Consider the following 57,671-nt stretch of genomic DNA (forward strand, 5'->3'; position numbering starts at 1 on the left):
GTTCGGTGACGAAGCGTACGGCCGCGCGTACCTGCGCAGCGCCGACGGCCGCTGGAAGGCGTTGTGGACCGAGCCGCCGCTCGGGCCGCCCGACGGTCACTGGCAGCTGTACGACCTCGCGTCGGATCGCGGCGAGACGACCGACGTGTCCGCGCAGAACCCGTCGGTGATCAGCACGCTCGTCGACCAGTGGAAGACCTACATGAGCAACGTCGGCGGTGTCGAGCCGCTGCGTCCGCGCGGCTACTACTGATCGCGGGGACGACACGATGCAGTTCCGGTTCTGGACGATCGGCGCGGCGCTGGCCGCCACGCTGTTCGCCGCCGCGTTCGCGGCCGGCTATGCGAATCCTGTCGCACCGGCGGGCGATGCGTTCGACGACGCGAATCGCGGCCGCGCGCTCGCGCCGCTCGGCTCGGAGCGGCAGTGCGAGCGCTACTCGGGACTGCCGGCCGGGTGGCGCGACGACGCGAAGGCCGGGATGGTGCACCTGCACGGCGGCGCGTTCGTGTTCGGCAGCACACGCGGCTACGCGGACGAGCGCCCGGTCGGCGACGGCCGTACGCGTGTCGGCGGGTTCTGGATCGACCAGACCGACGTGACGATCGCGCAGTTCGCCGCTTTCGTGCAGGCGACCGGCTACGTGTCCGAGGCCGAGCAGCAGGGCGGGGCGGCGGTGTTCCACGTGCCGACGCGCGACGAGATGAACGCGCGCGACCTTGCGTGGTGGTCGTGGGTGAAGGGCGCGTCGTGGCGCCATCCTCGCGGGCCGGGCAGCGGCATCGACGGGATCGGCAACCTGCCGGTCACGCTCGTCACGCAGCGTGATGCGCTCGCGTATGCGCACTGGCTCGGCCGCGACCTGCCGACCGAGGCCGAATGGGAATACGCGGGCAAGGCCGGCCGCGACGATGCGTCGCTCGATGCCGCGCCGCGCGACGCGCAGGGCAAGCCGGCCGCGAACTACTGGCAGGGCGTGTTCCCGGTGCTCGATACGGCCGAGGACGGTCACGCGGGGCTCGCACCCGTCGGCTGCTACGCGGCGAACGGGTTCCGGCTCTATGACATGATCGGCAATGCATGGGAATGGACGAAGGACGCGTACACGGGCCCGCACCAGTCGCATACGAACGGCGACACGGCGGCCGTCGCGCCGCCGACGCGCCGGCACGATACGCCGATGGTCATCAAGGGCGGCTCGTTCTTGTGCTCGCGCGACTACTGCGTGCGCTATCGCGCGTCGTCGCGCGAACAGCAGGAAGCCGATCTCGGCGCGTCGCATATCGGGTTCCGCACGATTCTGAGGGATGCAACATGAAGCGCGTCCGGCATTGCGTGGGGGCGTGGCTGATCGTTGCGTGCGGGGGCGTGCATTCGGGCTCGACGATTGCAGCCGAATCAGTCGCTCCGGCCGTGCGCGTCGGCGTGACGCGCGGCGTGCATGCGCAGATCCTGGGCGAAGTGAAGCGGGTCGCCGCGTCGCGAGGGTTGGGTGTCGACGTCGTCGAATTCGACGATGCGTCGCGCATCGACACGGCGCTGGCCGACGGCCGGATCGACGCGGCCAGCTTCGAGGATGCGCAACAGCTTGCCGCGACACGCGCGCAGAAACGCTACGCACTGGCCGACATCGCGCCGACCGTCACGCTGCCGATGGCGCTCTATTCGCGCAAGCTGAAGAACCTGAACGAACTGCAGCCCGGCGCGACGGTCGCGATTCCGGCCGATCCGCGCGGGATGGCGCGTGCGCTCGTGCTGCTGCAGAACGACACGCTGGTGACGCTGCGCGAGCAGGCGGGCCTGCACGCGACGTTGCGCGACGTGACCGGCAACCGGCTCGGGCTGAAGCTCGTCGCACTGCGCCGCGATCGCCTTTATGCGGCGCTCGACACGGCCGCGTTCGTCGCGATCGACAGCGACGATGCCGCGCGCGCCGGGCTGCAACCCGCGCGCGACAGCATCAGCATCGAGGATGCGCGCTCGCCGTATGCGAACGTGCTGACGGTGCGCGATGCCGATCGCGCGAAACCGTGGGTGACGCGGCTCGTCGCTGCCTATCATTCGGACGACGTCGCGCGCTTCATCCTCACGCGCTACCAGGATTCGGTGCGGCGGCCGTGGTAGACAGCTACCTGCTCGCGTGCAACGCATGCGGACGCTGCTGCAACAGCGCGCCGACGCTGTCGTTGCGCGAACTGTTCCGCCATCGGCATCGCTTCGTCGGCGCGCTGACGATCCGTCGCGTACCGAAGCGGCGGATTGGCGAGCGCTGGCGTGCGGGCGGCCGCGAGCACGCGCTCGATGCAGAAGATGTCGCGGCTTCCGATGCGCTGGCGGAGCGGTTGTTTCATCGCACCGGTGGCGCGGGGGCCGAATGGATCGCGTTGACGCTGCAGGGCTACGACTATCCGTCGCTCGGCCGGTGCGCGGCGCTGGCCGACGATGGCCGCTGCAGCGTGCATGCGGACAAGCCGTCAATCTGCAGCGCGGTGCCGCTCGATCCGATGCTGCCGGACCGGTTGCAGTCCCGTGTACCGGCCGCGCGGCGCGACGATGCGGGATGGCTTGGCGCGAACTGCATCGTCGAACCGGCGAGCGCGCACGCTTCGGTCGAATCGTCATTCCCGATTCCGCTGGTGACGGCCGGACAGGTCGCGGACCGCACAGCGCTCGACGCGTATCGCGAAGCGCTCGTGTTCGAGCGCGCGGTGTGGCGCGATGCGGTGTTCGCGTCGTGGGTCGGCGGCGGGCAGGACGTGCAGCACGCCGTGTCGCGGCTGGCGCCCGGCGGCTACCTGACCGTGTCGATCGTGCCTGTCTTGCTGGCCGTCGCACCGGTATCCGAGCATTGCCGCACACGCTGCATTGCGTTCATCGATGCACAACTCGCGTTGATCGGTATGAACATCGAAGCGGCACTCGCGCGGCGACATGCCGACGACCGGCCCGCGACGCGCGAGCTGCGCGGCTTCGCGCAGGCGCTTGAACGTGCGCGGCAGGCACTGGTCGCGCCGCCGGTGCTCGCGACCGGCGTGCGTGAGGACGCACCACGCATCGACGCGTGGCTCGCCGACCGTCCCGACCTCGATACGCTCGCTGCGTAACCATCCCGAAACACGACACGTGCCTTACAATCGGCGCTCTTTCAATTGCTTTCGATGGAGCGGGCATGTACGCGTCGACCTTCATTTTCCGAGCCGGGCAATACGACGACGAATTCCACCGGCTCGACCGGCAGATCGCCGACATGGCGCGCGCGACGCCCGGCTATCTCGGCGAGGAGACGTGGGAGAACGCCGAATCGGGGCTGATCCAGAACGTCTACTACTGGGAGTCGGAGGCTGCGCTGCAGCAACTGATGCAGCACCCGGCGCATCTCGAGGCGAAGACGAAGCAGGCGCGCTGGCTGGACGGCTATCGCGTGGTGATTTCCAAAGTGTTGCGAGAGTATGGCGACGGCAAGCTCACGCAGCCGCATGCGGGGCAATCCGCGTGAATGGCTGTCTGATTCATTTCTTTCGCATTACGGATAAATAACAAGGTGCCGCACTCGGCAGCCCGTGTTTGCGCACGGGTTTCCGCGAGATCGCGTGCAATCAATTCTTCATCAAGCATGGCTAAGGTGGCGAGGCTTCACGTCGTCAGTCTGTCCACCAACAACGTCCTCACTCGATGTCGTACGGAGCCTTGTCCATGCCGAATTTCGCCTTGTCCGCGAAGCGCCGCCGCGCGCTGCGCGATCGTACCGTTCCTGTCTTCGCACTCACGCTGATCGCCGCGAGCATCGGCGCGCAGGCTGCCCCGCATGACGACAGCGGCGACAGCCGTTTTGCGCCGGGGTTCGTGCCGGGCTTCCTGGTGCTCAGCCGCAGCGTGTACGACAACGTGTCGAGCAACGTCCAGCCCGGCGCGATCCTGCCGCCGAACTGCGCGAAGACGACCGGCGGTTGCGGCGCGGCTGCCGGCGCGCCGAACGACGGCACCTATCCGACCGTGTGGAACAACGACCGCTACGACGGCAGCTTCGGCATCACGTCGCGCATCTTCCTCGACCAGATCACGCCGGCCGGCGGTGTCGTCAGCACGCTCGAAGTGCCGAACAGCCTGCACAAAGGCTTCGCGCACGACCAGATGGTGACGAGCTTCAGCTCGAAGTCGGAACTCGGCCTGCACCTGTCCCTCGACGGCAGCTATCTGACGTTCATGGGCTACGTCGCGCCGGTCAACGCGATCGACGTGTCTAACTCGAACACGCCGCTCGCGGTCGATACGACGAACTCGGACGGGCAGAACGTCTATCGCGCGATCGCGCGCGTCGATCGCCACGGGCATTTCCGCTTCACCGAGACGAACGCGTACAGCGGCAACAACGGCCGCGCGGCGATCCTGAACAATCGCGACGGCCGCGAGATGTACTACACGTCGGGCAACGCCGGCAACGGCTCGAACCCGCAACCGGACAACGTGATTCTCGGCGCGGGTGCGCAGCTCGTCGACGGCGCGAAGCATCACGAAGCGCAACAGGATCCGGGCGTGCCGACGCCGCTCGCGAGCTTCTCGGTCACCGAACTCGGCGCGAAGGCCGACAAGATCGGCAAGGACGACAACTTCCGCGGCATCGCGGTGCACGACAACGTCGTGTACTACACGAAGGGCAGCGGCGGCAACGGCGTGAACACCGTGTACTTCGTCGATACGACCGGCACCGCGTGCCCGTCGGGTGTCGGCGTGCCGTCGCCGAAGGCCGTGCTGCCGACGGCGCCGCTCGCGTACAACGCGGCCACGCTGCAGACGACGGGCCTGCCGAACAACATGTGCGTGCTGGCCGGCTTCCCGGCCACGCCGAACAAGACTGCGACGACGCTCTCCTATCCGTTCGGGATCTGGTTCGCCGACGCGAACACGCTGTATGTCGCGGACGAAGGCGACGGCTACACCGGCGGCGCGGACCTGTACACGCACGCGGCTGCGCAGACGACGGCGGGCCTGCAGAAGTGGGTCTACGACGCGGGCGCGAAGCAGTGGAAGCTCGCCTATACGCTGCAGAACGGGCTGAACCTCGGTCAGCCGTATTCGGTTGCCGGCTACCCGGTGGGCAACAATTCGGCGACGGGCCTGCCGTGGGCACCGGCGACGGCCGGCCTGCGCAACCTGACGGGCCGCGTCGAACGCGACGGCACGGTGACGATCTGGGCGATTACGTCGACGGTCAGCGGCAATGGCGATGTCGGGGCGGATCCGAACCGTCTGGTTGCGGTGCGTGACGTGCTGAAGAACACGAGCGCAACGACGGCCGCGCACGAGCAGTTCGCCGTGCTGCGGACTGCGAAGTTTGCGGAAGTGCTGCGGGGTATCGAGTTCGCGCCGGGGACGGATACGGGGCGGTCGCACTGAGGCGGGCGGGGCTCGGTTGAGGCCGGGCTGAAGGCGAACGCGGCCGCCCGATATCGGCGGCCGCGTTTAGTTGGTCTGCTTTGTCCGTCGCCTGGCGAGCGGGTTTTCCCTGTGCGCTCCAGGTCCGAAAAGGCAGGGGGGCGAGATTTCAATAGCTTGAGCACTTCTTCGTGCCGGTGCAACTCGCCCGTTGGGTTTTAGCGTTCCGCCAGATTGAGCTCGCAAGTACGAATTCAATCGGATGCTTCTCATGACCGTTCCTGATATTCCTCGAACCACATCCACCGACCTGGCTCAAACAGGTTCGTGTACTGGTTTCGTTCCTCTTGCTCCCGAGGGGTGAGCTTGCGGACATTGGGAAATTTTTGTCCCTTCCAGATCAGATGAATATCCGAATTGGAAGTCTTGGTGTATCCCTGCCATATCCCGGTTTCTGGGCACAGCATGTCCGTACACAGATTCATCAACTCGTATTTGTAGCGCTTGGCCTGTTGCTCCTCCAAGCGGCGCTGCTCGCGTTCCTCCGGTGTCAAGATTTTGTATGTGCGGCGTATTTCGACTATCCATAATTGCTGCGGAGATGATCCATCTAGCGGATTTATGTAACCAAGATCGACATCGATCGGAAATTTACTACCCGGAATATCTTTCGAACGGTAGCGAAAGGACTGCAAATTAGGAGCGTCGGGGGTACGCGCCCTTATTTCATTCCCGTATCTGCGATTCCCTCGATGATCAATCCAATAGTCCTCTAGCTGGAGAAGCGATTTGATTTCCGTGTCAGGCAGATTGGCAACCCTTATGTCGAGGACAATCCTTACCCCAGCCGGAACAATTTTCACCTTATCGCGATCATCGCTGTAGTCTTCCGGATCGTCTCCGGTGGAGAGTTCAATCTCTGTTCCGCGCAGCGCGCGATTTGCATATTTATAAAGAAACCCTTTTGCAGGAGGGTGCGTCCATGTTGTGTAGTTTGTTCCGAAGACAACATATTCGGGGTCGTACGACGCATCATCACGCAGGATCGCCATTGCTGTTTTAAGGATGGTCCGCAGCACGACGCGCTGCTCTTCGTCGGTCGTCTGCATTTCAAAACCCTCCCCCAATGGTTTTAAGTGAAGCATCGTATCCTCCTGTGCATGTACCGGGATTGCGCACGAAAGCACGATCAGGACGGTCCCAATAAGCTTGCACCACTTCCGCACATGCATAGGCATCTTCTTCATGTAACTGGCTCCGGTATCCCTCTTCGAAACTCACCATCTTGGCCGCCGTTTCTGGCGACACCCGAAACAACTTGCAAACTTCGGCCTGTGCAACTTGCACGTCGAGCTTCACATAGGATCCGCCTGTCTGATTTTGCATGAAAGAAATCATCCAGTAATAATGAAAAACCAACATGCGATGCAGTCCCGTCAATATCCTTGTGTCATCTGGAAGTCGAGTCTTTTCGGCTGCGTCAAAGACATCCTTGCGCACACTGTCTCCATACACTTGCATTGCCTGCGAGAAAGTCGCGTAGTCGCTCGGATGTTGTTGAAGCAAGGCCATCATCCAGAATGTTTGCTGGCAATGTCGCGCTTCGTGATAAAGCAAATCTGCGAAGGCTTTCAAGGTGCCATTCAATGCGGTCGTATTATTCGATGATGCAATGATCTTTGTTATTTCTCTCTCTTGGATAGCTATTACCCAGTATCTTCCGATAAATGATGCGCTGACATCCGGGCGCATGTTGTACCGGGACCACCCTTCACTTGCGCTAACAATATTGATCTTGGGAGTCGCACCATTTGATCTCATCGGATCGCCCAACGATCCAGTGGGCAATCCCAATGGCCCCGCATCAAGAGCTGTGCTCAATATATTTCCAACTGCAAGCGTGATGTTTGCCTTTAAGTCTTTTGATGTCTCGCCATTTAAGGTGTTGAACTTGCCCCACTCAATCCCATTGAGTGCCTTCTTGATCGCCGCCGTATAGGCCTTCGTCACCGGATACTCAACATCGCGGCGCACCGGCATGTCCGGGGGCGTATCGCCCTGTTTCGCCCCGTCGATGAAGTGGTGGAAGCGCAGCCCGAAGTTGAGCGGATCGCAGCTCGCGAACGCGGCCGGCTGACTCTCGGACGTAGCCCCCTGCTCCGGGGGGCTGACCTTCTTGCCCTTGATCGTTGTGGTGCGCTTGTCGGCGTTCGGCGCTCGGGCGGTGTAAGGCGTCGTGTTGTCGCGCACGACGGCCGCCCGGTTTACCGCAATCACCTTGTCCGGATCGCTCGCCGCTAGCAATTCCACCGTGCCGAACGCGATGTCATGGCTCGTCACCACGTCCGTTTCGCCCAGCTCGTTACTCACGCCCTCGATCACGCGGCCGTTGTCGAGCGTGACGCGGTACGGCTGGTTCGGTAGTGCGAACCCGCTGTCGTGTTCGAGCAGCACAAAGTGCGCGGCATATTGCCCCGGATGCTCGGGAGTGACCGGCTGGCGCATCGGCCGCACTTGCGCAGCGTCTGTCTGATGACTGCCTGCATAGACCGTGTGCTCGCCGGCCGTCCGCACCACGTAACCTTGATCGCTGATGCGAACCTCCGTACCGCCAGCGTGCAGCACGATTTCGTCTGCCGCGTGCAAGTGGATGCTGTCGGTTGTACTCGTGATGTTGATTGCCTTCTTTGCGGTGAGGTCAACACCGTCGGTCTGCGCTTCGATGCGTATTTTTCCCGCTGCGGCGACGAGTGCCATACCCGCCTTGTGCACGAACAACGAGAACGCATTCGATACGCTCGCAAACAGCGAACGCCCCACGGCAAGCCCGACATGCCGACCGCTTGTTACGGCAACATCCTCACCGCTCGCAATATGAGCGCCACGCTCAGCCGCCAGACTGAATCCGGCTGGTCCGGCCAGTACGATGTCAGCCTCTGTCAATTCCGGGAAATCGTCCGTGCCGGCCGGCGTATTGCCTCGAATCGCATCGTTGCGCGCCCTGATCGACTTGGTCACATCGCTCTGATCCGCATCGGGCTGTTGCGCTTGATGTCGTTGCGCCAGCCCCGTGAGGCTTTCCTGTAGCTCGTGCGCCTGCGTGAGTCGGCCAATGGCTTCCTTGGCGTCCTTCGCATGGCCCGGGCCGCCCGGTTGGCCGTCCGTCAGCAGAAACAAGCCCTTCAGCGCGCGCACCACGCCCCAGTCATCGGTGCGAAGATCGAACCCCTTGCCGCGTGCATCGGCGCGCCCCTTCTTTGGGGTAATACGTCGGAGATGGCCAAGACTCAGCTGTGACGTGCCGGCGTCGCTCGCAAGCTGCGTCTGGATTTGCTCGCGCGTATCGTCGATTGCCAGATGGCCGGACGCGTTGCCGTGGAGTTCTCGTCCGCGAATCACCGCTATCGCGTGATTGTGCGGCTGGTCCAGTGCAGGCTGGCGGAATGCGTTGACGGTACTACCGATAATCACCGGCAAATCAGGGTCACCGTAGTAGTGCGACACCGCCACTTCATGACCGATGCGCGGGATGAACGTCGCGCCCATGTCGGTGCCTTGCCACGGCGACAGCACACGCAGCCAGATGCCCGAATTCTCGTCGTGCTTGCCCTGCCGGTCCCATGCGAATTGCACCTTCACGCGGCCGTATTGGTCCGTCCAGATTTCCTGTCCGGTGGGGCCGACGACAATTGCTTTCTCAGGCCCGCCCATAATGGGCTTGCGTACGCTGCGCTCCAGCCTGAATGGCTCATTCGTCGGCAGCAGTTCGAATTGCGCGTCGGCGCGATAGGTTTGCGCGCTGCCGGCTTGCCCGCCGACTTCCTCGATATCGAGCGTGCAGGAAACGACGACGTACTCGCGATTCGCCGCCTGCTGCGGATGGCCGATGAGCGTAAAGGTGTGACCGACCGTGAGGCCGCGCAGATTCCCTTTGCCGTGTGCACGCCGTCCCACGCAGCGCTGCGCCTCAAGCTGCACACGCGCGAAGTGCCGCGCCTCCCGCTCCGTATCGTTCGGCTGGCCTGTCAGCCCTTGCGTGCCGGCGAGCGGCTGACTGTAGTCACCCCAGTCATAAATCTCGCCACCCGAACTGGCCGTCGGACGAGGGTCTTCCACGGTAACGCCCAGCCTCGCGCGTGGCCGCGTGTAGTCGTAATCCGTTACGCTCACGGACCCCGCCGTCAATCGACTGATCACGGACAGCGTGTGTATGTGTTCCTCGTCGATGCGCTGACCGCCGGGTGGCAGATAGCGCAAAGTCTCGTAAGCCTCCCCGTGCGGCTGGTATCCGCCCATCGGGTCGCACAAGACCAGACGGTGATGGCCGTCGTCATGTTCGAACCACCACCAGATGCCCCATTCTTCCCAGAGGCGTTGCAGGAACGCCCAGTCCGATTCAAAGGCCTGTCTCTGTACGTCGCGTTTCGGATAGACGCCCCTGAATGCGCCCAGGCGCTTATCGACGGGATAGGGGTATTTCGAGAGCACCGCATCGGTGATTTCGACGACGGTCATATCCTGAAACAGGCGGCAATCCTGCGTCAGGGTCGCGCGATAGAGCCATGGCCGCAGTTCGAGTTCGTACAGGATCGCCTTGCGATCCTGACCGGCAAGCCGTGCCGTTTCGACCAATCCGGTGATCTCGCGCGTACCCGCTCCGATGTTGCCAAGTCCGGCGGCGCCTACCATCCCCGGAATGAACCGACCTTTGCCTTCGAGCTGGATCGACACGGTGACTTCCGTGCCGACTATCCTGTCCAGATCGAGATCCGCCGTGCGGCTCGGCGAAACGGCATAGGCGTCGTCGGTGCGCAGCGCGACGAGATAGCGGCATTCATCGAGGCGGCCGATGGTTTCGGTGCCTTGCAGGCGCACCGGAATGAATACCGGCAGTGCATCCATCCCGTAGGTCGGTAGCGACGCACCCCCGATCGACAGCGTGCGAGCCTGAGCAAAAATCCCCATTTACTCCGCCCCCGTCGTTCGCTGACCAATGACGGTCGCACCGCACCCGCTTTTGTCGCCGTGATAACCCACGCGCCGGCCGTGATGCGTACGCTGGCCGCTCGCCAGCAACGGGAAAACGCCACCGCATGTCGGACAACGAACACCGTGGCCGTCAAGCGCAACATTGATGCCAAGATGCTTCAGGTCACTGGCAGCTTCGATGACGGTGCCGCCGTGGTCGGTTGAGTCACCCAGGCGGACCATTTCATGGCCTAGTGCATTCTTCATCAACGCTCTCGCAAATCACGTGGAGCGAGATTGATAACGCGGAAATTCGGCGCCGACTATGGGATGAATACGATTTTTCGGACTTTGACTTTCGTTAAACAAATGATGTTTGTTTTTACACGAGCGCAACGACGGCCGCGCACGAGCAGTTCGCCGTGCTGCGGACTGCGAAGTTTGCGGAAGTGCTGCGGGGTATCGAGTTCGCGCCGGGGACGGATACGGGGCGGTCGCACTGAGGCGGGCGAGCCCCGGCTGATACCGGGTGACGGAGGCCCGGCTGCGCGTTTCAGCGGCCGGGCCTTTCAACTGTGTCTTAGCGCGGGTTCAATCGGTGCGTTGCGCTTCACCGTCTTTCGGCTCCGCCTGCGCCGCGCGCTGCCAGATCGGGAACATCGCGTTCTGGACCGACGTCTGCGCGTCGATGACCTTGCGGTGATCGATGCCTGGCAGGTCGAGCAGCCGATCGACCGCCGCTTTCACGCCGTCGGCGTTCTGCGGGAACCCGCACGCGAACTGCTTGTTCGTATCGAACAGGATCCACCACACGTCCGACTCGTAGGGCCCCTGGTCGTTGGTTTCGATCACGACCGCGCCGAGGTCGGCCAGCGCGATTCCGTGCGTCGTGCCCTTCGGGTCGATTGCCTCGATGCGCGTATCGGTCGTGGTCACGACCCAGCGGCTCGGCGGGATGGGCGAAAGGGGCGGTGACGGTGCGGTGCCCGGTTGCGCCGCGTCGCCGGCGCCGGCCGGCGCGGCGGCATCCATCGCATCCATCGGATCGATCGCATCGATCGGATCGACTGGGCCATCCGGCACGATCCCCGTTGCAGGCGCGACGACGTCCTTGTTCCCGCGCCCGCCGATCCACGGCAACGCGGCGGCGCCAACCATGGCCGCAAGCCACAGGTAGTACCCGATGCCGAAAGCGTGGATCGGCTTGAAGTCCGGGCCGGTCGGAATCGTGTGCCATCCGAGCGCGAAGGCCGCGACCACGGCGAGCAGCGCGGACACGACACGGTTCGGCTTGATCAGCGCCACGACCAGCAGCGGGTTGCCGAGCCACGCGAATTGCAGGTCGAGGATCGCGAGCGGGCCGATCACGAGCACCATGTAACCGCGCCACCAGTGCACCGCGCCGATTGCATTCGGCGGTTCGGCGGCGACCGGTAGCAGCAGCGACACGACGTACAGCGCGACGAGGACGGCGCGCGCGAGGTTCAGGCGAGCGGAAGCGGTACGAGTCTGCATGTTGCCTTCTTGTTGTGCAGGGGCGAGCGACGCGGTCAATGCCGGACGGCCGTGCCGGCATTCACGACGCGTGGCGCGCACGCGTCGCAGGCGATTGTGGGCGATTCGCGCGGCGATGTCGAATGCGCACCGGACACCCGGCCTCGCCGCCCGCCGGCCGGCACGGCATCAAAGCGCTTCGACCAGCAACCGCTTGCTCTTCTCGCAATACTCGCGACACGCCGCTCGCGCCGCAGTCGCCGCGCCATGCACGAACCGCGGCGCATCCGCCCGCCGCGACATCGACACGACGATCGACGGCGGCGAAGGTTGCAGCGGCAGCTCGACGACTTCACCGCTTTCGATCAGCGCATCGACGAACAGACTCGGAATCGCCGCCACGCCAAACCCGTCGCGCACGAGCTGCACGATCACCGAGATCGACGGCGAGCCGGTGATGCGCGTGTCCGACAGCGGTACGCCGTGCGTGTGCGCGAGCGTACGCACGATGTCCTCCAGCGCACGATGCGGCGCCGTACCGCGCCCGTAGGTGAGAATCGGCTGCCGCAGCACCTGCCGCGCGAGCCCCGTGCGCGCATTCGGCAGCAACCCGGCACGCGCGATCCAGCGCACCGGATAGTTCGCGAGCGCATCGCACACGACCGACGCCTCGTCGCTGCCTTCCACGCGGATGATCAGGTCGAGCTCGCCGGCCATCAGCCGGCGCTGCAGCACGACGCTGACGTCGACGGTCAGGTCGATTTCCAGCTGCGGATAATCGGCCGCGAGCCGCCGCATATAGTGCGGCAGCCAGCTGTGCACGACGGTCTCGATCACGCCGAGCCGCAGCTTGCCGCGCAGCGCGCTCTCGCCGGATGCGGCAGCCTGCAGCTCCTGGGTCGCCTCGACCACGGCTTTCGCGTAGCCGAGCAGGTATTCGCCGTTCGGCGTGAGGCGGAATTCGCGGCTGTCGCGGTCGACGAGTACCGTCTGCAGTTCGTCCTCGAGCGCCTTCAGGCGCTGCGAGATCGCGGCCGGCGTCGCGTGCAGCGCGGCGGCCGTCGTACGGAAGTTGCGCAGCTTCGCGAGCGTGACGAAGGTTTCGAGAAAACGCGTGTTCATGGCGGTCGGACGGACGGTGGAGGCGCACTGTGCCGGTGAGGAAAAGTGAACGGAGCCGGGGAAAACCCCGAGATCCGTTAAGAAATTCTATACACGAAGCGCAAAAAAACTCGTTGGCGGCAAAATTTTTTCTTTTCTATTCTTCGCCGTATCCGATGACACGCCATCGTCATCCTGCCGACACACCGATCTGCCACAAGCCTTGACCACCATGACGCCTTCCGAATTCCGCCAGTCCGTGCGCCACGGCGCGTTCCGCGGCCCGACCGCCGGCCACTGCGGCCCGTACGCGCAAGCGAACCTCGCGATCCTGCCCGAAGCGGTCGCGCACGATTTCCTGCGCTTCTGCCAGGCGAACCCGAAAGCCTGCCCGCTGCTGGGCGTCGGCGAACCGGGCGCATTCCGGGTCGACGCGCTCGGCGAGGATCTCGACATCCGCACCGACGTGCCGAGCTACAACGTCTACCGCGACGGCCGCCTGACCGAGCGCGTCGAATCGCTGGAAGCACTGTGGCGCGACGATTTCGTCGTGTTCGCGATCGGCTGCTCGTTCTCGTTCGAGGACATGCTGGCCCGCGAAGGGATCGGCCTGCGCCACGTCGAGGAGGGGCGCAACGTGCCGATGTACCGCACGTCGATTCCGAACCGCCGCGCGGGGATCTTCGGCGGCCAGCTCGTCGTGTCGATGCGGCCGATGCGCGGCGCCGACGCGATCCGCGCGGTGCAGATCACGAGCCGGTTCCCCGGTGTGCACGGTGCGCCGATCCATCTCGGCGATCCGCGCGAACTGGGCATTGCCGATCTGAACGCGCCCGAATTCGGCGACGCGGTAACGATCCGCGACGGCGAGCTGCCGGTGTTCTGGGCGTGCGGCGTGACGCCGCAAACCGCGCTGATGGACGCGAAGCTGCCGATCGCGATTGCGCACACGCCGGGCCACATGCTGATGACCGACATCACGAACGCGTCGCTGGCCATATTCTGAGCCGGGGCAACGACGACCCGCACGACATACCGCACGGACGATCGCCATTTGACGGCGCATAACGACAGGAGCACCACCATGGAAAGCAAGACCCTCGCGGCGAGCGCCGCGGAGCCCGCGAGCCCCGAGCGCAACGGCCTGTTCTCGTGGTACGGGGACGCGCAGCCGCGCGAGCGCCGCGCGTTCTGGAGCTGCAAGGTCGGCTACATGCTCGACGGGATGGACACGCAGATGCTGTCGTTCGTGATCCCGACGCTCGTCGCGACGTGGGGCATCTCGCTCGCGGACGCGGGTTTCATCGGCACGATCACGCTGCTCGCGTCGGCGCTCGGCGGCTGGATCGCCGGCATCCTGTCCGACCGGATCGGCCGCGTGCGCACGCTGCAGCTCACCGTGCTGTGGTTCGCGGTGTTCACCGCGCTGTGCGGGCTCGCGCAGAGCTACCACCAGCTGCTCGCGGCGCGCGCGCTGATGGGCTTCGGCTTCGGCGGCGAATGGACGGCCGGCGCGGTGCTGATCGGCGAAGTGATCCGCGCGCGCGATCGCGGCAAGGCGGTCGGCCTCGTGCAGTCGGGCTGGGCGATCGGCTGGGGCCTGTGCGCACTGCTGTATGCGCTGCTGTTCTCGGTGCTGCCGGCCGAGCAGGCGTGGCGTGCGCTGTTCCTCGTCGGGCTGGCACCGGCACTGCTGGTCGTCGCGATCCGCCGCTACGTGAAGGAGCCGGACGTCTACGAGAAGGAGAAGGCCGCGCAGGCGAAGGTGGCCGATGCGCCGCGCCTCACCGAGATCTTCGCGCCGAAGCTGATCACGACGACGCTGCGCGCGGCGCTGCTGACGACCGGCGCGCAGGGCGGCTACTACGCGATCACGACGTGGCTGCCGACCTTCCTGAAGACCGAGCGTCACCTCACCGTGATGGGCACCGGCGGCTATCTCGCGATGATCATCTTCGGCTCGTGGGTCGGCTACCTGACGAGCGCGTACCTGACCGACCGCCTCGGCCGCAAGCCGAACTTCATCCTGTTCGCGGTCGGCTCGATGGTGATCGCGTTCGCGTACACGTCACTGAACCTGACCAACGCGTCGATGCTGTGGCTCGGCTTCCCGCTCGGCTTCTTCGCATCGGGCATCTTCTCGGGGATGGGCGCGTTCCTCACCGAACTGTTCCCGACCCGCGTGCGCGGCTCCGGCCAGGGCTTCTGCTACAACGTGGGCCGCGCGATCGGTGCGCTGTTCCCGTTCCTGATCGGCGCGCTGTCCAAGCAATACGGGCTCGGCATGAGCATCGGCATCTTCGCGGTCGCCGCGTACGGCGTGGTGATCGTCGCCGCGCTGACGCTGCCCGAGACACGCGGCCGCGAACTCGACGCCGCCTGACCAACGTCAGCGGCAGGGCGCTCCGCCCTTCAATTTTTTCCCCTTTCATCGACCCCGTGACACGGCGCGCGACGCGCGCCGTGCGGCGGCGCTCGTCCTTCGATTCAACGACGCATCGACCCGACATCATGACTGACCGACACCTTTCCCCCGTTCCGTCCGACGCCGCACGCTGGCAATTCTGGATCGACCGCGGCGGCACGTTCACCGACATCGTCGCGCGCCGGCCCGACGGCACGCTCGTCACGCACAAGCTGCTGTCGGAGAACCCCGAGCAATACCGCGACGCCGCCGTGGCCGGGATCCGCCACCTGCTGGGTCTCGCGGCCGGCGAGCCGATCACGCCCGAGCGCGTCGACATGGTGAAGATGGGCACGACGGTCGCGACCAACGCGCTGCTCGAACGCAAGGGCGAACGCACCGCGCTCGCGACGACGCGCGGCTTTCGCGACGTGCTGCGCATCGCGTACCAGAACCGGCCGCGCCTGTTCGATCTCGACATCGTGCTGCCCGACGCGCTGTACGAGACCGTCGTCGAGATCGACGAGCGCATCGGCGCGCACGGCGACGTCGTCGTGCCGCTCGATGTTCAGGGTGCCGAAGCGTCGCTGCGCCGCGTGTTCGACTCGGGCGTGCGCGCGCTCGCGATCGTGCTGATCCACGGCTATCGCTACACCGCGCACGAACGCGCGCTGGCGGACCTCGCGCGCCGCATCGGCTTCACGCAGGTCTCGGTGTCGCACGAGGTGTCGCCGCTGATGAAGATGGTGTCGCGCGGCGATACGACCGTGGTCGACGCGTACCTGTCGCCGATCCTGCGCCGCTACGTCGAGCAGGTCGCGCACGAGATGCCGGGCGTGAACCTGCAGTTCATGCAGAGCAGCGGCGGGCTGACGCGCGCCGACGTGTTCCAGGGCAAGGACGCGATCCTGTCGGGCCCGGCCGGCGGCATCGTCGGGATGGTGCGCGCCGCGCAGGCGGCCGGCTTCGAGCGCGTGATCGGCTTCGACATGGGCGGCACGTCGACCGACGTGTCGCACTACCACGGCGAGTTCGAGCGCGTGTTCGAGACGCAGGTGGCCGGCGTGCGGATGCGCGCGCCGATGATGAGCATCCATACGGTCGCCGCCGGCGGCGGCTCGGTGCTCGGCTTCGACGGCGCGCGGCTGCGCGTCGGGCCCGAGTCGGCCGGCGCGAACCCGGGGCCGGCCGCGTACCGGCGCGGCGGCCCGCTGACGGTGACCGACTGCAACGTGATGCTCGGCAAGATCCAGCCCGATCATTTCCCGCGCGTGTTCGGCCCGCAGGCGGATGAACCGCTCGACCGCGACGGCGTGGTCGCGAAGTTCGCCGCGCTCGCCGACGAGATCCACGCGGTGACGGGGCGGCGCGAGACACCCGAGGCGCTCGCCGAAGGCTTCCTCGAAATCGCGATCGGCAGCATGGCGAACGCGATCAAGAAGATCTCCGTGCAGCGCGGCCACGACGTGTCGCGCTACGTGCTGACGACGTTCGGCGGCGCGGGCGGCCAGCACGCGTGCGGCGTGGCCGACGCGCTCGGGATGACGCAGGTGTTCGCGCATCCGCTCGCGGGCGTGCTGTCCGCATACGGAATGGGGCTCGCCGACCAGACCGCGATGCGCGAGCGGGCGGTCGAGGCCGTGTTGTCGGACGATTCGCTGCCGGCGCTGAATGGCGCGCTCGACCGGCTGGCCGACGAGGCGGTCGGCGCGCTGCTCGAACAGGGGGTGCCGCCGGAGCGGATCGCGACCGAGCGCCGCGTACACCTGCGCTACCAGGGCACCGATTCGGCGCTCGACGTGCCGGCCGGCAGCGTTGCGGCGATGCAGCAGGCGTTCGAGGCCGCGTATCGGCAACGCTACGCGTTCCTGATGCCCGGCACGCCGCTCGTGGCCGAACTCGCATCGGTCGAGGCGATCGGCCGCTCCGACGCGCCGGTGGAGATCGCGCCGCTCGCCCCGCGCGGCGACGGCGACGACGCCGCGCTGCGCGCGCATTCCGCGGTGCGCTTCCATTCCGGCGGCCAATGGCACGACGCGGCGCTGTACGTACGCGACACGCTGCTGGCCGGAGACGCGATCGACGGCCCGGCGATCGTCGCGGAGAAGAACGGCACGACCGTCGTCGAGCCCGGCTGGCGCGCGCAGATGACCGCGCAGGGCAACCTCGTGCTGACGCGCGTCACGCCGCTGCCGACACGCCGCTCGCTCGGCACCGACGCCGATCCGGTGCGGCTCGAGATCTTCAACAACCTGTTCATGTCGATCGCCGAGCAGATGGGGCTGCGGCTGCAGAACACCGCGTACTCGGTGAACATCAAGGAGCGCCTCGACTTCTCCTGCGCGATCTTCGACGGCGACGGCAACCTGATCGCGAACGCGCCGCACATGCCCGTGCACCTCGGCTCGATGGGCGAGAGCATCCGCACGGTGATCGAGCGCAATCGCGGCCGCATGCGCGACGGCGACGTATTCATGCTGAACGACCCGTATCACGGCGGCACGCACCTGCCGGACGTGACCGTCATCACGCCGGTGTTCGCGGACGGCTCGGACGCGCCGCTGTTCTATGTCGGCTCGCGCGGCCACCACGCGGACATCGGCGGCACGACGCCGGGCTCGATGCCGCCCGATTCGACCCACATCGACGAAGAGGGCGTGCTGATCGACAACTGGCAGCTCGTGTCGGCCGGCACGCTGCGCGATGCGGACACCCGCGCGCTGCTCGCGTCGGGCCGCTACCCGGCGCGCAACGTCGAGCAGAACATGGCCGACCTGCGCGCGCAGGTCGCCGCGAACCAGAAAGGCGTCGACGAGCTGCGCCGGATCGTCGCGCAGTTCGGCCGCGACGTCGTGCTCGCGTTCATGGGGCACGTGCAGGACAACGCGGAAGAAGCCGTGCGGCGCGTGATCGGCGCGCTGCAGGACGGCGCATACCGCTACCCGCTCGACAACGGCGCGGAGATTCGCGTCGCGATCCGCGTCGACCGGGCGGCGCGGCGCGCGGAAATCGATTTCACGGGCACGTCCGCGCAGCTCGACAACAACTTCAACGCGCCGAAGGCCGTGTGCATGGCCGCCGTACTGTACGTGTTCCGCACGCTGGTCGGCGACGACATCCCGCTGAACGCCGGCTGCCTGAAGCCGCTCACGGTGATCGTGCCCGCGCGCTCGATGCTGAACCCCGAGTATCCGGCGGCGGTCGTGTCGGGCAACGTCGAGACGTCGTCGGCGATCACCAACGCGCTGTACGGCGCGCTCGGCTGCGTCGCGTCGAGCCAGGGCACGATGAATAACTTCACATTCGGCAATGATCGCTACCAATACTACGAGACTATTGCGGGCGGCAGCGGTGCCGGCGACGGCTTCGCGGGCGTCGGCGCGGTGCAGACGCACATGACGAACTCGCGGCTCACCGATCCGGAGGTGCTCGAATGGCGCTACCCGGTGCGGCTCGACTCGCACCGGATCCGCGCCGGGTCGGGCGGCGGCGGGCGCTGGCGCGGCGGCGACGGCGCGGTACGGCGGATCCGCTTCCTCGAGCCGATGATCGCGTCGATCCTGTCGAACAACCGGATCCACGCGCCGTTCGGCGCGGCGGGCGGCGAGGCCGGCGCGCTCGGCCGCAACACGATCGAGCGCGCGGACGGCACGGTCGAGGCGCTCGACCATATCGGCCGCGCGCAGATGGCGCCGGGCGACGTGTTCGTCGTCGAAACCCCCGGCGGCGGCGGATACGGTGCGGCGGGCTGAGCCGTACACCCGGCGCGGGCACCCCGCGCCGGGTGCGTGGCAACATTGCAACGAACTGTGGAATAAAGCCGCGCATTAACGCACGAACGGAATCAAAAATGACGGGAAATCGGGTCGCCGGCATGCGATCCGACCCTGTCGCCACGATCCTGTCACATCGCTGCCACCGAATGCTGGAATCAGCCGCAAACGCCCGCCTGGCGGGGCGCTCAGCCCGTCTCGCCGAACCCGTTGCGCACCGCCGCAACCGCGATTGAGCGGGCTGCCAATCATGAAAAATCCGGCTTGCCAATCGAGTCCCGATTCCTTGACACTCTGCTCTAAATGTGAGTGCCAATCATGATCGTCATTTGATAAGATGGCTCTCATCATTCGTTAGGCACAACCTGCGCGCATCACGCGCGAACGCCGGGTCGCATTAGCTGGAAACAAGTACGGGACGAGGCCCATCATCACGGCAATTACGGTCGCCGTTCCGGGTGCGCGCGACGCGCGGCCCGGAAGGGCGGGCGGCCGGCTCGCTCCGTCTACACTGTGCGTTTTTTCTGGATCGGGGCGTCTCCATGGATGACGAAAACGATAGCGCGGTGCTCGAGGCGCATGTCGGTACGCGCAGCCCCTGCTGGCGTCTCGGCAGCGACAGCAATGCACTCGAACTGGCGGCCGTCCGCGGCCTGACCAACGTCGCCGTTGCGCTGACGGTCGAACAGGCCGCGCGCATCCGCGCGCTGACCGGCGTCACGTCGCACCTCGTGCTCGACATCGCGCTGTTTGGCAATCCCGTCAGCCTCCACCTCGTCGGCCGGAAGGTCGACACGACCGACTGGGCCGGCACGGCCTCCGCGTATTCCGATACCGAATCCGTCGCGGGCGATCTCGCGCACGGGCTCGCGTTTGCCGAGCAGGTCGTGTCCGAAGTGAATTCGCTCGTCGTGATCCTCGACCGCAACGGGATGGTGCAGCGCTTCAACCGCCTGTGCGAGGAAGTGACGGGCAAGCGCGAGGTCGACGTGATCGGCCGCAGCGCGTTCGAGCTGTTCATGAGCCCCGAGCAGGGCGCGCAGTCGCGCAGCAACATTTCCGGCTTTTTCGCGAGCAACCACTCGTTCGCGGTCGAGCGCTACATCAACACGGTCAACGGGCCGCGCCTGTTCCAGTTCCGCAACAAGTTCGTGCAGAGCGGCAGCGGCGTCGACGAGCAGTTCCTGATCTGCTCGGGCATCGATATCACCGAGGAGCGCAGCGCGCAGCAGCGGCTCAGCGAACTCGCGAACACCGATGTGCTCACCGGGCTGCCGAACCGCCATGCGATCAGCGAGCGCATCCACGCGGCGATCGCCGCGGAGACCGCCGCGTCGCGCGGGCAGGTCGGCATCCTGTTCCTCGATCTCGACAACTTCAAGCGTGTCAACGATCACTACGGGCACATCACCGGCGACCGGCTGCTGCAGGACGTGTCGTCGATCATCAGCGGCTGCCTGCCGTCCGGTGCGACGCTCGCGCGGCTCGGCGGCGACGAATTCCTCGTGCTGTTCGAGCACGGCACGCGGCCGCTGCTCGAAGCGACCGCGCAGATCATCCTCGAACGGCTGCGCACGCCGATCCATCTCGGACTGATGGAGGTCTACACGAGCTGCTCGATCGGCATCGCGATGCATCCGCAGCACGGCGATTCGCTCGAGACGCTGATCCGCAGCGCCGATACCGCGATGTACGTCGCGAAGGAAGAGGGCAAGCATACGTATCGCGTGTTCTCGCTGGAGATGAACCAGAAGGTTGCGAAGTACATGTGGCTCGACACGAACCTGCGCAAGGCGCTCGAGGAGGAGCAGTTCGTGCTGCACTACCAGCCGGTCGTCGATATCGCGACCGGCGACGTGCACGGTGTCGAGGCGCTGGTCCGCTGGCAGTCGCCCGACCGCGGGCTCGTCGCGCCGGTCGAGTTCATCCGCTTCGCGGAGGAGTCGGGCCTGATCGCGCCGCTCGGGCGCTGGGTGATGCGCAGCGCGGCCGCGCAGGCCGCCGCCTGGAAGGCGAAGGGGCTCGGCATCCGGATCGCGGTGAACGTGTCCGCGCGGCAGTTGCAGGACATGAACATCGTGTACCAGCTGGCGTCGATCCTCGACGCCGCGGGGCTGAAGCCCGGCCTGCTCGACATCGAGCTGACCGAAAGCTGCTTCATCGAGGACGAGGATGCGGCCAACGGGCTGATGCGCCAGTTCCGCCAGCTCGGCGCGGAGATCCATCTCGACGATTTCGGCACCGGCTATTCGTCGCTGTCGCAGCTGTCGCGCCTGCCGCTCGACGCGATCAAGCTCGACCGCAGTTTCATCACGGGCATCGACCGCAATCCGCGCTCGCAGGCGCTGGTGCGCTCGGTCGTGTCGCTCGCGAAGGCGCTGAATTTCGCGGTGGTTGCCGAAGGCGTCGAAACGCATGCGGAAGCCGAGTTCCTCAAGCAGCTCGACGTCGATCACGCGCAGGGCTACTACTACGCGCGCCCGATGCCGGCGCAGGCGTTCGAGGCGTGGCTCGCGGAGACGAGAAAGCTCAGGCTGATCGCCTGAGCTTCGTTCATGAACGGGCGCCGCCGGCAAGCGGCGGCGCCCGTCGCATTACACGGTGCGCAGCTTCGACACGCGCCGGTTCTGCAGCATCACGAGGCGTTCCATGTACGCGAGATCCTTCGGCTCGATCGTGAACGCCGCATGCACCCACGCTTCCGTGATGTCCATCAGCTCGGAGCGCGTCAGCTGGAACACCCGCTCGCGGGCGCGCAGCATCGCGCGCACGCCGTTCAGCTTCGGCTTCGTCACGTCGATGAAGGTGCGCGTCGCGAGATACGCGTCGCCCGCGTCGAACGTCTGGTCGATCAGGCCGCGATCCTCGTACCACTCGGCCGCGTGCGCTTCACCGGTCGCGATCAACTGCTCCGCGAGACCCCGATCGGCCTTGCGCGCGACGAGCGAATAGCCGCCCATGCCCGGGAACAGGTTGAACGCGATCTCGGGGAACCCGAGTTTCACGCCCTTCTGCGCGAGCATGTAGTGATGCGCGAGCGCGGCCTCGAAGCCGCCGCCGAGCGCGCTGCCCTCGACCATCGCGATCGAGATCGCGCCGGTACCGAAGCCCGTGTAGATCTCGTACACGCCGTCGATGCACGAGCGCGCATAGGCCATCAGCAGGTCACGCTTGCCGCTGCGGATCGCGTCGACGAAGAAGCTCAGGTCGCCGCCGACGTTGAACAGCTCGGGGACGAGCGAGCCCGTCACCCAGAAGTCGAACGGCAGGCCCGAGTCGCGCGCGACGCGTGCGAGATGGATGATGTCGGTAACGAGTTGTTGGTTGAAGCACGGCCGCGGCTCCGATCGCAGCATCATCCACATGACATTACGTCCCTCTTCATAAAAGGCAGTCAGTTGCGTGAGTTCGCCGGCTTCATAAAACGGGCGGCACGCGGGATGGGATTGGAGTTGCATGGTATGTCCTCGTGAGATGTGGTTTTTGAAGACCATCGCGCCCGGTGCCGAGCGGGAGGCGAGTTCCCGCCGGGCGCCGGGCGCGAGGCATCGCCATTGTTGCGCGCGCACATTCGGCGTATCTGTGGAATGGGTCACCGGAAAGGCGCGCGGGCCCATGCTGGACGGCGGTCGAGGACAAACGGTCGAGGAGCGGGGAGCGTCCGGCCGGGCCGGTATCGCGGCGTTCCGGACGTGACGACGGAATGCGGGCAGGCCGCATGACGGCAAACTTGAGAACGGCGCGGCAATGCCGCGTGCGACGCAGGCAGTCGTAACCGCACATTGGCAATGCGGGGAGCGTGTCGCGACCGCTCGCCGTGCAGGGTATTCACGGGTGCCGACGGGGATCCGGCAAATTTTTTGCGGCGTTAGAATCGCGCGCCCGTTCATATCTGCGTGCCCCGTTCCGCACGCAGGGACGCAGATCTCCTCCGCGGCCGGCATCCGACGGAACTTGCCAGAGTCGGTCGGCTTCAGCCAACATTCGCATCCGGCACGGCCGCGCGTTCCGAGCGCGGCCGGCATGGAGGAGAACACGTATGTCAGAGAAACATCGGGTCCTGGTACTGGACGACGATCCGGAGGTGCGCGCCTGGTTGAGGGGCGTGCTGGAAGAGGCAGGGTTCGACGTATCGACGGCCGACAGCGCGGCGATGATGCAGCAGCAACTGGCCGCCGCGCCGCACGCGCTCGTCATCCTCGACCTGAAGCTGCGCGGCGAGGATGGCCTGACTGTGGCGCGCGAGCTGCGACGCCGGTCCGACGTCTCGATCATCATGATCAGCGGGCTGGGCGACGAGACGGACCGCGTGCTCGGCCTCGAAACCGCAGCGGACGATTTCATCACGAAGCCGGTGTCCGGGCGCGAGCTGATCGCGCGCGTGCGCGCGCAGCTGCGCCGCACGACCGAGCTGTCGATGCCGCGTCCCGCACCGAACGGCGGCGGCCCGCGCTTCTGCTTCGACGGCTGGACGCTCGATTTCGCCGCGCGGACGCTTACGCACGGCGGCAATCCGTGCGCGCTGACGCAGGGCGAATTCGAACTGCTCGCCGCGATGGTGCAGCAGCCGTCGCGCGTCTGGTCCCGCGACCAGTTGCTCGAACATACGCGCGGCTTCGGCATCGACGTGTACGACCGGACGATCGACGTGCTGATCCTGCGCCTGCGCCGCAAGATCGAGCCGAATCCCGAGCAGCCGACCTATATCCGCACGCAGCGTGGTATCGGCTATGTGTTCGCGGTACCCGTCGTGCGTGTGTGACGCGATGCGCACGACGTTCAGGCTGGTGCCGCCCTGGAGTGTCCGGGCCAAGCTGATCGCGACGTTTCTGCTGCTGTTCGGCATCACGCTCGCGGTCGTGGTGGTCGGCGTGCTCGGCATGCGCGCGAACCAGAACGCGCTCGACGAATACGAAGCGAACGTCGTGCCGGAGATTGCCCGCGCGCTCGAGTTGTCGGACAAGGTCGCGCAGCTCGCTGCGGTCGCGCCGAGCATGATGCTGACCGATTCGCCAGACCTGCTTCACAACGACACCGAGCTGCTGCGCGGCCTGCTCGGCGACATCCGGCGGCTGTCGCCCGGCTTCGGCAAACAGCCCGGCCCCGCCGCGAAGGCGGGCGAACAACTTGCCGTGATCGACGATCTCGACGCGATCGACCAGGATCTCGCCCGGCTGCTGATCGTGTCAGGCCGGCAGCGGCAGCTCAAGGAGGAGTTGAGCGACCTGCGCCTCGCGAACGACCGCATCGGCGACAGCATCGCGCGCGACAAGAGTGTGATCGCGCAGCGCGCGCCGACGCTGCTCGAGATCTGGGCACGCACGGCCGGTGCGCTGCAGGCGGCGAACGCGGCGGAGCTCGGCAGCGCGGAAAGCGATAACGAGGCGCTGTGGCTGCGCGTGCGTGAACGCGGCGAAGACCGTCGCCAGCCGGCGCTTGCCGACGCGCTGCAGCGCCTCGATGGCGGCACGCGCAACGCGTTCGCGGTGCGCCGCGAGTTCTTGTCGAGCGAAGCGCAGACGGGCTATCTCGTCACGCTCCTGCGCGGCCACGCGGACCACCTGAGCGGCAAGTCGGCGCGCTACGTCGAGCGGTTGCGGCAGATCGCCAGCGAACGCAGCGACAAGGTGCGCAAGGTCGCGGTGTCCAGCCAGTCGGGCCTGTTGCTGCTGGCCGTCGCGGGCGTCGCCGTGGCGCTGCTCGGCGTCGCGTATGCGAGCCGCATCCTGCACAAGTTGCAGGCGATGACGCGCGTGATGGCGCGACTCGCGAAAGGGATCACGTCCGACCAGATGCCGTCGACGCATCGGCCGGACGAAATCGGCGAGCTGGCGCGCGCGTTCGAGGTGTTCCGCACCAACCTGATCGAGAAAGAGCAACTGACCCAGGGGCTCGAGTCGCAGCGCCGCCTGCAGGAGTCGGTGCTCAACTCGATGAACGACGGGGTGTCCGTCCACGACACGCACGGCAGCTTGATCGCGTGGAATCCGACCTTCGCGACGCTGCTCGGGATCGACCCGGGAGCGCTGCATGCGGGTCTGTCGCTCGCGACGCTGCGGCAGGCCATGCATCAGCCCGCGCGCTGGCGCCAGGTGTCGCGCGAGACCGCGACCCGCACGTCGGACGGCGCGCGCATTGCCGCATCGGCCGAACTGCACCTGCGCGACCATCGGACCCTCGAATTCCACTGCCAGCCGCTTCCGGACGGCGGATGGGTGGCGGTCTGCCGCGACCTGACGAGCCGGCGCGCGGTCGAGGCAGCGTTGCGCCAGGCACAGAAGATGGACGTGCTCGGCCAGTTGACGGGCGGCGTCGCGCACGATTTCAACAACTTCCTCGTCGCGATACTCGGCAACCTGGAGCTGCTGCTGCCGCGGCTCGACGGGCAGCAGGACGCGCAGACGATGGCCGAGCGGGCGCGCCGCGCGGCCGAACGCGCGTCGCGGCTCACGCGGCGGTTACTCGCGTTCGCGCGGCGCCAGCCGCTGCAGGCCGAACGCGTGTCGGTCAGGGCGATGCTCGCGGAGATGCTCGATCTCGTCGAATACTCGGCGGGCCAGCGCGTGACCGTCGTGCTGGAGCCGGCCGCCGACGCGATGTGGGTGAACGTCGACCGCGGCCAGCTCGAGAACGCGGTCCTCAACCTGACGCTCAACAGCGCAGCCGCGATGCCGGACGGCGGGACGCTGGCGCTGGCCGCGCGCCGCGAACCGGCCGCGGACGGTGCCGCGGCGCCGCCGGCGATCGTGCTGAGTGTCACCGACACGGGCTGCGGAATCGCGCCGGTGCTGCTCGACAAGGTGATCGAGCCGTTCTTCACGACCAAGGCGGCTGGCGAGGGGAGCGGGCTCGGGCTCAGCAGCGTCTACGGCTTCGTGCGCCAGAGCGGCGGCGATCTGCGCATTCACAGCGAGGTCGGCCATGGAACGCGCGTCGACCTGTGGCTGCCCGAGTGCGCCGCACCCGAACGGCGCGGCGCACCGGCCGTCGTTGCGGCCGCGCCCGTTGCCGGACAAGCCGGTGCTCGCGTGCTCGTGGTGGACGACGATCCCGAGGTGCGCGACACGGCGCTCAGCCAGTTCGCGGCGCTCGGCGCGCGGGCCGACGCGGTGGCGACCGGCGACGCGGCATTCCGCTGGCTGGCCGAGCACGGCCCCGTCACGCTCGTGCTGTCGGACATCTCGCTCGGCGCGGGCGGCAGCGGTATCGCGTTCGCGGCGCGGCTCGCCGAGCGCTGGCCGGCACAGCGTGTCGTGCTTACCTCGGGCTTGCCGCCCGAGATTCATCAGACCCATCCCGACTGGCGCGCAGACCTGCCGTTCGTGCCGAAGCCGTTCGATCTCGCGGCACTCGCCGCGCTGCTGGCCTGACGCGCGACGGCGATTGTTTCGATTGTTAATGGCGCGCCGCGTTTCCGAAATTTTCGATTAACCGGACTGGAGTCTCATAGACCCACGGCACCCGGCGACGCGCTCGCGACACCGCGGCGCGCGATTCGAACGATTCGAAAAAAACTGGAGACACCGAATGACGAAGCTCAAGGCAGGTTTGCTGACGATGGCGCTCGCGATGACGGCTGCCACGGCCGGCGCGACGACGCTGCGGATCGCATGTGGCGCAGCCGGCGTCGACCAGGACATTTGCCAGGTCTCGGCGAAGCGCTGGGCCGAGAAGACCGGAAACGAGGTCGAATTCATCAGCATGCCAAACAACTCGAGCGAGACGCTGGCGCTCTATCAGCAACTGCTCGGTAGCGGTTCGGACAAGATCGACGTGATGCAGATCGATACGGTCTGGCCGGGCATCCTCGCGAACCACCTGATCGACCTGAAGCCGTACAGCAAAGGGTTCGAAAGCCAGTCGTTCCCGAGCATCGTCGCGAACGATACGGTGAACGGCAAGCTGGTCGCGATGCCGTGGTTCATCGATACGGGGTTGCTTTACTACCGCAAGGACCTGCTCGACAAGTATCGCGTGAAAGTACCCGCAACGTGGGATGAGCTCGACGCCACCGCGCGCAGGATCCAGTCGGGCGAGCGCAGCGCAGGCAACGAAAAGGTCTGGGGCTACGTGTGGCAGGGGCGCGCGTACGAAGGGCTGACCTGCGATGCGCTCGAATGGATCAGCAGCTACAACGGCGGCACGGTGGTCGACGACAAGGGGCGCGTGACGATCGACAACCCTGGCGCGGTCAAGGCGCTCGAGCAGTCGGCGAAATGGGTCGGCACGATCAGCCCGAAGGCCGTGCTGAACTACGGCGAAGAGGAGGCCCGCGGCGTGTTCCAGGCCGGCAATGCCGTGTTCATGCGCAATTGGCCCTACGCGTGGGCGATCGCGAATCGCACGGGCAGCCCGATCAAGGGCAAGGTCGGCATTGCGCCGCTGCCGAAGGGCGGCGCCGACGGCCGCCCGGCCGCCGCGCTGGGCGGATGGCAGCTCGCCGTGTCGTGTTACTCGCCGAACCCGAAACTGGCCGCCGATCTCGTGATGTACCTGTCGAGCGCGGAAGTGCAGAAGATGCGTGCGATCCAGGGGTCGTACAACCCGACGCTTCCGGCGCTCTATCGCGACAAGGACATCCTGCAGGCCAACCCGTTCATGGCCGACCTGCTGCCGACCTTCAGCACGGCGGTCGCGCGGCCGTCGACCGTGACGGGCGCGAAGTACAACCAGGTCAGCAACCAGTTCTGGAACGCCGCGCACGACGTGCTCGCCGGCAGCGACACCGCATCGGGCGCGCTCACGCGGCTCGCGGTCGCTCTTAAACGGCTCGCGCCGGGCGGAAACTGGCACTGAGCGCCGCGGCGCGCGCTTGATCGATCGGGCCGGCCTTTGTAGGGTGCCGGCCTGAAAGGAGACATCGAATGAGAACCGGAAGCATCGAAATTAATAGTAGTCCTTCATTTGCTGGTGTGCCCGCCCGGGTGCGGACCGGGCTTGCTCACGCGCGTCGACGCCAGGCGTGGCTGCTGGTGACGCCTGCGCTGCTCGCGCTGGCGGCCATCGCCGGCTGGCCGCTGCTGCGCACCGCGTGGTTCAGCCTGACCGACGCGCAGCTATCCGACTTGTCGCAGCGTCATTTCGTCGGCCTCGACAACTATCTCGGCGCAGCGGGCGTGCTGCGCGATCCGGCCTGGTGGCAGGCCGTCGGCAATACCGTTCTGTTCGCCGTCGTGTCGGTGGTGCTCGAGACGAGCACCGGGCTCGGCGTCGCGCTGCTGCTCGACGTGCCGTCGCGGCTGCGTACGCTGCTGCGTGCGGCAGTGCTCGTGCCGTGGGCGATCCCGACCGTCGTATCGGCGAAGATCTGGAGCTGGATGCTCAACGACCAGTTCGGGATCGTCAACGCGATGCTGATGTCGATCGGCGCTATCCATGAGCCGCTCGCGTTCACCGCCGATGCGCAGCTCGTATTCCCGACCATCGTGCTCGTCGACGTGTGGAAGACCACGCCGTTCATGGCGTTGCTGATGCTCGCCGCGCTGCAGACCGTGCCGCGCGATTGCTACGAGGCCGCGCGTGTCGACGGCGTGCCGCGCTGGCGCGTGTTTCGGTCGGTGACGCTGCCGCTCATCCTGCCCGGCGTGCTGGTCGCGATGATCTTCCGCTCGCTCGACGCGCTGCGCGTGTTCGACCTGATCTATGTGATGACGTCGAACAGCCGGGTCACCAAAAGCATGTCGGTCTATGTGCGCGAGCAGTTGATCGATTTCCAGCAGGTCGGGTTCGGGTCGGCGTCGGCGATGCTGTTGTTCGCCACGATCGTGCTGTTCACCATCGGCTACATGGCGCTCAGCCGCCGCCGGATGCAGGAGGCGTGACATGAAGAAGCATCCGCTCGACATGGCGATTCACGGGCTGCTGTCGGCACTCGTGCTGGTGATCGCGCTGTTCCCGTTCATCTACATGATCGGCACGTCGATCAAGCATGGTGACGCGTTGTTCGATACCTCCCTCTTCCCCGCGAGCCCGTCGCTCGACAACTATCGCCAGCTGTTTCGCGACCAGCCGTTCGGCGCGTACCTGCTGAACTCGGCGCTCGTCGCGGGCGGCGCTGTCGCGCTGTCGCTCGCGGTGTCGGTGCTCGCCGCGTATGCGCTCGGCCGCGTGTCGTTCCGCGGGCGCGGGGTGCTGATGATGTGCATTCTCGGCGTGTCGATGTTTCCGCAGGTCGCGATCCTGTCGGGCCTGTTCGAGCTGGTCCGCGCGCTCGGCCTGTACGACCACCTCGGCGCACTGGTGCTGTCCGATCTGATCTTCACGCTGCCGTTCACGATCTGGATTCTCGTCACGTTCATGCGCGAGTTGCCGCGCGAGCTGGAGGAAGCGGCACTCGTCGACGGCGTTGGCGTGTTCACGCTGATCTTCCGGATCTTCCTGCCGCTGCTGCGGCCGGCGCTGGCCGCGACGTCGCTGCTCGCGTTCGTGTCGGCATGGAACGAGTTCCTGTTCGCGCTGACTTTCACGATCTCGTCGGAGCAGCGCACGGTACCCGTCGCGATCACGATGATCTCGGGCGCGAGCAGCTATGAATTGCCATGGGGAACCATCATGGCGGCGTCGGTCATCGTCACGGTGCCGCTCGTGCTGCTGGTGCTGGTGTTTCAGCGACACATCGTCTCCGGCCTGACCGCCGGCGCGGTCAAGGGTTGACGCGTCTCGACCCGATCAGGATCAAGAGGGAAAACATGAGTCAGATCAAGTTGAACGGCCTCCACAAGCAGTTCGGCACGGCCCCCATTCTCAGCGACGTGAATCTCACGGTCGAGCCGGGCGAGTTCTGCGTATTCATCGGCCCGTCGGGCTGCGGCAAGTCGACACTGCTGCGGATCGTCGCCGGCCTCGAGGAGCAAAGCGCGGGCGACGTGTGGATCGACGGCCGATGTGTCAACACGTTTGCGCCTGCGCAGCGCGACATCGCGATGGTGTTCCAGAGCTATGCGCTCTATCCGCACATGTCCGTCTACGAAAACATGGCGTTCGGCCTACGTCATCTCCGCTTGCCGAAGGACGAGATTGACCGGAGGGTGCGGCTCGCGTCCGAGTCGCTGCGCCTCGGCGAGCTGCTCGAACGCAAACCCGGCGCACTGTCCGGCGGCCAGCGGCAGCGCGTCGCGATCGGTCGCGCGATCGTCCGAAAGCCGAAAGTGTTCCTGTTCGACGAACCGCTGTCGAACCTCGATGCGGCGCTGCGCGTGAAGACGCGCGTCGAGATTGCGAAGCTGCACCGCAGCCTTGACAGCACCAGCATGATCTACGTGACACACGACCAGGTCGAGGCGATGACGCTCGCCGACAAGATCGTGCTGCTGCGGCCGCTCGAAGGACGCAGCGGGATCCCGAGCATCGCCCAGATCGGCACGCCGCTCGATCTGTATCACCGTCCGGCGAGCCAGTTCGTCGCCGGCTTCATCGGCTCGCCCGCGATGAACTTCCTGCCGGCAAGCGTTGCGGCGGCAAGCCGTACCGAGGTTCGCGCGCTGGCACGCAACTACCCGCTCGACGCCAGCGTGTCCGGCGACAGCCTCGAGGCGGGCACCGGCGTGACGCTCGGCATCCGCCCCGAGCACGTACGGGTTGGCACCGGTGCGGTGACGGGGCAGGTCGCGCACGTCGAGCAGATGGGCGAACACACCTACTTGTATCTCGACACACCGCTGTGCGGCCAGCCGATCGTGGCGAAGACCGATGCCGGCGGCGCGCGGATAGGTGACCGCCTGCGCGTCGACCTGCCGGCCGGCGCGTTGCATCTGTTTCATCCGGACGGACGCGCGGCGGCACGGACGCCGCGCGAGCCTGCCGCGCCGGCGCTCGCGATCGCCTGAGCGGCACGCGGCGAATCCAGCCACAGGTTTCAGGCGGCCACGGCGCATGGCCGCTGTCGAATTGGCGCCAACTCATCGATAAAGGATAGTCATGCTAAACAATAAGCTTTCAGTGATCGTGTGGAACGAGTTCGAGCACGAACGGGAAAACGCGGGCGTCCGCGCGATCTACCCCGATGGCCTGCACCAGGTGATCGCCATGGCCCTCGCCGAGACGCCGGCGCTCGGACACGGCGCGTTGCCGCTCGAGATCGGCACCGCGACGCTTGACCAGCCCGAGCACGGACTCAGCGAAGCGCGTCTCGCCGCGTGCGATGTGTTGATCTGGTGGGGGCACAAGGCGCACGCGAAGGTCTCCGACGAGATCGTCGAACGCGTGCAGCGACGCGTGCTCGAAGGGATGGGCCTGATCGTGCTGCATTCAGGGCACTTCTCGAAGATCTTCCGCCGCCTGCTCGGCACGAACTGTTCGCTGAAGTGGCGCGAAGCGGCCGAGAAGGAGCGGCTGTGGGTCGTCGAACCATCGCATCCGATCGCGGCCGGCCTCGGCGAGTATTTCGAACTGCAGCACGAAGAGATGTACGGCGAGCGCTTTGACATCCCGCAACCGGACAGCACCGTGTTCATCTCGTGGTTCGAGGGCGGCGAGGTGTTCCGTTCGGGTTGCTGCTGGGAGCGCGGCCACGGCCGGATCTTCTATTTCCGCCCCGGGCATGAAGCGTATCCGACCTATCACGACCGCAACGTGCAGCGCGTGATCGCGAACGCGGTGCAGTGGGCCGCGCCGCGCGTGAACCTCACCGACCGCTGCCCGAACTCGCCGCCGCTCGAAACGCTCAGCGAGAAGAGCAAGCAGTTTGCGCACGTCGGCATCCAGCAAAGCGCAGGAGACCTCGCATGAACGACGATTACAAGGTTGAGCTGCCGGAAGCGGCGGCGATCGCACGCGGCCGTCGCCTGCGCGTCGGCGTGATCGGGCTCGGGATCGGCCGCAAGCATATCGAAGGCTGGCGCGAGCATCCCGACGTCGACGTGGTCGCGATTGCCGATCCCGACGAGAAGCGGCTCGCAAAGGTCGGCGACACGTTCGGCATCGACGCACGCTACGCGTCGGCCGACGCGATGCTTGCAGCAGAGAAGCTCGACATCGTCAGCGTGTGCACGCCGAACAAATTCCATCGCGAGCTGACGCTCGCCGCGTTCGACGCCGGCTGCCACGTGCTGTGCGAGAAGCCGATGGCGCTGAACGCGGACGAGGGGCGCGAGATGCTGATCGCCGCGCAGCGTGCCGGCAAGCGGCTGATGATCAATTTCTCGTACCGCTTCAGCGCGCAGTCGCGCGCGCTGAAGGCGCAGGTCGAAAGCGGCCTGTTCGGCGATTTCTATTTCGGGCGCACGGTCTGGCATCGCCGGCGCGGGATGCCCGGCTTCGGTGGCTGGTTCGGCACGAAGGCGCTGGCGGGCGGCGGGCCGCTGATCGATCTCGGCGTGCATCGCCTCGATCTCGCGCTGTGGCTGATGGGCTATCCGAAGCCCGTGTGGGTGATGGGCAGCACCTACGATCCGATCGCACGCGAACTGGCCGCACGCGCGGGCAAGACGTTCGACGTCGAGGATCTCGCGGCCGCGCTGATCCGTTTCGACAACGGCGCGACGCTCGCGCTCGAGGCGTCATGGGCAACCAACATCCAGGAAGCGGAGCTGATGGAAACCCGCCTCCTCGGCACGCGTGCCGGGTTGCTGCAGAAGAACCTGAATGAGGGCTACACGTTCGATGCGCACGTGTTCATCGAGCAGAACGGCGCGCAATTCGACATGCGCCTGAATCCGCCCGCGGAAGGCGCGCATTCGGCGATGTACGACTACGCGGAAGCGATTCTGTGCGACGTTCCGCATCCCGCACCCGGCGAGGAAGGGCTGATCGTGATGGAAATTCTCGACGCGATCTATGCGAGCGCAGCCGCGGGCGAGCCGATCCGCATTCACGCACCGGGACCGGCGGCCGCCGACGTGCCGCCGGTGCTCGATCTCGACTCGCCGGCTGAAGTCGCGGGCTGAGTTCGTGCGGGGCCGGCGCGCGGATCGTCCAGCGCGCCGGCTGGCCGGCAGCATCGCGGACGACGCAGCACACACACCTATTCGATGACGCCGCGCATCGCACGCGGCGCACTGACAACGTTTGGAGACACGTTCATGATCGACGAAGCAGGCTGCGCCGTGCGCGGCCCCGCACGCACCCCGTTCAGGCTCACGCGGCTTGCTGCCGCGTTCTCGCTGGCCGTTGCGTCGGCCGCGCTGCATGCGGCGCCGGACCAGACGACGGTCGCTGCGGAGAGCGCGCCGGGCGGCCTCTCGCAGGCCACCGGCGTCGTGCCGGCCGACACGAGTGCCGTCAACGTGGCGACGCCGACGCCGTCGTCGGCCTGGAACCAGCTGACGCCGTGGACGCAGTTCCATGGCTATCTGCGGGCCGGCGTCGGCGCGAGCGACGGCCATTCGCAGGCCTGCTTCCAGTTGCCGGGCGCACCGAGCAAATACCGGCTCGGCAACGAATGCCAGATATACAGCGAACTGGAGATCGACCAGACGCTGTACAAGTTTTCGAACGGCATGCAGCTGTCGGCAGTCGGCATGGCGAGCCTCGTCAACGATCTCGACCGCACGCCGACCTTCGACGGCAATCACGGAAGGATTCGCCTGCCGCAGTCGTACGTGCAGCTCACGAACTTTCCGGGGCTCGACGACATGCGCATCTGGTTCGGGCGCATCTATTACCGGCGCAACGACGTTCACGTGAACGACTTCTACTACTGGAACCCGAGCGGCCTCGGCGCGGGCGTCGAGAACGTGCCGATCGGCGGCGGCCTGAAGCTCAGCTACGCGCTGTTCCGCGAGGACTACATCGATCAGCCCAACTACGCGACACGCCACGACCTGCAACTGTCGGGCGTGCACCCGAACCCCGGCGGCGAACTGCAGTTCGGGCTGTCCTACATCCCGGCCCGCGCGCCGGTGCTGAATGCGGGCGGCATGCTGCAGGACGCGCACAGCGGCTGGTCGTTCACGGTCCAGCACGTGCAGACCAACCTGCTCGGCGGCAAGAACAAGCTCGCGTTCCAGTACGGCGTCGGTCCGGGCACGGGCCTCGGCTACACGGGAACGCTGACCAACGACAACCGCTACAAGAGCCTGCGCGTCCTCGACGCGTTCGACTGGCAGGCGACGCGAGACTTCGGCGGACAGGTGGTCGGCATCTACCAGCGCGACATCGCGCCGTCGGGCGGGTCGCAGACCTGGGTTTCGGTGGGCGTGCGGCCGGTGTATGCGTTCACGCAGCACATCAAGCTGCAGGGCGACCTCGGGCACGATCGCGTGACGCCGTCCGGCGGCCCGACGCGCACGCTGCTGAAGGCGAGCGTCGCGCTGACGCTCGCGATGGACCGCTCGTTCTGGTCGCGGCCCGAATTCCGCGTGTTCTACACGTATGCGCGCTGGAACCAGGCCGCGCAGGATGCGGCGGCGCCCGGGGATCCACTGTCGACGACGGGTATCTTCGGCACGTCGCGTACGGGTTCGACGGTCGGTGCGCAGGTCGAATGGTGGTGGTGAGCGCGATGACGGAACGTTGTACGACGATATCGATGGGTGCCGATGCCGCGCCGTTCTCGCGCATCGTGTTCGGGATGTGGCGGATCGGCGACTGGGCGTTGTCGGTCTGCGAGCGTCGCGCGCTGATCGAGGCAGCGCTGGAACTCGGCGTGACGAGTTTCGACCATGCGGACATCTATGGCGACTATACGGCCGAGGGCCTGTTCGGCGACGTGCTGGCCGATGCGCCGCACCTGCGCGAACGGATGCGGATCATCACGAAGTGCGGGATCCGGCTCGTGTCCGCGCGCCGGCCCACGCACGGGATCAAGCACTACGACACGCGGGCCGCGCATGTCGTCGCGTCGGTCGAGCAGTCGCTGCGCGCGCTGCGCACCGACCGGCTCGACTTGCTGCTGCTGCATCGTCCCGATCCGCTGATGGATGCCGACGAAGTCGCGACGACCTTTGCCGCGCTCCGGCGTGACGGAAAGGTGAGGGAATTCGGGATATCGAACTTTACGGCGGCACAGGCAGCGTTGCTGCAGGACCGGATGGCGGCGCACGGGATGTCGCTCGCGACGAACCAGGTCGAATGTTCGCTGCTGCATCTCGCGCCGCTCGACGACGGCACGTTCGATCAGGCGCAGCGCTGGCGCTGTCCGCCGATGCTGTGGTCGCCGCTCGCGGGCGGACGCCTGTTGACCGATGCATCGCCCGTCGCGACGCGCGTGCGCGCGACCGCGGCGCGGATCGGCGACGCGCTTGGCGTGTCCGCGACGACGGTGCTGTTCGCGTGGCTGCTCGCGCTGCCATGCCGGCCGTTACCGATCGTCGGGTCGGGCCGGATCGCGGCGCTGCGCGAAGCGGTGGAGGCAACCCGCATCCCGCTCGGGCGCGAGCAGTGGTTCGAGCTGCTAAGCGCGGCGCGCGGCGTAGAGGTGCCATGACCGTTGCGATCGACACACGATGACAACTCGGGAGATACGATGAGCGAAGCGATCATGAATGGCCATCCGGTTGCGCCGGGCGGCGTGCGCGCCGACGAACCCCGCTTGCTGGCGGACATCGGCGGCACGCACGCGCGCTTCGCGCTGGAGACCGCGCTCGGCGGGATCGGCGACGTGCGCGTCTATCGATGCCGCGCCCATGCCGGTGTGGACGACGCGGTGCGCGCGTTCCTGCGCGACGCGGGTGGCGTGCGGGTGCGCGACGCGGCGATCGCGATCGCCAATCCCGTGGACGGCGACATGGTCAGCATGACCAATCATGACTGGCGTTTCTCGATCGACGCGACGCGCCGCGCGCTCGGATTCGACACGCTGCGCGTCTTCAACGACTTCGCGGCGCTGGCGATGGCCGTGCCGCATCTGTCCGCGGGACAACGGCGGCAGGTCGGCGGCGGGCACGCGGCGCCCGCGGGTACGATCGGCGTGCTCGGCGCCGGAACGGGGCTGGGCGTCTCGGCACTCGTGCGCGCGGGCGACGCATGGGTGCCGTTGTCCGGCGAGGGCGGGCATGTGTCGTTTGCGCCTGCCGACGCACGCGAGGCCGACGTGCTGCACTACGCGCGGGCGCGCTGGCCGCACGTATCGTTCGAGCGGCTGGTCGCCGGGCCTGGCATTGCGGTGATTCACGCGGCGCTCGCGGCGCGCGACGGCTACGACGTGCCCGGGGCCCACGCGACCGATACGGCGGCCATCATCGATCGTGCGCTCGACGGCGACGCACGCAGCGTGGCGACGCTCGAGTGCTTCTGCGGCATGCTCGGTACGTTCGCGGGCAATCTGGCTCTGACCCTTGGCGCGACCGGCGGCATTCATATCGGTGGAGGCGTCGTGCCGCGCCTCGGTGCATGGTTCGATGCGTCGCCGTTTCGTGACCGCTTCGAGGCGAAGGGGCGCTTTGCCGGTTATCTCGCGAAGATTCCGACCTTCGTGATCACCGCACCGCATCCGGCCTTCGTCGGCGTGTCGCGCCTGCTCGCCCGCGCGTTGGGCGAGGCCGGCTGACGCGTTGCACGGGCCGCCGAGCTTTGCGCGAAGGTTGCCTTCCCGACGCCCATCGATCGGATGGACGCTCGCGTGGCCACGCATGCTCGTCCTGTTGCACGTCGATCGACCGTGCCACCGCCGCGGGCAACACGCGCGTGCCGTGGCCGCACCGTCATGTCCGGCCTGTGTGGCTGTCACTCGACTGTCTGAAACGTGTCGGTGTGCTGAAAGCAATCCCGCCGTGCGCGACGCCGGCTTATGGAATACGCCGACTGGAACTTGTCCCGGAACTCATTTACTTTTAGAACAGTGTCGCCTATGCGTCGGGCGTTCCGGAGGAGTCGTGACCGCATTTCAGAAAGTGTGGCAGTTGCTCGTCGGAAAGCCGCTCGACCCGCTCGATCCGCGCACGCGGCATGCGATCGCCGTGACGCCGCTGCTCGCCTGGGTCGGGCTCGGCGCCGACGGCCTGTCGTCGTCGTGCTACGGCCCGGAAGAAGCGTTCCTCGCGCTGGCGCACCACACGCCGCTCGCGCTGTTCCTCGCGCTCGCGACGGCGGCGACCGTGTTCATCATCGCGCTCGGCTACAACCAGGTGATCGAGCTGTTCCCGACGGGCGGCGGCGGCTACCGCGTCGCGACTTCGTTGCTCGGGTCGAAGCCGGGGCTCGTGTCGGGCGCGGCGCTGCTGGTCGACTACGTGCTGACCGTGGCGACCTCGCTCGCAAGCGGTGTCGACGCGTTCTTCAGCCTGCTGCCGGTGAGCGCGCAGGCGTTCAAGCTCACGACCGAGATCGTGCTGATCCTGATGATGACGGGGCTCAATTTCCGCGGGATGCGCGAATCGATCATGGTGCTGCTGCCGATCTTCATCGGCTTCGTGATCCTGCACTTCGCGCTGATCGTGTATGGCGTCGCCGTGCACGGCAGCAACCTCGCGATGATCGTGCCCGATGCGGTGCATGAGGCGCACGGCATGTCGCAGTCGCTCGGCGTATTCGTAATGCTCGCATTGCTGATGCGCGCGTTCTCGCTCGGCGGCGGTACCTATACGGGCCTAGAGGCCGTGTCGAATAACGTGAACATGCTCGCCGATCCGCGCGTGCCGAACGGCAAGGTGACGATGTGGTACATGTCGACGTCGCTCGCGTTCACGGCCGGCGGCATCATCCTGCTGTACATGCTGTGGCATGCGCGGCCCGTCGAAGGCGAGACGCTGAACGCGGTCGTGTTCGGCAGCGTGATCGACCATCTCGGGATCGGTTCGGCGTTCGCGCGCCACGCGTTGCTCGCGGCCGTGCTCGCGTTCGAGGCCGGGCTGCTGCTGGTCGGCGCGCAGACGGGCTTCCTCGACGGCCCGGCCGTGCTGTCGAACATGGCGTCGGATTCGTGGGTGCCGCGCCATTTTCGCGACCTGTCGGGGCGCCTCGTGCGGCAGAACGGCATCATCGTCGTCGGGCTGTCGAGCCTGCTGATCCTGTTGTGGACGCACGGCAACGTCGACGTGCTCGTCGTGCTGTACAGCATCAACGTGTTCCTCACGTTCAGCATGTCGCTGCTCGGGCTGTGCACTTACTGGTGGCATCATCGCAGCCAGCAGGGCTGGTTCAAGCATTTCTTCCTGTCGGCGCTCGGGTTGAGCGTGACGGCGACCGTGCTCGTCATCACGCTGATCGAGAAGTTCACGGCGGGCGGCTGGCTCACGGTGCTCGTGACGAGCGCGGTGATCGCGCTGTGCTTCATGATCAACCGCCACTACGCCTATACGCGCGTGCAGCTCGCCAAGGAGGACGAACTGTTCTCGGGCAAGGCGCCCGAAATTGACGAGGCCACCGCGCCGGGCAAGCCCGATCCTTCGCAGCCGACCGCCGTGCTGCTGGTCGGCAAGCATCGCGGCGCGAGCATGCACGCGCTGCTGTGGGTCAACCGGCTGTTTCCCGGGCACTTCCGCAACGTGATCTTCCTCGCGGTCGGCGAAGTGGACGCGAAGGCGTACGACGGTCACGAGCATCTCGAGCGGCTGCGCCACGCGATCACCGAATCGCTCGACTACTATGTCGCGCACTGCCGCCGCAACGGCATCGCGGCCGACTACCGGATCGCGTTCGGTACGAACCCTGTCGTCGAATTCATGAACCTCGCGTCGTCGACGCTCGACGAGTATCCGAACTCGGTGTGCTTCGCGAGCAAACTGATCTTCCGGCGCGTGAATTTCCTCACGGCCTGGCTGCACAACCAGACGCCCGTCGAGCTGCAGGCGCGCCTGCATGTCGAAGGCAAGCAGATGGTGTTGTTGCCGATGAACGTCGGGTAGCGGCGCACGTCGCGCGCGGTCATCGCATCGCCGCGCGATGATGTGCGAGTCAGGGCCCGTACGCTTGAATACATCACAATGTGATATAAAATCAAATCAGGCCTACGTCCATCCGGCCTCCACGCCACCAACGAACCCGGCCGCGCGACGCGCGCATCGTGCCGGGCGAACGTCCGGTTCAGAAGAACGGGCGGCGCTCACGCGCAGCGGGATGGCCACGGGGCCTCGCCGCGACCGGCGGCACGATGCGCCGTACGGTTCGCGGCGACGACATGGGGAAATGACGATGCTGATCACGTTTCGCTCCTCCGCCGCACCCGACATCGTGATGTTGCGCGATCTGGCGCAGTATCTGCTCGGGCTGGTCGGCAAGGGGCTCGACGTCCGCGGCGTGATTTCCACCGACGAGCTGCCGGGTGCGATCGCGCGGCTCGAACAGGCCATCAGGGACGATGCGGCGCGCGAGCGCGCCCACGAGCATTCGACGCAGGCGCTGCGCGACGACGTGTCGCCGCATGCGGGCGGGCTCGCGCAGCGCGCGTGGCCGTTGCTGGACATGATGCGTGCGGCCCGCGAACAGGGCCGGCACGTGATGTGGGGCGTGTAGGCGCCATCGCGCGTGCCGCCCGCGGTACCGGACCTCCGCTGGAAGGCCGGCGGCAAGCGCGTCGTTCGACGCGCGGCCGCCGGCCGATTTTTTTGTGCGGCGCGCCAACGCGACTACGGATGATGATGCGTATGCGAGCGTGACGAGCGTCGCGCGGACCGGTGCAGCAGCCTGTCGCGCGTGCGGTCGCGGCCGCGCCCGGCCGTGAAGAACAGCACCGCGAACACGAGGAGCGCGAGCAGCAAGAGCGCCTGGACGAGACCGTTTTCCATGTCGCCTCCAGCATGACGAGGGACCAAGGGCGCCGCGACCGGCCGTCAGCCGGCAGGCATGAACGGGCCGGCGAGCATCGTGTCGATGAAGCGCTTGGCCAGCGCGATCGAGATCCTGACCGCATCCGCGTCGTTGCGGAATACGTGATGCTTCGGGTCGAGCAGGTGCGCCTCGTGGCATCCGCGGGCGTCGTGCCAGACCACGACGGCGAGCGGCTCGTACAGCGCGCCGAGTTCGAGCCCTTCGCCGGCTACCGGGTCGACGAGCGCGATCGCGCGAATCCCGCACTGACGATAGGTCAGGCAGAGCGGCGAAGCCATGACGGCCTCCGTGGCAGACGCCGGTCGTTCCGACCCCGCGCGGCGCGTGATCGGACGAATGGGCGCCGCGCCGTATTCACGTCAGCATCGGTATCGCTTCGATCAGCGCGATGCCGAGCAACGCACCGATCGCGGCACCGACCAGTCTCGGATGCCACCGTAGATGTAGCGCCGTCAGCAGTGCGCCAAACAGGACCAGGCCCAGCAGCGTGAACGCGATCACGAGGTAACCCATCTCGAAGTCGCTATTGATGATTGGCATGATGCCTCCTTCCCCATGTCGGCGTGTCGTGTCCGGCAGCGTGTCATTCCGTCGACGTCGCACGCATGGAGGATCTGACTGAATTATATGTCGCACCGTGATACAAAAAAGCCCTCTCGTCCGGGACAGCGCGCACGGGGGCGGCATACCGGCGTGGCGAAGCGGGTGATGCACGCGCGGCCGGCTCGCCGCCGCGCGGCTTGACGCTCGCCGGCACGTCACCCACACTGGTTCGCACGACGGGCACGCGGCGCGCGAGCCGTCATGTGCGCGTCATGCGGATCGAACCGTCCGCGCCGGCGCGTGACCCTGGCGCCCGGCAACGAACGCGCGGAGAGCTTCGACGTGGTGCTTTTTCCTTCCCGCTGGACCGGCCGCCTGCTTGCCTGCGCGATCGCGATCGGCGCCGGCGCAGGCGCTGCCGTGGCCGATGTACGCGACCCAGGCAACGCACTCGATACGGGCACCGACGCGCCCGTCACGATCGTCAGCGATGTCCACGAATTCGTGATCCAGCACGACGGGTCGCTCGACGAGCACGACGACTCGACGCTGCGCGCGAACAACGCGAGCGGCATCGACGCGGTCGCGCAGCGCTACGTGTGGTTCGACAAGAATCTCGAGAAGGTGGACCTGCTGGCGGCCGAGACGATCGACCGCGACGGTGTCGCGCATCCGGTCGGCGCGGACGGCATCCGCGACGTGCAGGAACCGCGCTCGGCCGGCGCGCCGACGTTCCAGGACGGGCTGTTGCGCACCGTCGTGTTCCCCGGCGTCGAAGCCGGGTCCAGCACGCGCGTGGCGTTCCGCAAGACCCGCACGAAGCCGGTCAACCGCGGCTACTTCGGCTACACCGTCGAGCCGTCGCGCGAGCCGGTCGGCAGCCAGCGGCTGATCTTCGACGTGCCGGCCGACATGCCGCTGTACGCGGATGCGCGCGGCTACGTCGCGCTGCCGCCGGTCACTGCGAACGGCCGCACGCGCTACGAATTCGACTACCGGCACGGCCCGTACGACCGCATCGAGAACGGCGCGGTCGGCTACGCGACCTACGGCGACCGGCTCGTCGTGTCGACGCTGCCCGACTATGCGGCGTTCGCCGCGCGCTACCGGAACGCGGCCGTCGATCCGGGCACGGACGATCCGGCCGTCGCGCAACTGGCGCATACGCTTACCGCGGATGCCGCCGATCCGCGCGACAAGGCGCGCATCCTGTACGACTGGGTGCAGGCGAACATCCGCTACGTCGGGCTGTTTCTCGGCGAAACGGCCGCCGCGCCGCATCGCGTCACGGACATCCTGCGCAATCGCTACGGCGACTGCAAGGATCATGTCGCGCTGTTCGGCGCGCTGCTCGCGGCGGTCGGCATCCGCAGCGAACCGGTGCTGCTCAATCTCGGGTCGGTCTACACGCTGCCGTCGGTACCCGGTTACGGCGGCGGCGCGATCAACCACGCGATCACGTGGCTGCCCGATCTCGCACTGTATGCGGACACGACGACGGCCGGCATCGCGTTCGGCTATCTGCCGCCGATCGTGATGGATCGTCCCGCGCTGCTCGTCGACACGGGCGTGCTGTCGCGCACGCCGGCCACGCAGCCGCGCGGCCGCATCGCGCGGGTCGAGATCGATGCGGCCGGGCCCGGCGCCACGCGTTTTCATGCGTACGTCGAAGACGACGGCTGGACGGCCGAACTCGAACGCAACCTGTTTCGCCGCGCGACGCCCGACCTCATCGCGCAGCTCGCGAACGACCGCCTGCGGCAAAGCGGCTTGCGCGGCCGCGCGCAACTGTCGACCAGCGACCGGCGCGTGACCGACGGGCCGTTCGACGTGACGGTCTCGGGCACCCTCGATCATTTTGTGTGGCCCGACGGCACGACCGCATTGCCCGCGCTGTCGAGCCTGACGGGCGGCATCGCGACGCAGGTCGAGCGCTGGCTGGCCGAACCGGTGCGCACGCAACCGTGGGGCTGCATCGGCGGCACGTTCGACGAAACCGGTCAGATCGCGCTGCCGGCCGACGTCGCGGTGACCGACCTGCCGGCCGATACGGCCGTGCACGACCGCTTCGTCGACTTCACGTCGCATTACGTATTCGACGCGGCCGCGCGCGTCGTGCAGGTCACGCGGCGGATGACCGCGGATTTCGGCCGTCAGGTGTGTACGCCGGACGAATTCACGGCGCTGCGCGCGTCGCTCGAACACATCGAACGCGACACGCAGGCGCAGATCGTCGTGCGGGCGAAAGGGCGTTGAACGGGCAGGGGACGTGCGCGCGTCGAGGCCATCGATCGACGTGCAGGAGGGACATCATGACGGAACGGGACTACGAGATCGCCGATCTCTCGAAAGATTTGCTGGGCCGGATCGTGCAGGGCACCGTCGCGAGCGGCGCAGTCGTGGATGCGGAGCAGTGCGCGGCGCTTGCCGTGCAGTGCGCGACGGCGCTGGTCGACCGGCTGGAAGCGCGCAGCGGTTGACGGCTGCCATCATGCGCGGCGGTGACTTGAGCGACGCCTAGCGGCCGCCGCGAGCCTCACGCGCGACGCATTACGCTTCGACACGCACCTCGCCGCCCGCGCGCACCGCGCCCGGCGGCTTGCCCACCACGCGCTTGAACGCGCGGCTGAACGCGGCGAGCGAGCCGTAGCCGAGCCGGTATGCGACGGCCTCGATCGCCTCGTGATCGCGCGTGATCCATTGCGCGGCGAGCCGCATCCGCAGTTCGGTCAGGTAGCGCACGGGCGTCATCCCGGTGGCCGCGAGAAAGCGCTCGGCGAACACCGAGCGTGACACGCCTGCTTCGGTGGCGAGTTCCGCCACGCTCCAGTTGCGGCCCGGGTCGCGATGCAGCGCGACGATCGCGCGGCCGAGCTTCGGCTCGCGCAGCGCCTGCACCCAGCCCGTCGCGTCGCCACATCCGCACTCGACCCAGCCGCGCACGATGAAGGCTGCGACCACGTCCGCGAGCCGCGCGAGGATGCCCGCGAAGCCCGCGCGCGCCGAGCATGCTTCGCGTTCCATCGCGTCGAGCATCGGGCGGATTTCCGGGTAGCGCGCGAGCAGCGTGCCGACGTGCATGAACTCGGGCATCGTGCCGACCAGCGGCTGCATGCCGCCGAGGTCGAGTTCCATGCACGCGCTGAAGATCAGCGCATCGCCGGCGCCCGGCTCGGTCGTCGCGCAACTGGCCGGCGACACGCCGGCCGACGCGACCGACGCCACCGTATCGCAGATCTTCGCGACCTCGAAACCGTTGATCTCGCGGCACGGTGCATCGGGGTCCGACACCAGCGCGTGCATGCCGCCGTGCGGCAGCAGGATCGCGTCGCCGGCCTCGAGCCGCATCGTGTTGCCCGACGCGTCGCGCAGCAGCACCGGCCCGCGCCCGACGAAATGGAACTGCGCGCGGCCCGTCACATGGCCGAAATTCAGCCCGAACGGCCGCGCGACCTGGATGCGGCGGTACTGCACGCCGCTCAGGCGCATCCCCAGCAGCAGCTCGCTGACGAGGTCGTGCACGTCGGGGATGGGTGGCAGCAGGGGCTCGGACATGTCGAGATTCGGACGATCGATCAACAAGAGCGGATTGTATGTCATAGACCGTCCTGGCGTGGTTCCTTACGATACGCCCTCATCAGTATTTTCCCTAACCGACACGGAACCACGCATGAATCCCGGAATCTCCACGGCCGCCTCGACGGCGGCCCCCCGCGAACCGGCCTGGGGCGCGGTATTCTCGATGACGCTCGGCGTCTTCGGGCTCGTCACGGCCGAATTCCTGCCCGCCAGTCTGCTGACGCCGATGGCCGACAGCCTTGGCGTGACCGAAGGCGTGGCCGGGCAGGCCGTTACGGCCACCGCGACGGTCGCGCTCGTCACGAGCCTCTTGATCTCGGCGCTGACGCGCACGATCGACCGGCGGCGCGTGCTGCTCGTGTTCTCGGTGCTGCTCGTCGCATCGAACCTGGCGGTCGCGTTCGCGCCGAACCTGGCGATGCTGCTGGTCGGCCGCGTCGTGCTCGGCGTCGCGCTCGGCGGCTTCTGGACGATGGCGACGGCCACCGCGATGCGGCTCGTGCCGACGGCGATGGTGCCGCGCGCGCTGTCGATCATCTTCAGCGGCGTGGCGGTCGCGACGATCGCGTCCGCGCCGATGGGCAGCTACTTCGGTCACCTGATCGGCTGGCGCAACGTGTTCCTGATCGCCGCCGTGCTCGGCGCCGTTTCGTTCGTGTCGCAGGTCATCACGCTGCCGTCGATGCCGCCGAGCGGCACGACGCGGCTGCGCACGCTGATCGACGTGCTGCGCCGGCCGACCGTCGGCCTCGGGATGTTCGCGACGATCCTCGTGTTCACTGGGCACTTTGCGTTCTTCACGTACCTGCGGCCGTTCCTCGAACAGGTCGCGGGCGTCGGCGTGAACGGGCTGTCGGCGATCCTGCTCGGCTACGGCATCGCGAACTTCGTCGGCACGTCGCTCGCCGGCCGCGTGCTCGAACACCGGTTGCGGCCGATGCTGATCGGGATGCCTGCGTTGATGGTCGTGCTCGGCGTCGCGCTCGTCGCGCTGGGCCGTGCGCCGATGATCGACGCGGTGCTCGTCGCGTTGTGGGGGATGGCGTTCGGCGGCGTGCCCGTCGCCTGGTCGACGTGGGTCACGCGTACCGTGCCCGATGAGGCCGAGAGCGCAGGCGGGCTGATCGTCGCGGCGATCCAGCTTGCGATCGCGACGGGCGCGGCAGCCGGCGGTGTCGTATTCGACGCGAACGGCGCGGCCGGCGTGTTCGTTGCGGCAGCCGTCGTGCTGGCCGTCGCGGTTGCGACGATCGTGACCGGCGTGCCGAAGCGCGTCGGCGTGGTGTCCGTGCCGCTGGCGGAGTGAGTCGCACCGGCGGGCCGCTCGGCCCGCCGCTCAGCGCACCGGTGCGTGCGCGTCGAGCAACTGCCGGTGGCGCGCTTCGGTCGCGTCGTCGGCGGGGAACATGCACTCCATGCGCAGTTCCTGCGCGGCGGCGCTTTGGGGCGTACCCACCGTCGTGACCAGCGAGAAGTAACGCAGCACGACGCCTTCGTGCACGAAGCCGATCGGGATGACCGGCAGCGACGGCGCGGCGGCTGGCGCCAGCGGTGTTTTCCAGTCGCGCGGCGCATCGGGGCTGGCGAGCAGGTCGTCGAGCAGCCGCCGTGTGTCGTCGTCGATCACGCGGCCGACCGATTCGCGCTGCACGCGCTGCAGCAGGCTGCGCGACACGGTATCCCAGTCGGCCAGGAACGGCCGCATGCCGTGCGGATCGAACATCAGGCGCAGCAGGTTGCGCGGGCCGTCGCGCGCGGCCATGTCGATGAAGCAGCCGAAAAAGCGCGGCGCCGCGTCGTTGGTCATCAGCACGTTCCAGTGACGGTCCATCACGATCGCCGGAAACGGATCGTGCTGGCGCACGACCCGTTCCAGCGCGCCGATCACGCCCTGCATCTCCTGCGCGTCCCACGGCGCTTCCGAATACACGGGCGCATAGCCGGCCGCGAGCAGCAGCGCGTTGCGCTCGCGCAGCGGCACGTCCAGCGTCTGCGCGAGCGTCAGCAGCGTGTCGCGGCCCGGCACGCTGCGCCCGCTTTCGATGAAACTGATCTGGCGCTGTGAAATGCCCGCATCGAGCGACAGGTCGAGCTGGCTCACGCCGCGCACGTCGCGCCAGTAGCGCAGCAACTGGCCCAGTTCATGCGGCGGCGCGTGCCGATCGCGACGGCTGGCGTGCATCGTGCCTCCCTCGGCATTCCATGAGCGACCGATCGACTATATCGGACTCACGCGGCGTTCGCATGCCACGCGAATGCGTCGAACGGCGCTTCGAGCATGGGCCGCGTCACGCTGCCGACGTAGTTCGTGATCGTCGAGGCGGCGACCACCGCGATCACTTCCAGCAACTGTTCGGCGCTGAAGCCGGCGTCGAGGAACGACTGCCGGTCGGCATCGGCCAGGCGGCCGCGGGTGTCGATCAGCTTGCGCGCCAGGGCCGACAGCGCGGCCAGTGTCGCGTCGCCGGGCAGGCCGCCGCGGCGGATCGCATCGACGTCGGCGTGGGTCACACCCTGTTTCAGCGCAAGCGCGGTATGGAAGGCGACCGGCCACTCGCTCGCGTTCGTGACCGCGTTGGTGAGCAGGAGCGTCTGGATCTGCGGCTCGGTGAGGCTGCTGGCGTGCACGCGCTCGAACAGGCCGATGAAGCCGTTGATCAGCACCGGCGATGCGGCCATGGCCGCCGCGATGTTCGGGACGATGCCGAAGGTGTGCTGGAGCTGCTGGAGGACGGGCTTCGATTCGGCCGGCGCGGAGTCGATGGTGTGAAGCGGATAGGCGGACATGATGTCTCCCGGGCGATGAGCGCCGCCGGAATGGCGGCGCGACACCCGAAGCGTAGGAGCGGTCGTGTCGTGCGCCAATTACATGGGATGTAATCACCCGGCGTGACGGGGCGGCGAACGGCGCGCATCGATCGCGCGGCACACCCGGGTCCAGCGGGCCGATTCGCGTGGCGCGCGCATGCGATCGTATGATGTGCGAGCATCCGTGGCGCGATGCCGGCGCCGGTGGCCGGAAAGGGCGGGCGATCGTTGGCCGGTGCTGGGGGGAGGGCGCGGTCGCGTTGGCCGTTCGCATGCGCGGCGTGATGGGCTTCCCGGATTTTTCCACGCAACAACTGCATTCTTGAAGCGCTTGGCTCAATGAAGACGGTAATCAACTTCAACTATCTGTCGCCGCTGTACACGTGCTTGTTCATCATGACCGATGACGAGCTGGACGATTTCACCATCAACTCCGATGACGGGCGGGCGTGGCTGCTCCAGCAGATGAAGACCCGATTCGAGCGATACGGTGCCGAATCCCGGTCGCGCGTCGTCGACGCACTGGAGTATGTGCTGGTGTCGGGTTCATGGCTGGCGCACTGGCGTGGCATCGTGCCGCACGCGATTCCGCTGGACGACGTGACCGACAAGGAGAAATATGTTCGCGATGTTTTTCACGTGCTGGCCGGCAGGGCACCCGATCCCGCATTCGACGTTCGCGAGATCGAATTCGACGACACCGTCGGGCGCGACGGTATCGACGTCCGGAAATAGCGAGGCAATCGACGCATGCGCGCGACGGAACGCGAAATGAAGAAGGATAACGAAACGATCGAACTGTCCGGTGAGGAGGCATTGCGTGTGCTCGCGGAGATCGAGTACATCCTCATCTCGTTGCGCAATATCGGCCGCTACTATCACGCTGGCCCGGCAGCCGCTGCCGGCCCGGATCCGGACTATGCGCAGGAAACCAACCGGTTCATCGACGAGGGCCGCGTGACCCGGCGGCTGGCGGAGGTGAGAAAGATCATCACCGCGAAATTCGATCGGTCGCTCGGCGTCGACGACATGGACGACGTCGAGCGGGCAATGGAGCACGTCAAGGTCTGGGAGAAGCCCGGCGATCTGTGACGGCCGGTGCGGCGTGCGGCCGGCATCGCGATGCCGGCCGGCCCTGGATCACGATGAAACGTGCGTCAGCCGCCTTGCCTGACCATCTCCGCCAGCGTCTTCATCGCCTGCAGGTACGGATACGGCCCGTGGCTGATGCGGGCCACGCCGTATGCCGCGAATTCGGCGAGCGTCGGCGTGGCCGTGACGCGCATCACGTTCACCGGCAGCGGCGAGGCGGCCGTCAGCGCACGAATGAGCGCCGGCGAGCGCAGCCCCGGCACGAACAGCCCGTCGGCACCGGCCGCTGCGTACGCGCGTGCGCGGGCCAGCGTGGCATCGAGCAGGCGCTCGTCGTGCGTGTCGGCCGGCGCCTTGAAGAACACGTCGGTACGCGCGTTGATGAAGTAGTCGGCGCCCGCGCGATCCGCAGCCTGGCGGGCTGCCGCGAGACGGGCCGCCGCCGCATCGACGTCGCGCAGTTCGCCCGTCGCCGGGAAGCTGTCTTCGAGGTTGCAGCCGATCGCGCCGGCTTTGATGCTGAGCGCGATCGTTTCGGCGACATCGTCCGGCCGCTCGCCGTACCCGCTTTCGAGATCGACGGTGACGGGCAGGTCCGTCGCACGCGTGATCCGCTCGAGCACCTCCATCATCAGCGCACGCGGCATCTGCTCGCCGTCGACGAAACCGTTGGCCGCCGCGACCGACCAGCTGCCGGTTGCCAGCGCGACGGCGCCCGCGTCGGCCGCCGTGCGCGCGCTGCCGGCGTCCCACACGTTGAACAGCGCCAGCGGCTGGCCCGCGCGGTGAAGCGAACGGAAATATGCGCCTTTCTCATTGCTGCTCATGCCTGTGTCTCCTTGTGGAAAACCGGGTCGGTTGTCGTGCCGAACGATACTGCCACCGAATCGAGCGCCGCGAGAAAATCGCGCGCGTCGAACAGCTCGCCGAGACTACGCACGCCGCCTGACGTCACGGTGTCGCCAGCGATCAGGCGCACGGCTGCCTCGACGATGATCGGTGCGCTGACCGCGTAGATGTCGCGGCCGGACGCCGTCGCGCGGTGCGTCGTGCCGCCCTGCACGACGATTGCGTCCATCGCGAACTGCTGCGCCGAGCGGCCGAGTGAGTCGGTCGCCTCGGGCGGCGGCGTGGCGGCATCGCGCACGTCGCGCAGCGCGAGGGTGGCGAGCCACGATTCGATCGTATCGATGCGCAGGTGACGCGACAGCGTCATCACTTCCGAAAACGGCAGCAGCGTCACGTCGACGCGGCCGATCGGCGGCGGGAACGGCCATGCGCGTTCGCGCGCGGTCGACGGCACCGGCGTCGGCTTGCCGGCCTTCTGCACGAGCCGCACCGCGCGATTGCGTTCGCCGGTCACGCGCGTACCGCGCGTCGGGTGCCAGCGGTCGAGCCCGGTTGCGATGTCGACGCGCTCGATCGGCTGGTTCTTGTCCACGACGGCCGTGACGAGCAGGTCGGCCAGGCCACCGTAGAACGCCGCGGCCGGCACGACGGCCACGCCCGCGGCGCGCGCCCGCGCATCGCAGTGTTCGGCCAGTAGCCGCACCGACGGCTGCTCGGCGGTCAGGTCGAGATAGGGGATGCCGGCCCGCAGCGCGGCATCGGCCAGCGGTAGCGCGGTATCGAGGTACGGGCCCGCGGAGTTGATCACCGCGGCCGCGCCGCGCAATGCGGCGTCGAGCGCGGCCGGATCGTCGATCGCGGCGACGCGCGCGAGCGTCGTGTCGCCGCCGTCTTCGGCGAGCCGCGCGGCATCGCGGCCGATGCGGATCGCGCGCAGGCCCCGCCGCGCCAGTTCGGCGACCACAAACCGCCCGGTATGACCCGTGGCGCCATAGACTGCAACCGTCATTCGATCGTCCATGATCAACTCCGCTACAGAACGGTCTGTTTTATAGTACAGACCTGTAGCGTCGTCAAGCGCGCGGTGCTATGATCCGATCACTGTTGCGGTAGGGGCGGCCAGCACGGCCGGGTCGGGATGAAAAAGGAAACAGGTCCATCAGCGAACGCGCCCGATACGCGCGAACGCATTCTGCAAACGGCCAGTGAGCTGTTCTACCGGGAGGGCACGCGCGCGGTCGGCGTGGACCTGATCGTCGCGCAGGCAGGCGTCGCGAAGACGAGCCTCTATCGCCACTTCGCGACGAAGGACGACTTGATCGAAGCGTTCCTGCTGCGCGAGGACGCCGATTTCTGGGCGCATTGGGATGCGGTGGCCGCGCAATACCGGCGCACGCCGCGCGAGGAACTGGATGCGCAACTGCAATGGCTCGGTGAACGCATTGCGCGCCCCGGTTATCGCGGCTGCCCGCAGATCAACATCGCCGCCGAATATGCGGACGGCAACCATCCGGCCCGCAAGGTGGCCGTCGCGCACAAGCAGGAGCTACGGCGCCGGCTGACCGAGCTGGCGGGGGCGATCGGCGTCGACGAACCGGAAACTTTCGCATTGCGGCTCGCGACCGTCATCGACGGTGCGCTGAGCAGCGGGCAGGCGCTGCATGCGCACGGGCCCGTGGCCTTTCTGCAGGAATTCGCGCAACTGCTGCTGCCGAAGAAGGGCCGGAAGTAAGCGTCCTTGCCGCAGCGATCCGCGCGCCGGTTCGGTTCAGTCGCGCGCGGCCGGATCGACCGACAGCGTGCGCAACTGGCCGCGCAACTGATCGACTTCCTCCGGCACGAACGGCCGTTCGATCTCGGCATGCGCTTGCTGCCACAGCGGAAACGCTTCGGCCAGCAGGTCGTTCCCGGCCGACGTCAGTTCGAGCAGGCGGCTGCGCCGGTCGTCCGGATCCTGCGCGATCGTGACGAGGCCGCGCCGCTCGAGCGGCTTGAGCGCGGCCGTGAGCGTGGTGCGGTCCATCGCAAGCAGCGACGCGACCGATTTCATCGGCGCCGGCTGGGGCCGGTTCAGCGACATCAGCAGCGAAAACTGGCCGTTGGTGAGATCCAGCGGGCGCAGCACATCGTCGAAAATCCGCGCAAGATTACGCGCCGCGCGCTGCATGTGCAGGCACAGGCAGCAATCGCGCACCATCAGCGTCGTTTCGAAAGGGAGCTTTTCTTTTCGTGCCATGTTGCAATTGTGTTGATATCAACCTATCTTGTCAAGGTCGAGGCGCGGCAGCCCGTCGCGTCCGTCACCGGAGGAGACAGCATGAGTGCTCAACAGCAGTTGTATCTCGCGGTATTTCTCGGGACCAAGGATAGCCCGGCCATGAAGGCCTGGATGGCGCTGCCGGAGGACGCGCGGCGCACGCGCGAGCGCGACGGCATCGCCGCATGGCATGCGTGGGTCGACCGGCATCGCGACGCGATCGTCGAGATGGGCGGGCCGCTCGGCAAGACCAAGACCGTCGATGCGGCCGGCGTCACGGACACGGCGAACGCGATGAGCGGCTTCACCGTCGTGCGGGCCGCGTCGCACGAAGCCGCGGCCGCGCTGTTCGAAGGCCATCCGCATTTCACGCTGTTCCCGGGCGTGGCGATCGACGTGATGCCGGTGCTGGCGATTCCCGGCGCGTGAACGACGGGCGAGGCCGCGCATCGCGTATCGGCGATGCGCCGTGGCCGGCAAGTGGAGATTTTCCCGACATTCTGGATGGAGACTGGCGATGAAGCTTTACGGATTTGCCGGCACCCGCTCGCAACGCGCGCTGTGGGGGCTGAAAGAACTGGATGCCGATTTCGAGTTCATCTCGGTGAACCTGCTCCAGGGCGAGCACAAGCGGCCCGAATTCCTGCGCCTCAATCCGGCCGGCAAGGTGCCCGTGCTGGTGGACGGCGACCTCGTGATTCCCGAGTCGGCCGCGATCGTGCTGTATCTCGCGGACAAGTACCCGGAGAAGGCGCTGCTGCCGGTCGATCCGGCGCTGCGGGCCGAGGCTTACCGGTGGGTGATGTTCGCGGTGACGGAGCTCGAGCAGCCGCTGTGGCGGATCACGCGGCATTCGTTCATCTATCCGCCGGAGAAGCGCTCGCCGGCCGATATCGAACTGGCGCGCGAGGATTTCAAGACGATGGCCGCGATCCTCGACAAGCATCTCGAAGGGCGCGCGTTCATCGTCGGGGACACGCTGACGGTGGCCGATTGCGTGACGGCCTACCTGATCGATTGGGCCGGCGAGTGCAACCTGATCGAATCGTTCCCGCAGCTGCGCGCGTATCTCGAACGGCTGTATGCGCGGCCGAAGGCGCCGCAACGGATCGCGGACGCGCGCAAGGCGGCGTGAATGGGCGGCGGCCGGTCATGCGCCGCATCGGCGTGGCCGGTCGTTCCATTTGCGTCATCGGTGAACGGTGGTCAGCCGCGTGTCATGGCGGGGAAGCGTGCGTCGCGAGTGTGACGCACGCAGGCGCTCACGCTACGGTGTCAGGCCCGCCGAGCGCGCGACACAGCATCGACAGGTCGCTGAGTGTGAGGTGCGGCGTCGCGGCCTGCTGCTGAACACACTCCGTTTCCGGATGCGTATCGCGCACCACCCACGCTGCCTGAAGTCCCGCGTTCAATGCGCCGACGATATCGAGGTGATAGTCGTCGCCGACATGCAGCAATTCCGCCGGCCGCACATCGAGCGTTTGCGCCGCCGCATGGAAGATCCCGGGCTCCGGCTTCGCGACTCCGAACGCCTGTGCGCTGAGCGTCGTACGAAAGAATTCGCCGCCGCCGGTCAACTGAAGATCCGCGTTGCCGTTGGTCACCGCGATCAACGGGAAGCGCGCGCTCAACCACGCGAGTGCCGGCAGCGCATCTTCATAGAATTCGACCCGGTTGCGTGCGGCATAGAAGGCGGCGTACGCATGCTCGGTGAGCGCGGTATCTTCGTTCGCACGCTCCAGCGCCAGCCTGATCGAGCCGATTCTCATCGCGCGGAAGTCGCCGGCGAGCCCGGGGCGCAATCGTTCGTATTCCTCACGTAGCTCGCTCAGCGCCTGCTGCGTGGGCAGCACGCTCGCGGTACCGGGCGCATGCTCGATCAGCCACGCGCGGAGGGCGGCTTCGGCCCGTACGACGGCCGGCCCGAACGGCCACAGGGTGTCGTCCAGGTCGAACGAGAGGGCGGAAACTTGGGTGAGACGCATGGCGATTGACGGGGAATTTCGTTTACCAGGGCCACGGAATGGCGATTCCGGTGCCGTTTTCGAGGGCCTGCTGATACAGGAAGCGTGCGACGGTCAGGTCCTGAAGCGCGAGCCCGGTCATGTCGAAGACGGTGATCTCGTGCGGTGCGCGCTCGACCGACGCGGTTCCGGTGAGGATGTCACCGATTTCCGTGCGTGGCAAATCCGGCGCCCACTGGCATTCGCCAATGCTGCGCGCCTGATCGTGATCGTCCACGACGATGCGCGCGCGTGCCAGCACGCCTGCCGGAAGCTCGCGCTTGCCGGCGGTGTCGGCGCCCACGCAGGTCAGGTGGGTGCCCGGCTGAACCGCATCCGCATCGAACAGCGCGCCGCCGCCCGGCGTTGCCGTGATGACCACGTCGCTGTCGGCCACCGCGTCGTTTTGGTCGCGGGCCACGCCGATCGTGCATCGTTCCCGGAAGGCCGATTCGAACACCGGATCCGGTTCGCCGCTGACGTTCACGTACTGCACCGTGCACCGTTGCGGCAGCAGCGCGAGCGCGTAGTCGAGCTGGACCCGTGCCTGCACGCCCGTGCCGAACACGCAGATTCGCGTGCTGTCGCGACGCGCGAGCAGTTGCAGCCCGAGGCCGCCGGCCGCACCGGTTCGCGCGGTGGTGATCGCATTGCCGTCCATGATGCATAGCGGGCGTCCCGTGGCCGGGTCGAACAGCGCGACGGTGGCCTGATGCGGTTCGCCGCCGAGCGCCCGGTTGCCGGGCCAGAACCCGGCCGCCTTGAAACCGAGCAGATCCTGGCACGCGACGTCGCCCGACTTGATGCCGAACACGCCGCCGGTGTGCAGCTTCTCGCGAACCACCGGGAACACGCGTCCGGCCCGTTGACTGTGCAGCACGAAGGCTTCGCGAACCGCCGCCGTTACTTGCGGGGCCTGGAGGGCGGGTTCGACGGCGTCGCGGTCGAGAAGCAGGAGTCGGGCGTCTGTCGGCATGTCGGGTTGGCCTTTCCGGTGCAAGGCGAATCGGGGAGGGAAGTTTAAATTTTGTCCAGATTTGGATAAATAGTCAATTAATCGGTGGCGCGGCGTGGACGCGCGGTTGGATTCACCACCCATAGAAGCGCGGCCACGTCTGCGCGCCGCCGTCTTCGCCGATGGCCTGATACTCGGGATGTTGCGCGCCGGTGGCGCACGCGTGATTCGGCAGGATGCGCAGGCGGGTGCCGATCGGAAATCGTTGCGCGATGCCGGAGTCGGGCGAGCCCGCGCGCGACACGATCCCGTGCTCCTGGTTGGCGGCGCTCATCACGTAGTCGCCGAGCACGTCGCCGTGTTCGGTGCAGGCCTGCCCGTAGCCGAAATCGCGCGCCTGGCGCTGCGTGCCGCGGTCGCGGCTCATCGCCATCCAGCCCGCGTCGACGATCGCCCAGCCTTTCTCTTCCTGGTGCCCGATGACGGTGGTCAGCACCGACAGCGCAATGTCGGCCAGGTCGCACACGCCGATGTTGTGCATCACGAGGTCGAACATCACGTACACGCCGGCGCGCACCTCGGTGACGCCGTCGAGGTGTTGCGCCGCGAGGGCGGTGGGTGTCGAGCCGATGCTCACGACCGGGCAGGGCAGCCCGGCGGCCCGGAGGCGCTCCGCCGCCCGCACGGTGCGGCTGCGTTCCTGCTCGGCGATTGCCGCCAGCGCTTCGGGCGTGTCGTATTCGTAGCTGGAGCCCGCGTGCGCCAGCACCCCGCCGAGCGCCATCCCGCCGTCGACCAGCGCGCGGCCCACGTCGATCAGCAGGTCGGCCTCGGGAGGAATCCCGGAGCGGTGGCCGTCGACGTCGACTTCGATCCATACGTCGAAGCGCTCGCCGTGCGCATGCCCGAACTCGGCGATCGCGTGCGCGGCCGGCAGGCTGTCGGCGACCAGCTTCAGGTCGCAACCTTGCCGGCGCAGCGCGAGCGCCTGGCCCAGCTTCGCGGGCACGATGCCGACCGCGTAGACGATGTCCCGGATGCCGTGCGCGAAAAACTGTTCGGCTTCCTTGAGCGTCGACACCGTGATGCCCTGCGCGCCCGCTGCGATCTGCGCATCGGCGACGTGCGCGCATTTGGTGGTCTTGACGTGCGGCCGGAACCTGACGCCGAGCGCGTCCAGATGCGCCTGCATGCGGCCGATGTTGTGACGCATGCGGCCGACGTCGATCAGGGCGGCCGGCGTGTTGAGGGTTTGAAGGTCCACGATGCGTTGCCTCGGAGGGTTGCCGATGCGGACACTGTAGGGGCGTCGACGGGCCCCGTGTTTAACGCATGGCTAATCCGGCATTAAACGCCGCTTAATCGATCGAGTCGTGAGGGTCGTGGCGCGGCTCACGCCTTGCCGCGCCACGGCGGCGGGCTCAGAAACCGCGTCGCGGCTTCGAGAAACACCCGTTGCCGCGCGGAGCGGCCGGTGCGCGACGGCAGCAGCGCCGTCACCGGCGCGGGCGGCAGATGCCAGTCGGGCAGCAAGCGGACGAGCCTGCCGTTCGCCAGCAGCGGGGCGACGTCCCACTCGGAGCGTTCGACGATCCCGAGGCCGGCCAGCGCCCATTCCGTGATGACGGTGCCGTCGTTGGAGGACAGCGCGCCGGTGACGCGGATCACGGCGGACCGCCTCGGCTCGCCCTTGACGTCGCCGCCTTGCGAGAAGCGCCATCGCGGGATGTCCTCGTCGTTCTCGCGCAGGCACAGGCAGTCGTAGCGGGCCAGGTCGGACGGATGGTTCAGTTCCTTGAGGCGGCGTGCATAGGCCGGGCTCGCGCACAGAAAGCGCGCGTTGGGCGCGAGCGGATACCCGATCCACGACGACGACTTGAGGCTGCCGACGTGAACGACCACGTCGGCCCCCGACGCGCCGGTCAACGGGCTCTCCGACAGGTGGAGCGCGATGTCGAGCTTCGGATGCGCGCGTTGCACGTCGCGCACGATCCGCGCGACGTACTTTCGCCCGAAGCCGAGCGGAGCGACGACACGCAGCGTGCCGCGCACGTCGCCGTGGTCGCCCGAGATGCTGACCGGCAGCGCCTCCACGCGCTCGAGAATGTCGACGGCCTCCTGGTACAGCCGTTGCCCTTCGTCGGTCAACGCGATCCCTTTCGGCTGCCGCACGGCGAGCCGTGCGTTCAAGCGCGCTTCCATCCGCTGCAGGCGAATCGTGACCGCGGGCGGCGTGAGATCGAGCAGCCGCGCGGCCGAGGCCAGCGAGCGCGACGTGCCGATCGCGCGCACGAGTCGAAGGTCGTCGAGGTCGAGCATTTCATGTCTCTTAATGCTGGATGTGCCGAGCATTAAACCGCACATCGCGACGCGAATCCATCGATGCGGATGGGGATGCGGATCGCGGTGACCGCGTATCGAATCGGATCGCGTCGCCGCTTCGAACGATACAGCCCGCGGCGCCACGCACCGTTACCGGTCGAGCCCGAAAATCAGCGACCGGTGCGCGGCGACCCCGGCCATCACACCGGACGCCGACGCGAACGTCGCGTTGGACATCGGTGTCGATGCGTCGCCCGCAACGAATACGCCGGAGACGCTCGCCTGCTTCCCCGCATCGACGCGAACGACCGGGCCGAGCGGCCCGTCGTCGAATGCGCAGCCGAGCTGCTGCGCGAGATCGCTCGCCATGGCCGTGCGCGCACCGACGAACAGCGCATCGATCGGCACGACCTGCCCGTCGGCGAGCCGCAATGCTTCGATACGCGGCGCATCGCCCAGGATTTCAACGACCGGCGACCGCTCGATGCGTACGCTGCGCGCCTCGAGCAACACGGTCTCTTCGTCGTTCGCTTCGGCCACGCCCTGCGTGAACCACGTCGTCGGGCCCCAATCCGGAATCAGGATCGCCTGATGCACGGATAGCGGATGCGTGGCGAGCACGCCGAGCCGCTGGCCGCTCACCTCGTACCCATGGCAATACGGGCAATGCAGCACGCTGACGCCCCAGCGTTCCGTGAGCCCCGGCAGCGCCGGCAGTTCGTCGCGGATGCCGGTTGCGAGGATCAACCGGTCGGCGCTCGCACGGCTGCCGTCGGCCAGCGTCACGTGAAAGCGGCCGTCCGCAGCGCGCCCGGCCGTGCGTACGTCGCCCGCGATGCGCCGCACGGTCGGATACGCGGCGAGTTGCGCGGCGGCTTCGTCGACGATCTGCGCGGGCGGCTTGCCGTCCTGCCCGAAAAAGCCGTGCGCGTGCGCGGCAAAGCGGTTGCGCGGCCGGCCGGCGTCGATCACGAGCACGCGGCGGCGCGCCCGCGCAAGCTGCATCGCGGCCGACAGCCCCGCAAAGCTGCCGCCGATCACGATCACTTCATGACGGTCATGCATGCACCTTCTCCTTTCCTGAACCTGCGTGAATGACGGACGTGTTCCGATCACGGCCAACCCAACTCATGAAACACGAGAAGTTGCATGATAGGGCGATGGTATCATTCACGCAACTTCAAAAGTTTCGAGAGAGGGGAGCGCCGCTTGTGAGAACCGACAGTCGCTTGTCGCGCATGCTGCATGCGCTGATCCACATGGACCAGGTCGACGGCCCGATGACGTCCGAAGCGATCGCGACGATGCTGTGCACGAATCCGGTGGTCGTGCGGCGCTTGCTCGGCGGCTTGCGCGACCGCGGCTACGTGCAGTCGGAGAAGGGGCATGGCGGCGGATGGGTGCTGAGTGTCGCGCTCGACGACATCACGCTGCTCGACGTCTATCGCGCGGTGGGTGAGCCGCCGCTGTTCTCCGATCTCGTCACCGACGACGAGGCCGAATGCC

At 67.1% G+C, this 57,671-nt stretch carries 51 protein-coding genes and 1 pseudogene (2 of these 52 cut by a window edge); 32 read left to right on the top strand and 20 right to left on the bottom strand.

Annotated features, from left to right (window positions below; genetic code table 11):
* The 6 genes from QZM67_RS14200 to QZM67_RS14225 form a co-directional block, all read left to right on the top strand.
* Positions 1-253, top strand: the final stretch of a protein-coding gene (locus tag QZM67_RS14200; protein WP_301804037.1) for an arylsulfatase. 1,706 nt of this gene lie to the left of the window's left edge; 253 of the gene's 1,959 nt are visible here — the last part of the coding sequence; the start codon falls outside the window, past its left edge; it ends in the stop codon at positions 251-253.
* 16 nt (positions 254-269) lie between these two features.
* Entirely contained in the window at positions 270-1,319 is a 1,050-nt protein-coding gene (locus QZM67_RS14205; RefSeq protein WP_301804038.1) for a formylglycine-generating enzyme family protein, read from the top strand.
* Complete coding sequence (locus tag QZM67_RS14210; protein WP_301804040.1) at positions 1,316-2,125, top strand: MetQ/NlpA family lipoprotein; 810 nt, start codon at positions 1,316-1,318, stop codon at positions 2,123-2,125. Before QZM67_RS14205 ends, QZM67_RS14210 begins: the two co-directional genes overlap by 4 nt.
* Positions 2,119-3,105 carry a YkgJ family cysteine cluster protein gene (locus QZM67_RS14215; RefSeq protein ID WP_301804044.1) on the top strand — a complete coding sequence of 329 codons (987 nt, stop codon included), beginning with the start codon at positions 2,119-2,121 and terminating at the stop codon, positions 3,103-3,105. The genes QZM67_RS14210 and QZM67_RS14215 overlap by 7 nt, the downstream gene beginning before the upstream one ends.
* A gap of 65 nt (positions 3,106-3,170) precedes the next feature.
* Complete coding sequence (locus QZM67_RS14220; protein ID WP_039354446.1) at positions 3,171-3,497, top strand: antibiotic biosynthesis monooxygenase; 327 nt, start codon at positions 3,171-3,173, stop codon at positions 3,495-3,497.
* A gap of 197 nt (positions 3,498-3,694) precedes the next feature.
* Positions 3,695-5,395 carry a hypothetical protein gene (locus tag QZM67_RS14225; protein ID WP_301804047.1) on the top strand — a complete coding sequence of 567 codons (1,701 nt, stop codon included), beginning with the start codon at positions 3,695-3,697 and terminating at the stop codon, positions 5,393-5,395.
* 248 nt (positions 5,396-5,643) lie between these two features.
* Here the strand turns inward: QZM67_RS14225 and QZM67_RS14230 are convergent, their stop codons facing one another.
* From QZM67_RS14230 to QZM67_RS14250, 5 genes are all read right to left on the bottom strand, one after another.
* A complete protein-coding gene (locus tag QZM67_RS14230; protein WP_301804049.1) occupies positions 5,644-6,483 on the bottom strand; it encodes a hypothetical protein in 840 nt (279 codons plus the stop codon).
* A 1-nt stretch (position 6,484) separates the two neighbouring features.
* A complete protein-coding gene (locus QZM67_RS14235) occupies positions 6,485-10,276 on the bottom strand; it encodes a type VI secretion system Vgr family protein (RefSeq protein WP_301804052.1) in 3,792 nt (1,263 codons plus the stop codon).
* Between the two features lie 63 nt (positions 10,277-10,339).
* Positions 10,340-10,609 carry a PAAR domain-containing protein gene (locus QZM67_RS14240; protein WP_301804054.1) on the bottom strand — a complete coding sequence of 90 codons (270 nt, stop codon included), beginning with the start codon at positions 10,607-10,609 and terminating at the stop codon, positions 10,340-10,342.
* A gap of 324 nt (positions 10,610-10,933) precedes the next feature.
* A complete protein-coding gene (locus tag QZM67_RS14245; RefSeq protein WP_301804058.1) occupies positions 10,934-11,857 on the bottom strand; it encodes a hypothetical protein in 924 nt (307 codons plus the stop codon).
* 168 nt (positions 11,858-12,025) lie between these two features.
* The gene (locus tag QZM67_RS14250; protein ID WP_175025674.1) at positions 12,026-12,958 is read right to left on the bottom strand and encodes a LysR family transcriptional regulator; all 933 of its coding nucleotides are present in this window, start codon (positions 12,956-12,958) and stop codon (positions 12,026-12,028) included.
* A 211-nt stretch (positions 12,959-13,169) separates the two neighbouring features.
* On the opposite strand from QZM67_RS14250, the gene QZM67_RS14255 reads away from it, so the two are divergent.
* The 4 genes from QZM67_RS14255 to pdeR all read left to right on the top strand — a co-directional run bounded on the left by QZM67_RS14255 (position 13,170) and on the right by pdeR (position 21,660).
* Positions 13,170-13,943 carry a putative hydro-lyase gene (locus QZM67_RS14255; protein WP_175025675.1) on the top strand — a complete coding sequence of 258 codons (774 nt, stop codon included), beginning with the start codon at positions 13,170-13,172 and terminating at the stop codon, positions 13,941-13,943.
* 78 nt (positions 13,944-14,021) lie between these two features.
* Complete coding sequence (locus tag QZM67_RS14260; protein WP_043178405.1) at positions 14,022-15,320, top strand: MFS transporter; 1,299 nt, start codon at positions 14,022-14,024, stop codon at positions 15,318-15,320.
* A 128-nt stretch (positions 15,321-15,448) separates the two neighbouring features.
* Positions 15,449-19,093, top strand: a complete 3,645-nt coding sequence (locus tag QZM67_RS14265; RefSeq protein ID WP_301804063.1) for a hydantoinase B/oxoprolinase family protein — start codon at positions 15,449-15,451, stop codon at positions 19,091-19,093.
* Positions 19,094-19,656: 563 nt separating this feature from the next.
* Positions 19,657-21,660, top strand: coding sequence for a cyclic di-GMP phosphodiesterase (gene pdeR / locus QZM67_RS14270; protein ID WP_175025677.1), 2,004 nt, complete (start codon positions 19,657-19,659; stop codon positions 21,658-21,660).
* A 48-nt stretch (positions 21,661-21,708) separates the two neighbouring features.
* Here the strand turns inward: pdeR and QZM67_RS14275 are convergent, their stop codons facing one another.
* Positions 21,709-22,572 carry a crotonase/enoyl-CoA hydratase family protein gene (locus tag QZM67_RS14275; protein WP_043178398.1) on the bottom strand — a complete coding sequence of 288 codons (864 nt, stop codon included), beginning with the start codon at positions 22,570-22,572 and terminating at the stop codon, positions 21,709-21,711.
* A gap of 581 nt (positions 22,573-23,153) precedes the next feature.
* On the opposite strand from QZM67_RS14275, the gene QZM67_RS14280 reads away from it, so the two are divergent.
* From QZM67_RS14280 to QZM67_RS14340, 13 genes and pseudogenes are all read left to right on the top strand, one after another.
* Entirely contained in the window at positions 23,154-23,876 is a 723-nt protein-coding gene (locus QZM67_RS14280; protein WP_175025678.1) for a winged helix-turn-helix domain-containing protein, read from the top strand.
* Between the two features lie 4 nt (positions 23,877-23,880).
* Positions 23,881-26,484 carry a PAS-domain containing protein gene (locus QZM67_RS14285; protein WP_301804070.1) on the top strand — a complete coding sequence of 868 codons (2,604 nt, stop codon included), beginning with the start codon at positions 23,881-23,883 and terminating at the stop codon, positions 26,482-26,484.
* Positions 26,485-26,641: 157 nt separating this feature from the next.
* Positions 26,642-27,910, top strand: a complete 1,269-nt coding sequence (locus tag QZM67_RS14290) for an ABC transporter substrate-binding protein (RefSeq protein ID WP_301804072.1) — start codon at positions 26,642-26,644, stop codon at positions 27,908-27,910.
* 176 nt (positions 27,911-28,086) lie between these two features.
* Positions 28,087-28,935, top strand: a complete 849-nt coding sequence (locus tag QZM67_RS14295) for a carbohydrate ABC transporter permease (protein ID WP_301804074.1) — start codon at positions 28,087-28,089, stop codon at positions 28,933-28,935.
* Between the two features lies 1 nt (position 28,936).
* Complete coding sequence (locus QZM67_RS14300; protein ID WP_089453659.1) at positions 28,937-29,767, top strand: carbohydrate ABC transporter permease; 831 nt, start codon at positions 28,937-28,939, stop codon at positions 29,765-29,767.
* Between the two features lie 35 nt (positions 29,768-29,802).
* Positions 29,803-30,939 carry an ABC transporter ATP-binding protein gene (locus QZM67_RS14305; protein ID WP_043178386.1) on the top strand — a complete coding sequence of 379 codons (1,137 nt, stop codon included), beginning with the start codon at positions 29,803-29,805 and terminating at the stop codon, positions 30,937-30,939.
* A gap of 91 nt (positions 30,940-31,030) precedes the next feature.
* Positions 31,031-31,840, top strand: coding sequence for a ThuA domain-containing protein (locus QZM67_RS14310; protein ID WP_301804082.1), 810 nt, complete (start codon positions 31,031-31,033; stop codon positions 31,838-31,840).
* Positions 31,837-32,997, top strand: coding sequence for a Gfo/Idh/MocA family protein (locus tag QZM67_RS14315; protein ID WP_205822921.1), 1,161 nt, complete (start codon positions 31,837-31,839; stop codon positions 32,995-32,997). Before QZM67_RS14310 ends, QZM67_RS14315 begins: the two co-directional genes overlap by 4 nt.
* Before the next feature lie 135 nt (positions 32,998-33,132).
* Positions 33,133-34,548 (top strand): carbohydrate porin, encoded by a 1,416-nt coding sequence (locus QZM67_RS14320; protein ID WP_301804087.1) that lies wholly within the window; start codon positions 33,133-33,135, stop codon positions 34,546-34,548.
* Between the two features lie 5 nt (positions 34,549-34,553).
* On the top strand, positions 34,554-35,477 hold the full coding sequence (locus QZM67_RS14325) for an aldo/keto reductase family oxidoreductase (RefSeq protein WP_235996269.1): 924 nt from the start codon (positions 34,554-34,556) through the stop codon (positions 35,475-35,477).
* 54 nt (positions 35,478-35,531) lie between these two features.
* Positions 35,532-36,515 (top strand): annotated as a pseudogene (locus QZM67_RS14330) (glucokinase); the annotation flags it as partial.
* A gap of 349 nt (positions 36,516-36,864) precedes the next feature.
* Positions 36,865-38,835 carry an APC family permease gene (locus QZM67_RS14335; protein WP_301804094.1) on the top strand — a complete coding sequence of 657 codons (1,971 nt, stop codon included), beginning with the start codon at positions 36,865-36,867 and terminating at the stop codon, positions 38,833-38,835.
* Positions 38,836-39,121: 286 nt separating this feature from the next.
* Entirely contained in the window at positions 39,122-39,442 is a 321-nt protein-coding gene (locus QZM67_RS14340; RefSeq protein ID WP_059240809.1) for a DUF1840 domain-containing protein, read from the top strand.
* A 113-nt stretch (positions 39,443-39,555) separates the two neighbouring features.
* Here the strand turns inward: QZM67_RS14340 and QZM67_RS14345 are convergent, their stop codons facing one another.
* The 3 genes from QZM67_RS14345 to QZM67_RS14355 all read right to left on the bottom strand — a co-directional run bounded on the left by QZM67_RS14345 (position 39,556) and on the right by QZM67_RS14355 (position 40,297).
* On the bottom strand, positions 39,556-39,714 hold the full coding sequence (locus QZM67_RS14345; protein ID WP_301804096.1) for a hypothetical protein: 159 nt from the start codon (positions 39,712-39,714) through the stop codon (positions 39,556-39,558).
* A 45-nt stretch (positions 39,715-39,759) separates the two neighbouring features.
* A complete protein-coding gene (locus QZM67_RS14350; RefSeq protein WP_043178377.1) occupies positions 39,760-40,035 on the bottom strand; it encodes a hypothetical protein in 276 nt (91 codons plus the stop codon).
* Between the two features lie 76 nt (positions 40,036-40,111).
* A complete protein-coding gene (locus tag QZM67_RS14355) occupies positions 40,112-40,297 on the bottom strand; it encodes a hypothetical protein (RefSeq protein ID WP_043178375.1) in 186 nt (61 codons plus the stop codon).
* 345 nt (positions 40,298-40,642) lie between these two features.
* Between QZM67_RS14355 and QZM67_RS14360 the strand changes: the two genes are divergently transcribed.
* Positions 40,643-42,556: a DUF3857 and transglutaminase domain-containing protein gene (locus tag QZM67_RS14360; RefSeq protein ID WP_301804291.1), complete on the top strand. Its 1,914-nt coding sequence runs from the start codon at positions 40,643-40,645 to the stop codon at positions 42,554-42,556.
* Positions 42,557-42,612: 56 nt separating this feature from the next.
* A complete protein-coding gene (locus QZM67_RS14365; RefSeq protein ID WP_175025813.1) occupies positions 42,613-42,780 on the top strand; it encodes a hypothetical protein in 168 nt (55 codons plus the stop codon).
* A 70-nt stretch (positions 42,781-42,850) separates the two neighbouring features.
* Here the strand turns inward: QZM67_RS14365 and QZM67_RS14370 are convergent, their stop codons facing one another.
* A complete protein-coding gene (locus QZM67_RS14370; protein ID WP_301804099.1) occupies positions 42,851-43,900 on the bottom strand; it encodes an AraC family transcriptional regulator in 1,050 nt (349 codons plus the stop codon).
* A 70-nt stretch (positions 43,901-43,970) separates the two neighbouring features.
* Here QZM67_RS14370 and QZM67_RS14375 point away from each other — a divergent pair, with 70 nt between their 5' ends.
* The gene (locus QZM67_RS14375; protein WP_301804101.1) at positions 43,971-45,185 is read left to right on the top strand and encodes an MFS transporter; all 1,215 of its coding nucleotides are present in this window, start codon (positions 43,971-43,973) and stop codon (positions 45,183-45,185) included.
* A gap of 30 nt (positions 45,186-45,215) precedes the next feature.
* Here QZM67_RS14375 and QZM67_RS14380 read toward each other — a convergent pair whose 3' ends face one another.
* Together QZM67_RS14380 and QZM67_RS14385 are read right to left on the bottom strand one after the other, a co-directional pair.
* Positions 45,216-46,061, bottom strand: coding sequence for a helix-turn-helix domain-containing protein (locus QZM67_RS14380; RefSeq protein WP_043178360.1), 846 nt, complete (start codon positions 46,059-46,061; stop codon positions 45,216-45,218).
* A 47-nt stretch (positions 46,062-46,108) separates the two neighbouring features.
* A complete protein-coding gene (locus QZM67_RS14385; RefSeq protein WP_301804104.1) occupies positions 46,109-46,666 on the bottom strand; it encodes a carboxymuconolactone decarboxylase family protein in 558 nt (185 codons plus the stop codon).
* A gap of 417 nt (positions 46,667-47,083) precedes the next feature.
* Between QZM67_RS14385 and QZM67_RS14390 the strand changes: the two genes are divergently transcribed.
* Positions 47,084-47,422, top strand: a complete 339-nt coding sequence (locus QZM67_RS14390) for a hypothetical protein (protein ID WP_301804106.1) — start codon at positions 47,084-47,086, stop codon at positions 47,420-47,422.
* Positions 47,423-47,437: 15 nt separating this feature from the next.
* Positions 47,438-47,779, top strand: coding sequence for a hypothetical protein (locus QZM67_RS14395; protein WP_301804109.1), 342 nt, complete (start codon positions 47,438-47,440; stop codon positions 47,777-47,779).
* 65 nt (positions 47,780-47,844) lie between these two features.
* Here the strand turns inward: QZM67_RS14395 and QZM67_RS14400 are convergent, their stop codons facing one another.
* On the bottom strand, positions 47,845-48,606 hold the full coding sequence (locus QZM67_RS14400) for an isocitrate lyase/phosphoenolpyruvate mutase family protein (protein WP_301804111.1): 762 nt from the start codon (positions 48,604-48,606) through the stop codon (positions 47,845-47,847).
* The gene (locus QZM67_RS14405) at positions 48,603-49,649 is read right to left on the bottom strand and encodes a saccharopine dehydrogenase NADP-binding domain-containing protein (RefSeq protein ID WP_301804113.1); all 1,047 of its coding nucleotides are present in this window, start codon (positions 49,647-49,649) and stop codon (positions 48,603-48,605) included. Before QZM67_RS14405 ends, QZM67_RS14400 begins: the two co-directional genes overlap by 4 nt.
* Positions 49,650-49,766: 117 nt before the next feature.
* Here QZM67_RS14405 and QZM67_RS14410 point away from each other — a divergent pair, with 117 nt between their 5' ends.
* Positions 49,767-50,360 (top strand): TetR/AcrR family transcriptional regulator, encoded by a 594-nt coding sequence (locus tag QZM67_RS14410; RefSeq protein ID WP_301804115.1) that lies wholly within the window; start codon positions 49,767-49,769, stop codon positions 50,358-50,360.
* A 36-nt stretch (positions 50,361-50,396) separates the two neighbouring features.
* Here the strand turns inward: QZM67_RS14410 and QZM67_RS14415 are convergent, their stop codons facing one another.
* On the bottom strand, positions 50,397-50,864 hold the full coding sequence (locus QZM67_RS14415) for a MarR family winged helix-turn-helix transcriptional regulator (protein ID WP_301804117.1): 468 nt from the start codon (positions 50,862-50,864) through the stop codon (positions 50,397-50,399).
* 81 nt (positions 50,865-50,945) lie between these two features.
* Between QZM67_RS14415 and QZM67_RS14420 the strand changes: the two genes are divergently transcribed.
* Positions 50,946-51,314, top strand: a complete 369-nt coding sequence (locus QZM67_RS14420; RefSeq protein WP_043178347.1) for a hypothetical protein — start codon at positions 50,946-50,948, stop codon at positions 51,312-51,314.
* 88 nt (positions 51,315-51,402) lie between these two features.
* A complete protein-coding gene (locus tag QZM67_RS14425) occupies positions 51,403-52,020 on the top strand; it encodes a glutathione S-transferase family protein (RefSeq protein WP_043178344.1) in 618 nt (205 codons plus the stop codon).
* A 127-nt stretch (positions 52,021-52,147) separates the two neighbouring features.
* Here QZM67_RS14425 and QZM67_RS14430 read toward each other — a convergent pair whose 3' ends face one another.
* The 5 genes from QZM67_RS14430 to QZM67_RS14450 form a co-directional block, all read right to left on the bottom strand.
* Positions 52,148-52,870, bottom strand: a complete 723-nt coding sequence (locus QZM67_RS14430) for an HAD family hydrolase (protein ID WP_301804121.1) — start codon at positions 52,868-52,870, stop codon at positions 52,148-52,150.
* Between the two features lie 22 nt (positions 52,871-52,892).
* Positions 52,893-53,864: an ornithine cyclodeaminase family protein gene (locus QZM67_RS14435; RefSeq protein WP_301804294.1), complete on the bottom strand. Its 972-nt coding sequence runs from the start codon at positions 53,862-53,864 to the stop codon at positions 52,893-52,895.
* A 112-nt stretch (positions 53,865-53,976) separates the two neighbouring features.
* Positions 53,977-55,107, bottom strand: coding sequence for a DSD1 family PLP-dependent enzyme (locus QZM67_RS14440; RefSeq protein WP_301804123.1), 1,131 nt, complete (start codon positions 55,105-55,107; stop codon positions 53,977-53,979).
* 128 nt (positions 55,108-55,235) lie between these two features.
* On the bottom strand, positions 55,236-56,195 hold the full coding sequence (locus QZM67_RS14445; protein ID WP_043178335.1) for a LysR family transcriptional regulator: 960 nt from the start codon (positions 56,193-56,195) through the stop codon (positions 55,236-55,238).
* 120 nt (positions 56,196-56,315) lie between these two features.
* A complete protein-coding gene (locus QZM67_RS14450; RefSeq protein WP_301804125.1) occupies positions 56,316-57,230 on the bottom strand; it encodes an NAD(P)/FAD-dependent oxidoreductase in 915 nt (304 codons plus the stop codon).
* A gap of 146 nt (positions 57,231-57,376) precedes the next feature.
* Here QZM67_RS14450 and QZM67_RS14455 point away from each other — a divergent pair, with 146 nt between their 5' ends.
* Positions 57,377-57,671, top strand: partial view of an Rrf2 family transcriptional regulator gene (locus QZM67_RS14455; RefSeq protein WP_043178330.1) — the 5' portion only. It continues 146 nt past the right edge of the window; 295 of the gene's 441 nt are visible here — the first part of the coding sequence; the start codon lies at positions 57,377-57,379; its stop codon lies off the right edge, out of view.

It is taken from the genome of Burkholderia sp. AU45251 (genome assembly GCF_030482905.1).
GTDB lineage: Bacteria > Pseudomonadota > Gammaproteobacteria > Burkholderiales > Burkholderiaceae > Burkholderia > Burkholderia aenigmatica.

Bases quoted from the DNA above. Each gene is read 5' to 3' on its own strand.
- QZM67_RS14425 (WP_043178344.1), top strand. From the start codon at position 51,403: ATGAAGCTTTACGGATTTGCCGGCACCCGCTCGCAACGCGCGCTGTGG.
- QZM67_RS14380 (WP_043178360.1), bottom strand. From the start codon at position 46,061: ATGCACGCCAGCCGTCGCGATCGGCACGCGCCGCCGCATGAACTGGGC.
- QZM67_RS14265 (WP_301804063.1), top strand. From the start codon at position 15,449: ATGACTGACCGACACCTTTCCCCCGTTCCGTCCGACGCCGCACGCTGG.
- QZM67_RS14430 (WP_301804121.1), bottom strand. From the start codon at position 52,870: ATGCGTCTCACCCAAGTTTCCGCCCTCTCGTTCGACCTGGACGACACC.
- QZM67_RS14385 (WP_301804104.1), bottom strand. From the start codon at position 46,666: ATGTCCGCCTATCCGCTTCACACCATCGACTCCGCGCCGGCCGAATCG.
- QZM67_RS14305 (WP_043178386.1), top strand. From the start codon at position 29,803: ATGAGTCAGATCAAGTTGAACGGCCTCCACAAGCAGTTCGGCACGGCC.
- QZM67_RS14245 (WP_301804058.1), bottom strand. From the start codon at position 11,857: ATGCAGACTCGTACCGCTTCCGCTCGCCTGAACCTCGCGCGCGCCGTC.
- QZM67_RS14315 (WP_205822921.1), top strand. From the start codon at position 31,837: ATGAACGACGATTACAAGGTTGAGCTGCCGGAAGCGGCGGCGATCGCA.
- QZM67_RS14405 (WP_301804113.1), bottom strand. From the start codon at position 49,649: ATGGACGATCGAATGACGGTTGCAGTCTATGGCGCCACGGGTCATACC.
- QZM67_RS14340 (WP_059240809.1), top strand. From the start codon at position 39,122: ATGCTGATCACGTTTCGCTCCTCCGCCGCACCCGACATCGTGATGTTG.
- QZM67_RS14410 (WP_301804115.1), top strand. From the start codon at position 49,767: ATGAAAAAGGAAACAGGTCCATCAGCGAACGCGCCCGATACGCGCGAA.
- QZM67_RS14365 (WP_175025813.1), top strand. From the start codon at position 42,613: ATGACGGAACGGGACTACGAGATCGCCGATCTCTCGAAAGATTTGCTG.
- QZM67_RS14255 (WP_175025675.1), top strand. From the start codon at position 13,170: ATGACGCCTTCCGAATTCCGCCAGTCCGTGCGCCACGGCGCGTTCCGC.
- pdeR (WP_175025677.1), top strand. From the start codon at position 19,657: ATGGATGACGAAAACGATAGCGCGGTGCTCGAGGCGCATGTCGGTACG.
- QZM67_RS14390 (WP_301804106.1), top strand. From the start codon at position 47,084: ATGACCGATGACGAGCTGGACGATTTCACCATCAACTCCGATGACGGG.
- QZM67_RS14285 (WP_301804070.1), top strand. From the start codon at position 23,881: ATGCGCACGACGTTCAGGCTGGTGCCGCCCTGGAGTGTCCGGGCCAAG.
- QZM67_RS14415 (WP_301804117.1), bottom strand. From the start codon at position 50,864: ATGGCACGAAAAGAAAAGCTCCCTTTCGAAACGACGCTGATGGTGCGC.
- QZM67_RS14250 (WP_175025674.1), bottom strand. From the start codon at position 12,958: ATGAACACGCGTTTTCTCGAAACCTTCGTCACGCTCGCGAAGCTGCGC.
- QZM67_RS14260 (WP_043178405.1), top strand. From the start codon at position 14,022: ATGGAAAGCAAGACCCTCGCGGCGAGCGCCGCGGAGCCCGCGAGCCCC.
- QZM67_RS14445 (WP_043178335.1), bottom strand. From the start codon at position 56,195: ATGCTCGGCACATCCAGCATTAAGAGACATGAAATGCTCGACCTCGAC.
- QZM67_RS14310 (WP_301804082.1), top strand. From the start codon at position 31,031: ATGCTAAACAATAAGCTTTCAGTGATCGTGTGGAACGAGTTCGAGCAC.
- QZM67_RS14345 (WP_301804096.1), bottom strand. From the start codon at position 39,714: ATGGAAAACGGTCTCGTCCAGGCGCTCTTGCTGCTCGCGCTCCTCGTG.
- QZM67_RS14375 (WP_301804101.1), top strand. From the start codon at position 43,971: ATGAATCCCGGAATCTCCACGGCCGCCTCGACGGCGGCCCCCCGCGAA.
- QZM67_RS14210 (WP_301804040.1), top strand. From the start codon at position 1,316: ATGAAGCGCGTCCGGCATTGCGTGGGGGCGTGGCTGATCGTTGCGTGC.
- QZM67_RS14355 (WP_043178375.1), bottom strand. From the start codon at position 40,297: ATGCCAATCATCAATAGCGACTTCGAGATGGGTTACCTCGTGATCGCG.
- QZM67_RS14290 (WP_301804072.1), top strand. From the start codon at position 26,642: ATGACGAAGCTCAAGGCAGGTTTGCTGACGATGGCGCTCGCGATGACG.
- QZM67_RS14400 (WP_301804111.1), bottom strand. From the start codon at position 48,606: ATGAGCAGCAATGAGAAAGGCGCATATTTCCGTTCGCTTCACCGCGCG.
- QZM67_RS14420 (WP_043178347.1), top strand. From the start codon at position 50,946: ATGAGTGCTCAACAGCAGTTGTATCTCGCGGTATTTCTCGGGACCAAG.
- QZM67_RS14435 (WP_301804294.1), bottom strand. From the start codon at position 53,864: ATGCCGACAGACGCCCGACTCCTGCTTCTCGACCGCGACGCCGTCGAA.
- QZM67_RS14320 (WP_301804087.1), top strand. From the start codon at position 33,133: ATGATCGACGAAGCAGGCTGCGCCGTGCGCGGCCCCGCACGCACCCCG.
- QZM67_RS14350 (WP_043178377.1), bottom strand. From the start codon at position 40,035: ATGGCTTCGCCGCTCTGCCTGACCTATCGTCAGTGCGGGATTCGCGCG.
- QZM67_RS14300 (WP_089453659.1), top strand. From the start codon at position 28,937: ATGAAGAAGCATCCGCTCGACATGGCGATTCACGGGCTGCTGTCGGCA.
- QZM67_RS14370 (WP_301804099.1), bottom strand. From the start codon at position 43,900: ATGACATACAATCCGCTCTTGTTGATCGATCGTCCGAATCTCGACATG.
- QZM67_RS14325 (WP_235996269.1), top strand. From the start codon at position 34,554: ATGACGGAACGTTGTACGACGATATCGATGGGTGCCGATGCCGCGCCG.
- QZM67_RS14450 (WP_301804125.1), bottom strand. From the start codon at position 57,230: ATGCATGACCGTCATGAAGTGATCGTGATCGGCGGCAGCTTTGCGGGG.
- QZM67_RS14220 (WP_039354446.1), top strand. From the start codon at position 3,171: ATGTACGCGTCGACCTTCATTTTCCGAGCCGGGCAATACGACGACGAA.
- QZM67_RS14275 (WP_043178398.1), bottom strand. From the start codon at position 22,572: ATGCAACTCCAATCCCATCCCGCGTGCCGCCCGTTTTATGAAGCCGGC.
- QZM67_RS14395 (WP_301804109.1), top strand. From the start codon at position 47,438: ATGCGCGCGACGGAACGCGAAATGAAGAAGGATAACGAAACGATCGAA.
- QZM67_RS14280 (WP_175025678.1), top strand. From the start codon at position 23,154: ATGTCAGAGAAACATCGGGTCCTGGTACTGGACGACGATCCGGAGGTG.
- QZM67_RS14225 (WP_301804047.1), top strand. From the start codon at position 3,695: ATGCCGAATTTCGCCTTGTCCGCGAAGCGCCGCCGCGCGCTGCGCGAT.
- QZM67_RS14235 (WP_301804052.1), bottom strand. From the start codon at position 10,276: ATGGATGCACTGCCGGTATTCATTCCGGTGCGCCTGCAAGGCACCGAA.
- QZM67_RS14240 (WP_301804054.1), bottom strand. From the start codon at position 10,609: ATGAAGAATGCACTAGGCCATGAAATGGTCCGCCTGGGTGACTCAACC.
- QZM67_RS14230 (WP_301804049.1), bottom strand. From the start codon at position 6,483: ATGCAGACGACCGACGAAGAGCAGCGCGTCGTGCTGCGGACCATCCTT.
- QZM67_RS14205 (WP_301804038.1), top strand. From the start codon at position 270: ATGCAGTTCCGGTTCTGGACGATCGGCGCGGCGCTGGCCGCCACGCTG.